37 protein-coding genes are annotated in these 51670 nt (G+C 39.0%); 32 read left to right on the top strand and 5 right to left on the bottom strand.

Annotated elements, in window-relative coordinates; genetic code table 11:
• Positions 1-57 precede the first annotated feature (57 nt).
• Positions 58-261, top strand: a complete 204-nt coding sequence (locus JCM9152_RS16875; RefSeq protein WP_035346503.1) for a helix-turn-helix transcriptional regulator — start codon at positions 58-60, stop codon at positions 259-261.
• Complete coding sequence (locus JCM9152_RS16870) at positions 262-951, top strand: DUF3169 family protein (protein ID WP_052016074.1); 690 nt, start codon at positions 262-264, stop codon at positions 949-951. It begins immediately after the preceding gene.
• Between the two features lie 142 nt (positions 952-1093).
• On the opposite strand, the gene JCM9152_RS16865 is transcribed toward JCM9152_RS16870, so the two are convergent.
• Positions 1094-1636, bottom strand: coding sequence for a GNAT family N-acetyltransferase (locus JCM9152_RS16865; RefSeq protein WP_035346502.1), 543 nt, complete (start codon positions 1634-1636; stop codon positions 1094-1096).
• 95 nt (positions 1637-1731) lie between these two features.
• Positions 1732-2691, bottom strand: a complete 960-nt coding sequence (locus JCM9152_RS16860; protein ID WP_035346501.1) for a 2-hydroxyacid dehydrogenase — start codon at positions 2689-2691, stop codon at positions 1732-1734.
• A gap of 274 nt (positions 2692-2965) precedes the next feature.
• On the opposite strand from JCM9152_RS16860, the gene JCM9152_RS24180 reads away from it, so the two are divergent.
• A complete protein-coding gene (locus JCM9152_RS24180; RefSeq protein ID WP_052016072.1) occupies positions 2966-3772 on the top strand; it encodes a family 43 glycosylhydrolase in 807 nt (268 codons plus the stop codon).
• The gene (locus JCM9152_RS24175; RefSeq protein WP_052016071.1) at positions 3769-4434 is read left to right on the top strand and encodes a carbohydrate-binding protein; all 666 of its coding nucleotides are present in this window, start codon (positions 3769-3771) and stop codon (positions 4432-4434) included. Before JCM9152_RS24180 ends, JCM9152_RS24175 begins: the two co-directional genes overlap by 4 nt.
• A 179-nt stretch (positions 4435-4613) precedes the next feature.
• Here JCM9152_RS24175 and JCM9152_RS16850 read toward each other — a convergent pair whose 3' ends face one another.
• On the bottom strand, positions 4614-5378 hold the full coding sequence (locus tag JCM9152_RS16850) for a response regulator transcription factor (RefSeq protein ID WP_035346499.1): 765 nt from the start codon (positions 5376-5378) through the stop codon (positions 4614-4616).
• 267 nt (positions 5379-5645) lie between these two features.
• On the opposite strand from JCM9152_RS16850, the gene JCM9152_RS16845 reads away from it, so the two are divergent.
• The 25 genes from JCM9152_RS16845 to JCM9152_RS23460 all read left to right on the top strand — a co-directional run bounded on the left by JCM9152_RS16845 (position 5646) and on the right by JCM9152_RS23460 (position 44222).
• On the top strand, positions 5646-7040 hold the full coding sequence (locus tag JCM9152_RS16845) for an ABC transporter substrate-binding protein (protein ID WP_035346498.1): 1395 nt from the start codon (positions 5646-5648) through the stop codon (positions 7038-7040).
• 119 nt (positions 7041-7159) lie between these two features.
• A complete protein-coding gene (locus tag JCM9152_RS16840; RefSeq protein ID WP_439644215.1) occupies positions 7160-10057 on the top strand; it encodes an extracellular solute-binding protein in 2898 nt (965 codons plus the stop codon).
• An 82-nt stretch (positions 10058-10139) separates the two neighbouring features.
• Complete coding sequence (locus JCM9152_RS16835; protein WP_148296535.1) at positions 10140-11033, top strand: carbohydrate ABC transporter permease; 894 nt, start codon at positions 10140-10142, stop codon at positions 11031-11033.
• Positions 11034-11035: 2 nt separating this feature from the next.
• Entirely contained in the window at positions 11036-11911 is an 876-nt protein-coding gene (locus tag JCM9152_RS16830; protein ID WP_439644214.1) for a carbohydrate ABC transporter permease, read from the top strand.
• Positions 11912-11967: 56 nt separating this feature from the next.
• Complete coding sequence (locus JCM9152_RS16825) at positions 11968-13386, top strand: NHL repeat-containing protein (RefSeq protein ID WP_052016062.1); 1419 nt, start codon at positions 11968-11970, stop codon at positions 13384-13386.
• A complete protein-coding gene (locus JCM9152_RS16820; protein ID WP_035346496.1) occupies positions 13383-14009 on the top strand; it encodes a YIP1 family protein in 627 nt (208 codons plus the stop codon). The genes JCM9152_RS16825 and JCM9152_RS16820 overlap by 4 nt, the downstream gene beginning before the upstream one ends.
• A gap of 15 nt (positions 14010-14024) precedes the next feature.
• Positions 14025-16580: a DUF5696 domain-containing protein gene (locus JCM9152_RS16815; RefSeq protein ID WP_052016060.1), complete on the top strand. Its 2556-nt coding sequence runs from the start codon at positions 14025-14027 to the stop codon at positions 16578-16580.
• Positions 16577-17491: a carbohydrate ABC transporter permease gene (locus tag JCM9152_RS16810; RefSeq protein ID WP_035346494.1), complete on the top strand. Its 915-nt coding sequence runs from the start codon at positions 16577-16579 to the stop codon at positions 17489-17491. Before JCM9152_RS16815 ends, JCM9152_RS16810 begins: the two co-directional genes overlap by 4 nt.
• Positions 17492-17643: 152 nt before the next feature.
• Entirely contained in the window at positions 17644-18591 is a 948-nt protein-coding gene (locus JCM9152_RS16805) for a carbohydrate ABC transporter permease (protein WP_035346492.1), read from the top strand.
• Between the two features lie 187 nt (positions 18592-18778).
• The gene (locus tag JCM9152_RS23785) at positions 18779-18910 is read left to right on the top strand and encodes a hypothetical protein (protein WP_268870753.1); all 132 of its coding nucleotides are present in this window, start codon (positions 18779-18781) and stop codon (positions 18908-18910) included.
• A gap of 275 nt (positions 18911-19185) precedes the next feature.
• Positions 19186-24513: a family 43 glycosylhydrolase gene (locus JCM9152_RS23475; protein ID WP_235715744.1), complete on the top strand. Its 5328-nt coding sequence runs from the start codon at positions 19186-19188 to the stop codon at positions 24511-24513.
• Between the two features lie 281 nt (positions 24514-24794).
• Positions 24795-25814 carry an endo-1,4-beta-xylanase gene (locus JCM9152_RS16790; protein ID WP_173402083.1) on the top strand — a complete coding sequence of 340 codons (1020 nt, stop codon included), beginning with the start codon at positions 24795-24797 and terminating at the stop codon, positions 25812-25814.
• A gap of 33 nt (positions 25815-25847) precedes the next feature.
• Positions 25848-27362, top strand: coding sequence for a glycoside hydrolase family 43 protein (locus JCM9152_RS16785; RefSeq protein ID WP_035346488.1), 1515 nt, complete (start codon positions 25848-25850; stop codon positions 27360-27362).
• Positions 27363-27660: 298 nt separating this feature from the next.
• A complete protein-coding gene (locus JCM9152_RS16780) occupies positions 27661-29034 on the top strand; it encodes an extracellular solute-binding protein (RefSeq protein WP_369384578.1) in 1374 nt (457 codons plus the stop codon).
• A 130-nt stretch (positions 29035-29164) separates the two neighbouring features.
• Positions 29165-29338 (top strand): hypothetical protein, encoded by a 174-nt coding sequence (locus tag JCM9152_RS24170; protein ID WP_369384577.1) that lies wholly within the window; start codon positions 29165-29167, stop codon positions 29336-29338.
• A gap of 195 nt (positions 29339-29533) precedes the next feature.
• Entirely contained in the window at positions 29534-31300 is a 1767-nt protein-coding gene (locus tag JCM9152_RS16775) for a sensor histidine kinase (protein WP_035346486.1), read from the top strand.
• Complete coding sequence (locus tag JCM9152_RS16770; RefSeq protein WP_369384575.1) at positions 31275-32855, top strand: response regulator transcription factor; 1581 nt, start codon at positions 31275-31277, stop codon at positions 32853-32855. The genes JCM9152_RS16775 and JCM9152_RS16770 overlap by 26 nt, the downstream gene beginning before the upstream one ends.
• A 352-nt stretch (positions 32856-33207) precedes the next feature.
• The gene (locus JCM9152_RS16765; RefSeq protein WP_052016058.1) at positions 33208-34155 is read left to right on the top strand and encodes a carbohydrate ABC transporter permease; all 948 of its coding nucleotides are present in this window, start codon (positions 33208-33210) and stop codon (positions 34153-34155) included.
• A gap of 15 nt (positions 34156-34170) precedes the next feature.
• Positions 34171-35004: a carbohydrate ABC transporter permease gene (locus JCM9152_RS16760; RefSeq protein ID WP_035346484.1), complete on the top strand. Its 834-nt coding sequence runs from the start codon at positions 34171-34173 to the stop codon at positions 35002-35004.
• A gap of 33 nt (positions 35005-35037) precedes the next feature.
• The gene (locus JCM9152_RS16755) at positions 35038-36423 is read left to right on the top strand and encodes an ABC transporter substrate-binding protein (RefSeq protein ID WP_035346483.1); all 1386 of its coding nucleotides are present in this window, start codon (positions 35038-35040) and stop codon (positions 36421-36423) included.
• A gap of 156 nt (positions 36424-36579) precedes the next feature.
• Positions 36580-38412 (top strand): sensor histidine kinase, encoded by a 1833-nt coding sequence (locus JCM9152_RS16750; protein WP_158318456.1) that lies wholly within the window; start codon positions 36580-36582, stop codon positions 38410-38412.
• Positions 38393-39994, top strand: a complete 1602-nt coding sequence (locus JCM9152_RS16745; protein ID WP_035346480.1) for a response regulator transcription factor — start codon at positions 38393-38395, stop codon at positions 39992-39994. Before JCM9152_RS16750 ends, JCM9152_RS16745 begins: the two co-directional genes overlap by 20 nt.
• A gap of 331 nt (positions 39995-40325) precedes the next feature.
• Positions 40326-40904 carry a glycoside hydrolase family 30 protein gene (locus tag JCM9152_RS23470; RefSeq protein WP_052016056.1) on the top strand — a complete coding sequence of 193 codons (579 nt, stop codon included), beginning with the start codon at positions 40326-40328 and terminating at the stop codon, positions 40902-40904.
• Positions 40879-42933, top strand: a complete 2055-nt coding sequence (locus JCM9152_RS23465) for a glycoside hydrolase family 30 protein (RefSeq protein ID WP_052016053.1) — start codon at positions 40879-40881, stop codon at positions 42931-42933. The genes JCM9152_RS23470 and JCM9152_RS23465 overlap by 26 nt, the downstream gene beginning before the upstream one ends.
• Before the next feature lie 101 nt (positions 42934-43034).
• On the top strand, positions 43035-44222 hold the full coding sequence (locus JCM9152_RS23460) for an LPxTATN C-terminal sorting signal domain (RefSeq protein WP_052016052.1): 1188 nt from the start codon (positions 43035-43037) through the stop codon (positions 44220-44222).
• Between the two features lie 340 nt (positions 44223-44562).
• Here the strand turns inward: JCM9152_RS23460 and JCM9152_RS16735 are convergent, their stop codons facing one another.
• Entirely contained in the window at positions 44563-45423 is an 861-nt protein-coding gene (locus JCM9152_RS16735) for a helix-turn-helix domain-containing protein (protein WP_035346478.1), read from the bottom strand.
• A 164-nt stretch (positions 45424-45587) separates the two neighbouring features.
• Here JCM9152_RS16735 and JCM9152_RS16730 point away from each other — a divergent pair, with 164 nt between their 5' ends.
• From JCM9152_RS16730 to JCM9152_RS23780, 3 genes are all read left to right on the top strand, one after another.
• Positions 45588-47102, top strand: coding sequence for a glycoside hydrolase family 43 protein (locus tag JCM9152_RS16730; RefSeq protein ID WP_035346475.1), 1515 nt, complete (start codon positions 45588-45590; stop codon positions 47100-47102).
• Positions 47103-47423: 321 nt separating this feature from the next.
• Positions 47424-50030, top strand: coding sequence for a glycoside hydrolase family 9 protein (locus JCM9152_RS16725; protein ID WP_052016051.1), 2607 nt, complete (start codon positions 47424-47426; stop codon positions 50028-50030).
• A gap of 230 nt (positions 50031-50260) precedes the next feature.
• On the top strand, positions 50261-50392 hold the full coding sequence (locus tag JCM9152_RS23780) for a hypothetical protein (RefSeq protein WP_268870752.1): 132 nt from the start codon (positions 50261-50263) through the stop codon (positions 50390-50392).
• Positions 50393-50499: 107 nt separating this feature from the next.
• Here JCM9152_RS23780 and JCM9152_RS16720 read toward each other — a convergent pair.
• Positions 50500-51670, bottom strand: a 1171-nt coding sequence (locus tag JCM9152_RS16720; RefSeq protein WP_369384574.1) for an SGNH/GDSL hydrolase family protein, incomplete at its 5' end; no start/stop codon positions are given.

Here is a 51670-nt window from a genome sequence, read left to right as displayed (position 1 = left end):
CAAATTAATTTGTCAAAATAGATAAGATCATTTACAATATAATTGAGGTGATGATAAATGAAAAGTCGATTAAAGGAGTTACGGGCACGTGATCGTTTGAATCAAACGCAGCTAGCAAAGCTTGCAAAAGTATCACGACAAACGATCAGTCTAATCGAACGTGAGGAATTTATTCCTTCTTTGCTTATCGCTGTACGAATTGCTCGCATTTTTCGTGAGCCTGTGGAACAAGTATTTTTCTTTGAGGAGGATGAATTATAAATGAAGACATTAGCAAGAACATTACAGCAGTTTGCAATCGGTGGTGTTTTAGGGTTTTTAGGAGCAATGATTATTTTAGGCAATTTCGCAATCGACCTTTCTCAATATACGAATGAAATTGTCATCTTTCTTTTTGCTATCATTGTTGTATTTCTTATAGCAACCACCATTTCGTTCAGACAAGTGAAGAAGCTCAATGCCATGAATTTTGAAGGCGAGGAGGAAGATAAAATTGATGTTCTAAAATACCGAAAAGGTGCTGATCAATCTATTTTAATCTATAGTAGTACGATCATCGCGATTTTAACGTTAAGTATAGGCATTATTATGTCTATGCACCTCGCTTTTATGATCATTTCGATCGTACTGATGATTGTCAGTTACAGCTGCTCTGCATATATGATGCATTTAATGAGAGTCAGTTATCCTGAGAGACACTTACCAAAGCTTTCTGATCCCGACTATTCAGAAAAATTATTAGCAGCCTCTGATGATGGTGAAAGACATGTGATGCTAAATGGATTTTATAAAGCCTTTCATTTACTACCAGTAGCATTATTTATCGCAATTATTTTTTCGGTACTTTATTCAATTTTGACAGAACACAATCAGTTGTTTTCGATTATTACGATGTGTATTGTTTTAATCGTTGTGCAAGGAAGGTATTTTTTGGCGATACGAAATAAGTAGAACCTTTATGAAGTAACTAAAAACGTTCTTAGAGCTAAGAGAAATCAGTGTATCGTTTCATTGAGCTTGAATTGAAGAAATAGGAGAGGGCACCGAAAAAGTTAATAACGGAACTTTTTCGGTGCCGTTAGACTTTGGTGGTCTATAGGTTCGTTTGTTCACATGCTAATGTTGAATAAAGTGCTAAGTCATGAAACGCTCCTTCATACTTTTCAACCTGTCTTAAAAGCCCCTCATAAGTGAAGTTTAGTCGCTTCAATAGCTTAACGGAAGACTCATTTTCTAGTTCGACTTTTGCTTCAATTCGATTTAAAGCTAATTCTTTAAAACCGTAATCGATGATGGTTGATATGGCTTCATTAGCATATCCTTGTCCCCAATAATGCTTCCCTAATTCATAACCAATCTCTGCTCGTTCATTTGTAAAGTCAAAGTGATTGAATCCGCATGAACCGATTATATCTCCAGTCTTTTGAAGAATAATGGAATAACGAATCGCTTGATGTTCATTAGCTAGTTGATTGAGATGAGTAATCATAGCCGTAGCTTGCTCAACAGACTCAAAATCACTAATATTCATATACCTTGTTACGGTTGGGTCTGACCAAATGTTGAATAGGTATGGAGCATCAGATGTTTTCATTTTCCGTAATTGTAATCGTTCTGTTTCCAATGTTGTTTTCATTCATTTCCCTCCATTATCTTTTTAATCTAGAAAAAGATATGGTTACCTGGCATCATTCACCCCTTTCTGGAAGGATAAAAATTTTTTATTCATACCTACACCTTATAGCATGATCCAACTCCTGTTAGTGCGGCTACGATATTTTTGGCAGCCATCATTGCCATAGCATCTCGCGTCTCACTTGTTGCTGAACCGATATGAGGTAATGTAACGACGTTTTTTAAGTTTAGTAATGGGTTAGTTGGATGAATGGGCTCTTGCTCATACACATCTAAACCAGCTGCTAAAATTTCTCCTGTTAATAGTGCTTCTGTCATCGCTTCCTCGTCGACTGTTTGTCCTCTAGAAGCATTGATGAAAATCGATGAAGGTTTCATTAATGTAAACTCGTGTGCACCAATAAAATGTTTCGTTTCATTCGTTAGTGGAACCATGAGTACGATGAAGTCTGACTCACGAAGTAATACTTCTAACTCTTCATAGTGAAGACCGAGCTGCTGTTCCATACCTTTCTTCCGTTTTCGATTAAAATAAGAAACATCCATATCAAATCCATATTTTGCTCGTTTCGCAATTTTTTCTCCAATTCGCCCCATTCCAATAATTCCGAGCTTCTTGTGGTGAACATCGACCCCGAATAGCTGTCTTGAATCGCCTTTTTTCCAACAGCCACTTTTTGTTAGAGCATCGAGTTCAGGGATTCGCCGTGCTGTAGCAAGCATTAAGCTTAAAACAAGGTCAGCAACGGTATCATCGAGAACGTAAGGAGTATGTGTCCCGATAATTTGATGCTTTCTCATCGCATTAAGATCAAAATGATCATAGCCCACCGAAATGGTACTAACTGCACGAAGGTTAGGAGCATTTTGAAGAAGCTCTTCATTAATCAGTTCACCACTTGTCATAAATCCATCTACACCTTGAAGCTTCTCAAATAGTTGTTCTCTTTTTAGCTTGTGTGCTTCCTCCCACATCGTCAGTTTGACGTGGTTTGCGAGATAGGCTTGAATCTCTTTAGGAAGTGGTTTGTCAGAAAATACAATTGGTCGACTCATCGTTTGCCCCTCCAAAGTGAAATCTACATAATTCTATTTTAAAGGGTGATGAAACAAAATGCGATGTTTTTATTAGAATACTTATTAGTCGCGATCTAACCTAGAAAATGTAGGGCTAAATAAAAAGCAATTGACAGGTTGTTGGTAGACCTTGCACACGATACACTTTCTTGAGAATAAGTTCGGGAGGTGTATTTGTACTACGTTATAAACGATCTGTTCATTTGTTTAATAGAAGAGGCTTTGCAAAATGACTAGGAGTTGATCATATAAAATGAAGAAACAAATAAAAGTAAATGCAGAGAACGGAAAAGAGAACGATAACGTTGTTCAAGTAGCTAGTGCGATCGGGAAAGTTCCACGAAATGGTAATCCGATTATGGCACATAAATTCGGTGCTGATCCTTATGCACTCGTCTTTGAGAATCGTGTGTATTTATATGCGACGAATGATGTTCTAGAATATGATGAAAATAATCAAGTTCTTGAAAATTCATATGGATCGATAAATAAATTGAGTGTCGTTTCATCTGATGATTTAGTGAATTGGACAGATCATGGAGTCATCAATGTGGCAGGCCAAGAGGGTGCTGCCAAATGGGCCACCCAATCATGGGCACCAGCAGCTGCTCATAAAGTCATTAATGGTAAGGACAAATTCTTTCTTTATTTTGCTAATAATGCAAGCGGTATAGGTGTACTGACGAGTGACAGCCCGACAGGTCCGTGGGAGGACCCAATTGGGCAAGCTCTTATTTTAAGAAGTACTCCAGGTGTAGAAGATGTGACGTGGCTTTTCGATCCAGCCGTTCTCGTAGACGATGATGGGAAAGCATATATATACTTTGGTGGTGGTGTGCCTGAAGGGCAATATGAACGGCCAGATACAGCTCGAGTTATGGAGCTTGGAGAAGACATGACGAGTGTCGTAGGTAAGGCAATTCCTATTTCTGCTCCTTTTATGTTTGAGGATGCAGGGATTAATAAAGTGGGCAATACGTATTACTTTACATATTGCTCGAACTTTTATGACGGCGATCGCCCAACCGGAAGTCCACCAGCAGGTGAGATTGCTATATGACAAGTCAAAGTCCAATGGGACCATGGACATACGAAGGGACAATATTAAAAAATCCTGGTCACTTTTTTGGGACGAGTGGAAATAATCATCATGCCATTTTTGAATTCCGTGATCATTGGTATATTGCTTATCATGCACAAACTCTCTCTAAAGCAATGGGATTCTCAAAGGGTTATCGTTCAACCCACTTAAATCAAGTTTCGTTTCATGCAGATGGGTTGATTAAGACCATTACAGCGGATATGAAGGGTGTTGAACCAGTAAAGTGTTTACACCCATACACTCGTGTCGAGGCAGAGACGATGGCTTGGAGTGCCGGTATTCAAGTAGAGCCTGTGTTTAATGGTGATTTAGCTGTTACTGCGTTGGAAAACGGAGCATGGACAGCAGTGGCTAACGTCGATTTCGGGGAAGGAGCTTCAACATTTACAGCGAGAATATGCAATGAATCAGATGTAGGAGGCATTGAGCTAAGATTAGATCAACCCAATGGGATCGTAATAGGTAACGTGTCCTTACCAATTGCAGATAGCTCAGATCATTGGCAAACCATAAGTATTGAGATCCGAGGGGCGAAGGGAATTCATGATTTGTACTTTATTTATACCGGTATTCAAGCTGATAAATTGTGTAAGTTGGACTATTGGCAGTTTGAGCAATAATGTTTAAGAGGCTGGGACAAAACAAAAGTGTTTAGCTGAGAATCCGAACATATATTTCAGGAGCGGTGCATGTGCTCCACTCTAGATTTGTTCGGTATCTCACTTATGAAAATACTTTTGTCCCAGCCTATTTGTCTTTTTTTAGTGATAACTAGTAGCTTGAACGAGAAAATGTTTTATTACTGTGCTTTGCTTTGTAATTTCCTATATTCAGATGCGCTGACTCCAGTGTATAGCTTAAATTTTTTGTAGAACCAGTCTAAGTCTGTATAGCCGACACTGTATGAAATTTCATAAATTTTCATGTTTGTATGGTGAAGTAGATATTTTGCTCTTTCCATACGACGTTGAAGTAAGTATTCATTAAAGGTCATGTTTTCTTGACATTTAAATTTTTGTCCTAAATAGGAGCAGTTGTAATGTAAGGTGTCTGAAATCTCCTTTAACGTAATATTTTCATTTATTGCTTCTTCCACATAGTCCTTCACCTTTTCAATAATATTCGTAGTTCGCTTAGGCGAATCGAGTATCCTTTTGGCAGGTTTCTGGTTTTTATTACTAGAAAAAAGCTTCTTTTCTATGGTTTGTTTGATCGTGAGTAAACTAGTTTTAAACTCATCTGGTTTTACCGGGTTTGGTAAGTAATCATTGACTTGAAGGCTGAGTGCCTTTCGAACAAGCTGGAAGTCTTTATTTCCTCCGATTAATAAAATAGGAATCGAGCTTTCCTTTCTAATTCGTTCACATACAAGTAATCCTTTATCCTTCATTTTGGTCATGTTAATGATAATAACTGAATATTGTCGTTCGCTAAATAAATTCAGGGCTCTTATCTCAGTCTCTGCATAGTCTTGAAAGGTGAAGCCGCAATGTTTCCAATCAAGCATCTTCATTATGTTGTTCCTTGTACTGTGTTCTGGGTCAACAAGCAGCACCTTATACACAAGCTTCCCTCCCCCAAATATTTGTTATAAATTTGAAATGAATACGCTTTCATTATGAAGAATGTGATCAAAAAAAAAATAGGCTTTTTTTTATATTGCACACAAATTTTTATAACTTAATTAAAAATGAAAAATGGATTAATAAAATAAATACACAAACTAGAATTAGACCGGTTTTTTAACTAATTATTGGCAGGTTGTTGCCCTTTCATGAAAGCGCTATATTTATCGGTGTATCACCAAAATAAACGATTGAGGGGGATTTAAATGAAAATTTTTAAAACGATGCTATACATGTTGGCTTTGGTCTTATTATTAATTGCTTGTAGTGACAACGCAGCAGATGGTGATGTTGAAGGTGATGTAATCAATGATGCTGAAGATACTTCTGAAAATGGTGATGTAGAAGAAACAGGTGACGAAAGTGATGGAGAATCACAAGGTGACGAGGTGTATAGAACACCAGAAATGGACTTTGACTTAGGTGGTCAAACGATTAAGGTTGTATCTTGGTGGGATATGACAATTAATCCAGATAATCCAGATAATATACAAAGACAGGAAAATCTAGAGGAATTAATGGAAAAGCATAATTTTGACATTGAATATATTGCGATTGATTATGAAGAATATCAAGAGCGTGTCACAGCTTCTCTTTTAGCTGGTGAACCAATTGGAGACATTGTTCGACTTGGTAAAACATATACAGTACCAGCACTCGTACAACAAGATTTACTATGGCCAATCGATGAGTATACGCAAAATCCGAATGCATTTAATCAACTTATGACTAACGAACTTTACACTCATGAAGGTCGAGGTTATGGATTTACAGAAGATCAAACCAATTTAGCGCAAGGGATTTTCTATAATCGAACGTTAATGAATGAGCTTGGAATGAAGCCTCTTCAAGAATACGTAGATGAAGATAATTGGAATTGGGATACGTTTATTGATGTTGCCAAAGAAGCTAATAAAGATACGAATAACGATGGTAGTGTCGATACATGGGGACTTGCAAATGCTGGGCTTCTCATACATGCATTGTATTCAAACAATACGGGACTAACGGATGGAAATAAAGAAAATCTTGAAGACCCTGCTACACTTGAAGCACTACATTTTACATCTCAACTTGCAACGGAACAAGTACCTAGACCGACGGAAGGCGGAGATTGGACGGAGCCAGGACAATTCTTTAGACAAGGTAATACTTTAATGTACGCGGGTGCCTTATGGGAAATGTCTGGTTTCCAAGCTGATATGGCTGATTATGATTTAGGGTTTTTACCTTTTCCAAAAGGACCTAGCGCAGAGTCTTATCACTCAGCTGAGGCATTATTACAAGCATTAACGATTCCAAAGGCAGTTGAAAACCCAGAACAGCTCCTTTATATATGGGAGAAAATAAACGATATTGATTCTATTTATGATTACCCAGGCCAAGCTTCATATGAGTCATTATTTGTTAACGAAGAAGATATTGAAAATGTTCTAATGGTTGCCCCTAACTTAATTGTGCTCGATCATCATACATTTCCTAATTTAGAGTATTACGAGTTTGAAGGTGAACTAAATGAAGGAACATCGGTATCTACAGTTGTTGAGACGTATAAAGCATCGTTCCAAGCAGCAATTGACGAAGTATATGGTACGGAGTAACACGGGTTCATTCCTATAAAGAAAGGTGTTTAAATCAAGTTCTTGTATGTCACTGACATTGAATGAGATGAAGATAATTAAATGCCAATCTCTTGCAGTGGGAGGGGAGAGAGTTGTACATGATGAAGAAAAAATATGTCCGTGTCATATTCGTTCTTGTTTTATTTATTTCACTCATTTCGGTTTATAACTATTTGAATTCTAAGGATGGGGAGTACATCCAAGTGATGGCTGATTTTGAAGCTATTACAGATGAAACCTCTGAAGAGGGCTATGACCAATATTTAAATCAGCATTTGAATGCAGACAGGCCGGATGAAATCGTTCGTGTCGAGGGTGAGGATTATGTGAAAACGAGCGGTGAAGGTTTTGAAATCGTGGAACAATACGAAGGATTAGATGGCCATGCAGTTCTTACGCCAGAGGAAGGAACAATAAGCTGGGATGTTCATATTGAACATCCAGGCTTATACAATGTTAGAGTTCACTATTACCCGATGGAAGGAAAAAGCTCTTCAATTGAAAGGGAGTTCTCCATTAATGGAGAGATCCCTTTTGATGGTGCTGAAATTCTTTTGTTTGATCGCCTTTGGGATAATCTTTTAGAAGAAATTTTGACGGATGACCAAGGAAATGAATTACGTCCTCGTCAAGTTGAACGACCAGAATGGACGATGAAAACGTTCATGGATAGTGAAGGCTACTATGATGAACCTTTTTTATTTTATTTTCCTGAAGGGAATCAACAAATTTCGTTAACGTCATTACGTGAACCAATGGCTATTGATTATATTGAGCTTTATCAAGAATCAGATGCAAAGCCATATGATGAGGTAAAGAGACAATACGAAGAAGAAGGGATTGAACCTACAACAGGTCAATTTATTAAAGTTCAAGCAGAGGATGCGGTTAGAAAATCATCACCTACGTTGTATCCTTTAACGGATCGTTCAAGTCCATTAGTTGAGCCTTACCATGTTTCTAATCTTAGGATTAATACAATAGGTGGTTTCAACTGGAAACAGCCAGGGCAGTGGATTGAATGGGAAGTAGAAGTAGAAGAGGACGGCTTATACCACATTGGTTTGAAGCAGAAGCAAGATCTGCTTAGAGGAATTTATTCGACGAGAAGTCTTACGATTAATGGTGAGAGTCCCTTTGAAGAAATGAATCGAATCCGTTTTCATTATGCATTAGATTGGCAAATGGATGCGCTTGGAGGCGAAGAGCCTTATTTATTTCATTTGACTGAAGGAACTCATCGAATCCGAATGATGGTTTCACTTGGAGATGTTGCTCCTCTAATAAGGACGATTGAATCGAGTGTTCTTCAACTTAACGAGATGTATAGACAGATATTGATGATTACATCGAATACTCCTGATCCATTAAGAGATTATCAATTAGAAAGACGAATTCCTCATATGCTCGACATTTTTACAGAACAAGCAGAAGTTATAGAAAGTGTTGCTGCTTATCTTGAAGAGTCTACTGGAGAAAAAAGTGATAAAGTCGCTGTTCTTCATTCAATGGTTAGACAGTTAGAGGATATGGTGGATAATCCTGATACGATCGCAAGAAGACTTGATACTTATAAGTTAAATGTCGGAGGTTTGGGTACTTGGTTACAGACGGTTCGAGAACAACCACTTACTCTTGATTATTTGGTCGTGGCTTCACCTGACCAGGAGCTTCCAAGAGCACAGGCTACATTTTTTGAAAAAGCCCGACATGAAATAGGTGCCTTCTTTGCTTCGTATACCGAGGACTATGACAGTATAGGAAATATAGAAGAGTTAGATCGATCAATTACGGTTTGGATTACGACAGGACGAGATCAGGCACAAATATTAAAGAGTTTAATTGATGATACGTTTACTCCGGAATCGAATATTTCTGTACATTTAAGGCTGGTTCCACCTGAGATTTTATTACCGGCTACTCTTGCCAATGAAGGGCCAGATGTCGCCTTACAAATGGGTGAAGATGTTCCTGTCAATTATGCTATGCGAAGTGCTGCAGCAGATCTAAGTATATACGAAGATTTTGATGAAGTATCCGAGCGGTTCCGTGAAAGTGCGATTTTACCATATCGATATGAAGGAGGAGTATATGCTCTTCCAGAGACGCAGATGTTTCCAATGTTGTTTTATCGAAAAGATATTCTTGAAGAGTTGGAATTAGAGCCGCCTGAAACGTGGGAAGACGTTTATCATATGATTTCCGTTTTGCAACGTCATAATTTGGAGTTCTTTTTACCGATTGAAGATCCAATGGCACAAGCAAATCAAACATTAGTACCTAATGCTGCATTTTCAATGCTGCTGTATCAAAATGGCGGTGAATTTTACCAGGAGGATTTAACAGCAAGTGCACTTAATTCAGAAATTTCAATTGACACATTTAACAAGTGGACACAATTTTATACGAATTATAAGTTTCCGTTAATGGCTGATTTCCCAAATAGATTCAGAGTGGGTGAAATGCCAATTGGAGTGGCTGATTACAATACGTACAATATGTTATCAGTATTAGCTCCAGAAATAAGAGGGATGTGGGAATTTACGGTAGTGCCAGGTACAGAAATGGAAGATGGTTCGATTCGTCATGATGTGTCTAGTTATACAACGGCAGCAGTTATGCTCGAGAATGCAGAAGACAAGGATGCGTCATGGGAGTTTCTGAAATGGTGGACAGACAAGGAAACACAAATACATTTTGGTAGAGAGATGGAAAGCTTGTTAGGTGAGGCTGCACGTTATCCAACAGCTAATATCGAAGCGCTAGAAGAACTTCCATGGCCAGTTGAAGATTATAACAATTTAGATAGTCAGTGGGAATGGGTTCGTGGAATTCCGCAAGTTCCGGGTGGCTATTTTACGGGAAGACATTTAGACAATGCGTTTAGACGAGTTGTAAATGCAAATGAAAATCCACGAGAAGCACTAGCAGATTATATTAGATATATTAACGAAGAGATTGATATTAAGAGAAGAGAATTTAATTTATCTCAATGAGGATAGGAGGTGGAAGCAGTTGCAAGCAAAACCAGTCCAACAACCAGTTAAAAACCCCATCTATTCTACTAAGGAAACGAGAATGATGAAAATAAAAAAGGAGCTAAAGAGAGGTAAGCATTATTATATTTTAATGGCTCCTTATATGATTATTTTCTTTATGTTTACGATCATTCCAGTCGTCATTTCATTTGGGCTAAGCTTCTTTTCGTTTAACATGTTAGAGATGCCTAAGTTTATTGGATGGGATAATTATTCTAGATTATTCTTAAATGACGATATTTTTATGATTGCTTTAAGAAATACGTTTATTTTTGCAGCAATAACGGGGCCAATTAGTTATATTGCTTGTTTTATATTCGCATGGATTATCAATGAGCTTTCACCGAAAGTACGTGCGTTTATGACATTAGTGTTTTATGCACCCTCTATTTCTGGAAATGTGTTTTTTATTTGGCTCATTATTTTTTCTGGAGATACGTACGGTTATTTAAATGGTTTCCTTATGCAGGCAGGCTTTATTTTAGAGCCTATCCAATGGCTAAAAGACGAACAGTATATTTTGGCGGTTGTTATTATCGTGCAATTATGGCTGAGCTTAGGAACAAGTTTTTTGGCATTTATTGCAGGGCTTCAAACAATTGATCGTTCGATTATTGAAGCTGGTGCGGTAGATGGTATTAAAAATAGATGGCAAGAGCTGTGGTTTATTACATTGCCATCAATGAAACCGCAGTTATTATTTGGTGCTGTCCTACAAATAACGATGGCCTTTGCTGTTGCAGATATTTCCATTGCTCTTGCAGGGTTTCCAAGTGTTAATTATGCGGCACATACAGTGGTGACACATTTAATGGATTTCGGTACGATTCGATTTGAAATGGGCTATGCTTCTGCGATTGCAACTGTATTATTTGCAATTATGGTAGGGACTAACATGATTGTCCAAAAAATACTAAGAAAGGTAGGTGATTGACGTTGAGAATAAAGGGGAGAAAAATATCGATTTTCAGAAAAAAGCTTAATCGTTCATTTACTGTTACATTCTTATTGTTTGCATTTCTCGGTCTATTCGGAGCATTTATGGCACTACCGTTAGTTTATGCGATCAATAATGCTTTTAAACCGTTGGATGAACTATTTATTTTCCCACCACGCTTTTTCGTCAGAAATCCTACCTTGGATAATTTCTTTGATCTTATTGCTGTAATGGGGGATTCTTGGGTGCCGTTGTCACGTTATTTTGCTAATACGATCATTATTACATTAATAGGAACAGCAGGGCACATTATTTTAGCGTCGGCAGCAGCTTATCCGCTTGCTAAGTATCGATTCCCAGGTTCAAAGCTTATATTCTCGATTGTTGTATTGTCATTAATGTTTTCGCCTCATGTAACAGCAATTCCAAACTACATGGTGATGTCTTGGTTAGGGTGGATAAATACACATGCGTCTCTCATTATTCCGTCTATGGCTTTTCCATTAGGGTTATTCTTAATGAAGCAATTTATGGAGCAGCTTCCTGATCCAATGCTTGAAGCTGCAAAAATTGATGGAGCTAGTGAGTATCGGATTTTTTGGACGATTGTCATGCCTAATGTGAAACCGGCGTGGTTAACGTTACTAATATTATTATTTCCTATGTTGTGGGGTTCTAACGGAGGGAATTTTATTTATAGTGAGGACTTAAAAACATTGAATTATGCCTTAGAACAAATCACACTTGGGGGAATTGCACGAGCTGGGGTTGGAGCAGCAGTTGCATTATTTCTTATGAGTGTACCTATTATCATGTTCCTAATTTCCCAAAGTAGTGTCATTCAAACAATGTCCAATTCTGGGATGAAAGATTAGAAGGGAGCTGTGTTTTGATAGTGAAAACGCTTAAGAGATTGAACGCCTGTCTTCTTATGATCATTATTATATTGGTCATTGGTACTGAAGTGAACACAGTACAAGCTGCAAATCAGACAGCTTCCTATAATTACTCATTTTGGGGGGAGTCCGTACATGCACCTGCAGCTTACTATCCGACGAGGCTAGTCGATGGTGAAGGGTTAGGAGTTGGTATGTTAAATAGTCCGACTGATTTTCATGTTTCTGAAGATAACATGATTTATATGTTGGATACAGGAAATGATCGTATTGTCGTATTGGATGAAGAATTTCAATTGGTAGAAACGATTCAGTCTTTTGATAAGGAGGGAGAATTAGAAACGTTCTCTAATCCGCGAGGTTTGTTTGTGACAATGGAGAATGACATTTTTATTGCAGATACAGATAATCGGCGAGTTGTTCATTTGGATGAAGACTTGAATTTGGTCAAAATCATCGATGATCCACAATCTGAACTTATTAATGAGAATTTTGTCTTTCAGCCCTTGAATGTTGTTGTGGATAATGCTAATCGGGTTTATGTTATGGCAGACGGTGTATTCGATGGATTCATGGAATTTAATGTCGATGGTTATTTTACAACGTTTATTGGAGCAAATCGCGTACAAGTTGATCCCATTGAATATTTATGGAAACGATTTGCAACACGAGAGCAACGAAGCCAAATGCTTATGTTCGTCCCGACTGAATTTACAAGCATGGATATTAATGAGGATGGTTTTATTTATGCGACAAATGGTGATGGATCTGATGATGCTATTAAGAAACTGAATTCTAGAGGTGATGACATTTTAAGAAGGGAAGGATATTTTAATCCGATCGGAGATGTTCGCTACACGACAGCTGTCGGTCCTTCTCGCTTGATTGATATTGATGTAACAGATAGTGAGATTTATTCAGTGCTCGATGCTAGAAGAGGTCGAATCTTTACGTACAACGGAGATGGTCATTTAATGTACGTATTTGGTGGCATTGGTAATCAACTAGGTGAATTTCATACGCCGGTAGCTATTGAACGGCTGGGTGATGATTTCCTCGTTTTAGATAGGGAGTTAGGGGAAATAACGGTTTTCGAAACAACGGAATATGGTCGAACTCTTAATGAAGCTGTTAGAAGTTATGAAAGAGGCGATGAAGAATCGGCATTTGAACTCTATCAGGAAGCGGTTCATATGAATGCAAACCTTGAATTTGCATATGCCGGAATTGGTAAAGCGTTATTACGAAAAGAAGAATTTAATGATGCTATGCATAACTTTGAACAAAGTCTCGATCAAGCCAATTATTCGAAAGCATTCTTGTTGTATAGAAATGAAATTCTTAGAGACTACTTTTCTATCATTATGACAGGAATAATGGTATTAGCTGTTTTATTAGTATTTTTAAGGATTTATTTAAAAAAGATTAGAAGAAAGAGGGTTGCTTCGATATGAACAAAGAATTAATCAAACACCCATTTTATCTTATCGTTCATCCCTTTAATGGTTTTTGGGAATTGAAATATGAGTATAGTCAACGTATCAACTTAATCATCTCGTTTGTTATTTTGTTTTTATTAATTTTAACGAATGTGTTAAGTAGCCAATATAGTGGATTTGTTGTGAATTTGTATAACCCAGAGGATATGAATAGTCTAATGGAAATCGTATATGTTGTTGTTCCAGTGCTATTCTGGTGTGTGGCTAATTGGTCACTTACTACTTTAACGGACGGGGAAGGAAAGTTTGTTGAGATCTTTATCACAACTTGCTTTGCATTAGTACCATTAGTTGTTATTAATTTTCCTTGGATTTGGTTGAGCAACTTAATATCGATGCAGGAGGTTACGTTTTACTATTTCTCTCAAAGTTTCGCGGTCCTCTGGTTTCTGTTTCTCTTATTTGTAGGGAACATGACAGTGCATCAATTTACACCATCTAAATCAATAGGAACCATCTTGTTGACGATAGTAGCGATGGGGTTTATGGCTTTTCTCTGCTTATTATTCTTCAGTCTAATCCAACAGGTGGTCGCTTTTGTTAATGTCATCTATCAAGAGATTATCTTTAGGTACTAGAGAGGAGTGGTAAAAATGAGAAAGGCCAGAAATGCACTACTGCTCACGTGCTTTCTTGTCACGATTGTTCTAGTAGGTTGTTCAGAATCAACTGGATCAGTTGAAATAGATGAAAGTGATATAACTGGATTAGATTATACTCAAGAACAAGCGTTGCAAGCATCCTTTATGGATGAACGTTTAGATGGCATGAAAGGGGTAGCTGAAAACGATCATTTACAATTATTTATCGATGATCTGACTGGCTCAATTGCTGTTCTTCATAAGGATAGTGATGAAATATGGCATAGTAACCCGACTGACCGTGATGAGGATTCTATTGCTTCAGGTGTTAATCAAGACGTATTGTCATCACAAATGCAAATTCATTTTTATAATAATTTCGGTCAGGGTAGTGTGATTAATACGTTTTCAGATAGTGTCCAATATGATCAATATAAAATAGAAGAAATTACAAATGGCGTAAGTGTGACGTATCAATTTGGTAGATCGGAGAGATCTGTTGAAGATTTACCCCTTATGTTAAGTTCAGCACGTTATGAAGAAATAACAAGTAGGTTAGATGATGGAGGCAAACGGGCTTTATTAATTGCCTATACTGAGGATACGGAACGAGAAATTTATGAAAGAAATGATAGTGCGCTTAGTGGATTACAACTTGAACGTGCTTTTATGGCATTTGATGATGCTGGTTATACGGAAGAAGATTTGGAACAAGACATGCAGGAATTGAATTTCACACAAGAATCACTTTCTGCACGTAATTTCCAAGCGACGATCGAATATACACTTGATGACGATAGTTTAATCGTAAACGTTCCAGTTTCAAGTATTCTCTACTCGGAGGATTATCCAGTTAACCGTATTTCATTGATGAGGTTCTTTGGAGCAGGTGGGGCGGATGATGAAGGGTCATTGTTTGTTCCAGATGGTTCGGGAGCTTTGATTCATTTTAACAATGGTAAAACAAAGTACTCAGCTTATCAACAATCTGTTTATGGTTCAGATTTAACGATGGAACTGTCTGATTATGAAAGAACAGAACAAACTGTCCGATTACCTGTATTTGGGATTATTCGAGATGAGGGAGCTTTATTTGGAATTATTGAAGAAGGCGCATCTGTTGCAACGATTAATGCCGATGTTAACGGCAGAGTAAACAGTTATAACTATGTATATCCTAGCTTTTATGTTGTGAATAAAGGAGATGTCACGTTACAAGCAAATGAGCAGGAACGAACATTACCTCGCTTTCAAGAAGCACCGATGGACTCAGATTTCAAAGTGAGGTATACGTTTTTAAATGGGGAAGAAGCGTCTTATTATGGTATGGCTAACTATTATCGTGAGTATCTTGAAGAGACAAATGGACTTCCTGAAAAAGTTAATGACGAGACATTATCAGACGATATTCCTTTTTATTTACAGCTAGTAGGGAGTATACAAAAGCAGAAGCACTTTGCAGGCGTTCCTTACAAGTCTCTTGAACCACTTACAACATTTGAACAGGCAGAAGATATTGTGAGTCAGTTGCAAGAGCGTGATATGACAAACATTAAATTAAATTATCTAGGTTGGTTTAATTCGGGTGTTGACCATAAAGTACCAAAAAGCGTATCAGTTGACCGAGCGATCGGAGGAAAGTCAGGATTGCATCAATTTGTTGATTTTGCAGAGGAGAAAGGCATCACTCTTTTCCCTGAAGTGGCTTTGCTTAATGTCAACTCAGGATCAGGTTTTAATGAAGCGAGGGAAGCATCAAGGACGTTACGAGGTATGCCGGCAACTTTGTATCCTATGGATTTGACATTAGAGCGACGAGATCGAACGAAATCACCTTCTTATGTTTTGTCTCCTGGGCGTTTAGAAGCATACACGGAGTCAATGCTTAGTGATTTCGTATCACATGAAACAAATGGTATTTCATTAAGAGATTTGGCCGACCAATTAAATAGTGATTTCAGAAAAAACAATCAAATTGATCGTACTGAATCTGAAAGAATATCTGTTCAAGCGATGAAAATGATACATGATGAAAACTTAGAAATTATGGCTAAAGGGGGAAATCAGTACGCTTTACCATACTTATCAGATATTATTGATGCTCCAATAAGCAATAGTGGATTTAAAATTCAAGACGAGGCGATACCATTCTATCAAATGGTGATTCGTGGATATATCGATTATACTAGTACACCCTTTAATTTATCTTCTTATACGAATGAGAGACAGTACGTATTGAAATCGTTAGAATTTGGTGCAGGTGTTCATTTCAAATGGATCCATGAACCGAATTATAAATTGAAAGATACAGAGTATAATCACTTATATTCCGTTAATTATGAGCAATGGATTGATGATGCAACTAACATATACCATGAAATAAATGATGTACTAAGTAACGTCCGTAATGAGCCTATAGTAGCACATGAGAAACTAGAAGAAGGTGTTTATAAAACAGTCTATAACAACGGAATCTATGTTGTTGTCAATTACAATGAAACGGCGGTGTCCATAGATGGAATGGAAATTGAGGCTCAAGGTTATATGACAGGTGGTGAGACGTTTTGAAATCGTTAGCAAAATTAAGTGGAACGTTGCGAACATATGAAGGACAAAAGGTGTTTTGGGGTGTTCTTTTCGTCTCGCCTTGGTTACTAGGGTTTATCTTTTTCTTTTTCGTTCCATTACTGACTTCATTACAATTTAGTTTTAGTGAGATTTCAGCAAGTTCAGAAGGTATGACCGTTTCATTTGTTGGAATGACCAATTACATTGAAGCATTAACGGTCAATACAAGCTTTAATCGAATTTTAATTGAATCGATTATGAATATTGTCATTAATGTACCTTTGATTGTCATTTTCAGTTTGTTTTTGGCGGTAATATTGAACCAGAACTTTCGCGGGAGGTCATTAGCAAGGTCGATTTTCTTTTTACCCGTTATCCTTGCATCTGGAGTTATTTTGAGCTTAGAAGCGACTAGTTTAGTGCAAGATATTAATCAGCAAAATGCTACTTCTGGTGGCTTTTCAAATATGTTAAGTTCTTTTGAACTGCAAAGAATGATGATTAATTCTGGTGTAAATGTAACGATTGTTAATTATCTTACAGGAGCGGTTGATCGAATTTATGAAATTGTTAGTCAATCAGGGGTTCAAATTTTAATTTTTCTTGCAGCTATTCAGACAATTCCACCACAGTTGTACGAAGCTTCTAAGATTGAAGGGGCAACTGGATATGAAGCTTTTTGGAAAATTACGTTCCCGATGGTTAGTCCACTTATTTTAGTAAATTTGATTTACACGATTATAGATTCGTTCTCAAGAAGTCCAGTGACTGAGCTGATCATGTCCACTGGCTTTGATAACTTTAATTTCGGTCTTAGTTCGGCAATGGCATGGCTGTATTTTGTTTCAATCATGCTTATCTTGGCAGTAAGCACGTATTTTATTTCGAAAAAAGTTTTTTACCAAGATTAGTAGATGGAGAGATTGAATGGATTAATAGTATGACAAAGAGAAAGATAGTTTTTCAAACAAATAGGCAGCAATTGCTTAAGGTGAAGATCCAATTATTTGTTTGAAAGTGAATCATTTCGTAAAAGGAAGTTCGATCAGAGAGGGTGAGAGCTTTGAAAATAGCTCAATGGTTAACGGTTGAAAAGATAAAACATTGGGTTTGGTCGTTTGTTCGACTAGTATTGATAGCTGGTTTATCGTTTATCATTCTCTATCCTATCATTCAAAAAATTTCGACAGCTATTAAGCATAGAAGTGATCTGTATTCACCGATAGTCGTATGGATTCCTGAAAATTATTCACTTGATAATTTCAGAAATGCGATGTCGATTATGAATTATTGGGATACATTGTTTAACACATTTGTATTAGCAGGGACGACAACGTTACTCACAGTTGCATCGTGTGCACTTGCAGGATATGCATTTGCTCGCCTGCAATTTAAAGGAAGTAAACTACTGTTTGGAGGGGTGATTCTTACTATTCTCGTACCTCCGACAACGATTCTGATCCCGATGTATATTAATTTAAGAGAATTTAGCTTAATGGGACTTATCCCGTTAATAACAGGTAGTTCAGTGAATTTATTGGATTCGTATTGGCCGTTTATCTTAACAGCATTGACGGCAAACTCTTTAAAGGCAGGGTTATTCATCTTTATTTTTAGACAATTCTTCAGGGGAATTCCTAAAGCGATTGAAGAAGCTGCTTATATTGATGGAGCAGGAGTTGGGACAACGTTCTTTCGTATTATGCTGCCCAATGCGTTGCCGGCTATTGTAACCGTTATGCTGTTCTCATTTGTATGGCAGTGGAATGATACATTCTTCACGACAACGTATTTGACATCAAGTAATGTGATGTCAACACAATTATCGTCATTACCTTATAATTTAGCGATTCATCTTGAGGGAGGTGATGCAACGAGTACCGATCCGTTTTACTTAAGTATGGTACAGGATACTGGGATCTTGCTCGCGATTCTCCCTTTAATTATTATTTACTTATTTGTTCAACGTTACTTCGTTCAAAGTGTTGAACGCACAGGGATTGTTGGTTAAGTTCATTGAATTCACTGCATGTATAAATAATATCATCATGTTCTGAATGAAGTGTTATAGTCATGTCCAAAAGGGGAGTGACCGTAGACATAGGGAGCAGTATCATTTCGTTCTACGTAATAGTGAACGGATATTAACCATTGGATCGGAATATGAGAAGAGAGAAAGGTGACATGCAAATCAAGGTTTGAATAAAGTAGAGGTAGCATTCGAAGAGCGTTCAGATGATGAAGGGATAGCACAATCGATGGATTTACCGATTGTTGAAAGTATCCCTTCCTTACTGAAGCTACAGCAAATAACTGCTTTCAAAACTTGAGTCTTGAAAGCAGAACGGTAAGAGAGAAGCGGTTTGGAGCTTTAAAGAGAATGAGGACAAGATTAACGGAATTGTATGTTGGGGAATGGCTATTAACCATATGTGGCTAGCTCATTTCCGGTTGATCGAACTAATGCTCCATTTGTAGTTATACTCATCTTAAAGAGAAGCCAGCGTTTTGGGGTGTTGTTGATCCTTCGAAGTCATCTAGAGATGACACTATGGAACGAGGATTTTCCAATAGTTTTAAAAATAGTAAGGAGGACAATAAAGCCATGAGCAAAAAAAAATTTGTCGTTTTAATGGCGTTTGCGCTTATCTTAAGCTTGTTTTTACCGAATATTACGTTACTTGCACAACAATCAAATGAGACTTTTGAAAATCCGTTTATATTTTCTGATGTGCCAGATCCTGATGTTATTAGGGTTGGGGATGTTTATTATATGGCAAGTACGACGATGCACATGAATCCAGGTGTTCCAATTATGAAATCCTATGATCTCGTTAATTGGGAAATTGTTAATTATGTCTATGACATTCTCGAAACAGATGATGAACAATCTTTAAGAAATGGACAAAGTGAATATTCAGCAGGCTCATGGGCACCTTCGTTAAGGTATCATGGAGGGACGTACTATGCAGTCTTTTCTTCAAATACAACAGGTAATACGTATGTTTATACGACGGATGATATTGAAAATGGTTCATGGACAAGACAGACGCTTGATGCACGTTTCCATGATATGTCACTCCTTTTCGACGATGATGGACGTGTATATTTAGTGCATGGCAGCGGTAATATTTCGGTTACGGAGTTAACATCCGATGCAACTGCTGTTAAAGATGGTGGTTTGAATGAAGTTATTATTCCGAATTCAGGAGAAATAGCTGGATCTGGTGGACTTCCAGGTGAAGGAGCAACGATTCAAAAAATAAATGGAAAGTATTATATATCGATTATTACGTGGCCTGAAGGAGGTATGAGAACGCAACTAATCTATCGTTCAGATTCGATAAATGGAGATTACGAGGGTCGAATCGTATTGCAAGACTCGGGAATTGCTCAAGGTGGAATGATTGATACCGCAGATGGTGATTGGTATGCGATGATATTCCAAGATAATGGAGCAGTTGGACGAACACCTTTCCTTGTGCCCGTCACATGGGAAGATGATTGGCCTATTTTTGGAGAAGACGGTCAAGCTCCAAGAGAGTTGCCAGTTCCAGTTCAAGGAGTGAAATCGACGAACCGAATTGTCGCTTCTGATGAATTTTATCAAAATTTGAACAGGGTTTTTGCAACGAATCATTCAAAAGAAACAGAAGAAGTACTTACTAAATCAGAGAGCGAAATGTCAGTTACAACTGAACGGATACAATTACTTGAAAATGGTAACTTTGAAAATGGAATTGAACCATGGGAAGGCTTTGGAGCAAATATTGAGCTATCAAGTGAAGAGGCATATAGTGGATCAAGTAGTTTATATGTGACCAATCGTCAGGTTACGGGGGATGGTCCTAAACAAGATATTACAGGTAAAGTGGAGCCTGGAACAGTGTATGAATTCTCGGCAAAAGTTAAGTATACAGAAGGCCCTGATGAGAAAAACTTCCATTTCGCGATTCAAAATGGAGCAACTTGGGAGGGCATTGAGGTAATGGGATTTACGACGGCTCAAAAGGGAGAATGGGTAACGATTGAAGGGTCCTATACATTATCTGAGGATATAGATCTATCAGAAACGTTTATTTTTATTGAGACACCTTGGACAGCTGAACCTGATGACGATTTAGATTTAATGAATTTCTATGTAGATGACCTGTCTATGACAACAACTGAAACTGTCTCTGAAGAAGCTAATCTCATTCATAATGGTAGCTTTGAGGATGGTCTGGAGCCATGGGATGTTTATGGAAACGCTACTATTGAAGTAACAAATGAAGAAGCGTATAGCGGTTCTCATAGTTTACATGTAACCAATAGAGAGCTAACAGGTGATGGTCCAAAATATGTGTTGACTGGAGCTGTTCAAGTTAACCATATTTATGAATTTTCGGCGAAAGTCAAATATACAGAAGGGCCAGAACAGAAGAATTTTCAATTTGCGATTCAAAACGGACCAACTTGGCAAGGGATTGAAGTGATTGGTTCTGCAACCGTTCAAAAAGGAGAATGGGCAACGATTTCAGGGACGTATAGACTTCCAGTAGGTACTGATCTATCAGAAACATTTATTTTTATTGAAACACCGTGGACGGATAACCCTGATCCTATTACAGATTTAATGGATTTCTATGTTGATGATATATCATTTATTAATAAAGGTGGTGTTCCTGATACAGTTAATCCAGGTGAGCATGATTATAATGGATCAAACCTTGATTTAGTATGGCAATGGAACCATAATCCGGATAATACAAATTGGTCTTTAACAGATCGTCACGGCTTTTTAAGAATAACGAACGGTAACATTGATACGAGTATTCATGATACTAGAAATACGTTAACTCAACGAACATTTGGTCCAGAAAGCTCAGGTAATATTGCAATAGAAGTGGACAATATGCGAGATGGAGACGTCGCTGGACTTGCAGCCTTCCAAGAGAAGTATGGTTATGTTGGTGTTAAAATGGAGGGCAATTCTAAATCAATTGTCATGGCAAAGGGGACTTCTGAATCTTTTGAGGAAGTAGAGAGTATACCTCTAGATGAAGAAAGAGTTTATTTTAAAGTGGACTTTGACTTTAAAGACCGTATAGATCGTGCTTACTTCTATTATAGTCTAAATGGTGTGGAGTGGACGTCTATTGGTGATGCATTAGAAATGGAATATACGCTACCACATTTCATGGGCTATCGTTTTGCTTTATTTAATTATGCAACGAAAAATCCAGGCGGTTATGTTGATTTTGATTACTTTAGAATAGAGGATACGATAACAGGCTCTGAAGGTATTGAAACGGTATTAAATGTGCAATTAGATGATGTTTCTGAAGTAGTTGGGGTGCCAAACAATGAATTTGAAGTACCTATAAAAATGGATGCGCTTCCATATGGGGAATATAAGGGGTTATCAGCATCGTTTCATATTCCTAAAGGTTTGTCCGTTTCTAAAGTGGAATTTCATACAGAGAATATTCATGGTGAAGGGACCTTTAGTTTCATAAATAACCAGCTATTATTAACGGTTAGTGGAGATGATTTTCACTTTTCAAATGAGGATTCCGAACTATTTGCTACGATCACGTTAAAGGTTGATGACTTTGTAACGTCAAATCGAAATGAAAAACTCAGAGCTAACTATATCCAAGTAGAAGGTGCAAATATTGCTTACAATGTGCATGACGCTGTGGCAAACATTGAACTATTACAATTGGAGACGGATGCTTTAGCGAAGATACCAGGGTACAACAATCCGCTCATTAGTCACAAGTTTGGAGCAGACCCTAATGTACTAGTTCATGATGAACGAGTATATATTTATATGACAAATGATGAGTTTGAGTATGATGAAAATGGCCAAATTATTGCAAATACGTATGCAAACATTAATACTTTGACAGTCATTTCATCAGAAGATTTAGTAAACTGGACTGATCATGGTTCTATCCCGGTTGCGGGACCTAATGGAGCAGCCTCATGGGCTACACAATCATGGGCACCAACTATTGCTCATAAGGAAATTAACGGTGAGGACAAGTTCTTCCTATATTTCTGTAATAACGCTTCAAACATTGGTGTTCTTACAGCTGATAGTCCGCTTGGTCCTTGGACGGATCCAATTGGAGGGCCGCTCATTCATGGGAATACTCCTGGAATAGAAGGAGTAGTTTGGAACTTTGATCCCGGTGTTTTTATCGATGATGATGGTACAGGTTACCTGTACTTTGGAGGTGGGGTCCCCGGTGGAGCAAATCCGACTCCTGAGCAAGCAGCTAATCCTCAAACAGCTCGTGTCATTCAATTAAGCGACAATATGATCGAGACAGTTGGAGAAGCCGTCATGATTGATGCACCTTTCATGTTCGAGGCTTCAGAAATGCATAAATATAACGGGCAGTACTATTTTTCTTATAGTACAAATTTCTCAGGTGTACGTGAAGAGGGCATGCCGCTTCATGGAGAAATTGCATATATGATTAGCGATAATCCGATGGGTCCTTTCACTTATGCGGGAACCCTTTTACGAAATCCATCTCGTTTCTTTGATGTCGGTGGAAACAACCATCATCATATTTTTGAGTTTAATGATCAATGGTATATTGCTTACCATGCTCAAACGTTGTCAAAGCAATTAATGGACAATACGATGGGGTATAGATCTCCTCATATTAATAAAATTGAATACTATGAGAATGGCAAAATAAAAGATGTTCAAGCGGATATGAATGGTGTTAGTCAAACTAGAACTCTTAACCCATATACAAGAACAGAGGCTGAAACGTTTGCTTGGAATGCAGGTATTTCAACAGAGGTATCAGAAGCACCAGGAAGTATGTTAGAGAGTCTTAACTTAAATGTAACTAATATTGAAGATGGTGATTGGATTGCGATATCAAATGCAGATTTTGGTGAAAATGGCGCTAGTACATTTAAAGCGAATATTGCATCGACTGTCGGTGGAACAATTGAAATTCGAATAGATAGCCCGGTTGGAGAAGTAATAGGCTTGTTAGAGGTTGAACCAACAGGCGGGGAACAAGAATGGGTCCTAATGGAAACGGATGTAACAGGTGTATCAGGTGTTCATAATATCTTCTTTATGTTTAAAGGTGAAGAGGATAACCATTTATTCAACTTTGATTATTGGAAGTTTAGTGAGGATGATAGTGATGAAGATGAGCCGGGTAAGGATCCAACTGGAGAGTTAGTGTTAGATGCTGAGGAAGCAGAAGAGGTATATGCTGGCATTACGTACTCGATTATTGGATCAAATAGTAAAATCAAGATGCCATCAGATTTACCAGATGGTACGAAATTGAAAGTAGCAACGAAAGATATTACAGATACAAATTACGAAGGTTTAATACCAGCTGGTGATCAATTAACGTTCATGTTCGAATATGCTGATGGTGCTACTATTCCTACAAATGAATTCACATTGCTATTAGGATATGAAGATGATGTTAATCGAAATGATTTAGGAATCTATTATTATAGTGATGAGGACGATGAATGGGAATATCGTGGTGGAGAAATAAATGAAGAGAGTCAAACGGTCATATTAGGAGTTACATCGTTCTCTGCTTATGGGGTATTTGTAGAGGAAGAGAACGGTCAAGACGGTCAAGATGGCCAAGATGGTCAGGATGGCCAGGACGGTCAGGATGGCCAGGACGGTCAGGACGGTCAGGATGGTCAGGGCGGTCAAGACGGTCAAGACGGTCAGGATGGTCAAGACGGTCAAGATGGTCAAGACGGCGAGGATGGCCAAGATGGTCAAGACGGCGAGGATGGCCAAGATGGTCATGACGATCAAAATGACAAAGTATTGCCTAGGACGGCGACGAGTTTATACATGTATCTTATGTATGGTATTGTTTTACTCGCTATAGGTAGTGTAGCTCTGTTGGTAATTCGTAAACGAAGAATGAATATGTAGATTAAGTTGAATGAAGTTGGGGCATAACGAAAAGTGTTTTGTTGAAATCTGAACAATGTGCGAAATATATTTCAGAAAGAGGTTTATTTGCACCAATGTGTATTTGTTCGGTTTCACATTTATTAAAACACTTGTCCCTGCTTCATTTTCTTTTTAACCTATCGACTTGATCTATAAGATATAGGGTTAATCACCTATAGAATGACAGGTTGCTGTAAACATCTAAGCCCGTTAAACTAAATTATGTATACACATTTGGAAATGTAACGAGAGGATGAGAAATGGTGAAGAATTCCAGAATGACAGATTGTAAAAAGCTTCATGAGGCGTTTGGGGACTATTTTTCAATAGGAGCGGCGGTCAATTCAAAGACAATTCATACTCAATGTGATCTACTTAGTCACCATTTTAATAGTATAACTGCAGAGAATGAAATGAAATTCGAAAGGCTCCATCCGCGTGAACATCATTATACTTTTGAGCATGCGGATCGTCTTATCTCTTTCGCGAAAGAACATGAAATGGAGGTTAGAGGACATACGCTTGTATGGCACAATCAAACATCAAAGTGGGTGTTTGAGCGAGAAGATGGAAATGTCGTAGATCGACAAACACTTTTGAAGCGAATGCAGTCACATATTGAAACGGTGCTGAAGCGTTATAAAGGGCAAATATATGCATGGGATGTAGTTAATGAAGTAGTCTCTGACAAGGACGAAGAGATGCTTCGTCCTTCAAAATGGCTTGATATTGTAGGTGAGGACTTTATTTCAAAAGCATTTGAATATGCTCACAGTGCGGATCCAAATGCACTCTTGTTCTATAATGATTATAATGAATTTGTCCCAAAGAAAAGAGAAAAAATATATAGTATGGTTAAATCATTGAAAGAGAATGGCACACCCATTCATGGAATTGGGTTACAGGCTCATTGGAATTTGGAATATCCGACACTAGATCTTATTCGTCAAGGGCTTGAAAGATATGCAAGTCTAGGATTACAGTTACATATTACTGAACTGGATGTATCCGTTTTCGATCATGATGATCGTCGAACTGATTTAGTGGAACCGACAGAAGCGTTAATGGAAATGCAAGCTAATCGATATGAAATGTTTTTCAACATTTTTAAAGAGTATTCTGACGTTATTACATCTGTTACTTTTTGGGGCGCAGCAGATGATTATACTTGGCTAAATGATTTTCCTGTGAGAGGTCGCAGAAACTGGCCGTTCCCTTTTGATTCGAATCATCAACCAAAGAAATCCTATTGGAAACTTTTGGATGTTGCACGTTCGTAAATAGAGAATGCATTTTATTTAGGAGAGGTTATCATGAGTAGTACAATCATTACGAACCCAATTATTTGGGCAGATGTTCCGGATCCTAGTGTGATTCGTGTAGGAGAATACTTCTATATGTCAAGTACGAGTATGCATTCAATGCCAGGTTGTCCGATAATGAAATCATGTAATTTAAAAGATTGGGAGATCGTTAATTATGTGTTTGACACATTTGCTGATAATGAAGAACATCGTTTAATTGATAGAAAGAACATTTATGGTAAAGGATCATGGGCTACTTGCTTACGTTATCACAATCAGACATTTTACCTTTGTTTCTCAAGCAATGACACCAATCAATTTTACATGTATCAAACAACTGATATTGAAAACGGTGAGTGGGAATGTTCTGTCATTCCAGGACTTCATCATGATCCGAGCTTGTTGTTTGATAATGAACGAGTCTTTGTGATCCATGGGAATGGTGACATTCGTATTACGGAATTAACGGAAGATGCCACTTCGAAAAAAGAAGACGGAATAGATCAGGTTCTGTTCGTTACAGAGTATGAAGGGATAGGTTTACGATGTGAGGGATGTCACGCATATCATTTAAATGGTTATTATTATTTATTTTTTATTGAATGGCCAAAGTTTGGAAATAAACGTCGGAGGCAAATTTGCTACCGTTCAAAAGACCTTTTCGGCCCTTATGAACGTAGGATTGTTTTAGATAATGACATGGGTTATCAAAATCAAGGAGTTGCTCAGGGAGGTATTGTTGATACACCGCACGGAGAATGGTATGCTTTTTTATTTCAAGATCATGGTGCTGTCGGAAGGATTCCTTGTGCTGTTCCTGTGAGATGGCTTGACGACTGGCCAATATTTGGTTTTGATGGGAAAGTTCCGAAGGCTTTTGAAGCTAGGTTACCAACGTTCGAATCAAAGCCTATTGTTAGAAGTGATGAATTTGAATATGAAGAAAATAAATTGTCATATAATTGGCAGTGGAATCACAATCCTAACAACAAATGGTGGACGGTTACAGCAAGGCCAGGGTATTTGAGGTTGATAACTGGACATTTAACAGGAAGTGTTGAATATGCACGTAATACATTAACACAAAGAACAGAAGGTCCTGCATGTAGTGGAATGACCTTTATGGACAGTCAACATATGAAACCTGGAGATTATGCTGGGATAGTTGCGCTACAATCTCATTATGGTACAGTTGGTATTCGGAAAGATGAATCGGGAAATGGTTATGTTGAGATGTGTGTGAAAAGTGACACTGGGGAGCAAGAACTAGTTGAAAGCGTTCGATATGATAGAGATGACATTTATTTAAAGATGGAATTTGATTTTAAAAATAGCCATGATATCGCTCGTTGTTATTATTCAGATGATGGATTGGAATGGAAGAAAATAGGTATTTCAGTCAAACTGAAATACACATTAGATCATTTCATGGGTTGTCGAATAGGGTTATTTAATTATGCTACGAGAGAAGTCGGAGGTTTTGCTGATTTTGATTATTTTCGATATACAAAACTGAACGTATGATCAAACTACTAGATAAAATGGCTTGTATTGGTTGCTCTCTTCAGAGAAACTGATACAAGCCAATTTTTATGAAGTGTATCATTTTCCATTGCTGATTCAAAAAAATTTTGCAAGAGATAAACAGCGATCTTGTGTACAAGCGAGTGAATGATGTATTGTACAATTAAAATTTCTAATATAACAAACGAATGGTAACGATCTAAATAAATGTTTATTGAAAAAATCAAACTATGATAGAATAATTTATAATAATACGCTATTTCAACATTACTAAACTATGAAATGGGGTTCATTACTTGTGTGGGTAAAATTAAATAAAGCCGGTTTTCTTCTGACAGTGCTATTTATGATTCCAATTTTGTCAACTTGTGAACAAGGTATGGAGGCGGGAGATGATTCTGTTTTAGGTGGGGATCAAGAAGAAATGAATGATCAGCATCCTGGACTAACTAAATATTCTCCTTCAATTGAAATTCATTTAGTTAGAGAGACAAGTGAGAGTTTAGAAAATTTACTGAATGAACTGCCTGGAGAAACATTAGATGATAATCGTTGGAGTAGGCTTTATGAACAAGTACTAGGTATAGAAGTTAAGTATGATTGGAAAGCGAAAGGCGACCTTTATCACCGAAAATTAGGTGCTGTTCTTGCTTCGGGAAACTTACCTGATGTAGCAAAAGTAAGTGCACAGCAATTAAGACAATTGAACAGTGCAGGCTTAATACAAGATCTTTCTTCTGTTTACGAGACGTATGCGACTCCTTTTACGAAGGAGATTATGAATCAAGAAGGCTCAGGTCCATTTGAAGCTGCTATTATTGATGGGAATTTAATGGGGATACCTGAAATAGAATCTTCTATTGAGAGAGCACAGTTTATCTGGATTCGCACAGACTGGTTAGAGACGTTAAAGCTAGATCCTCCAACAACAATGGATGACGTTCTTGAAATTTCGAAAGCGTTTACAAATGATGATCCGAACCAATCAGGTGAGGATGACACGTTAGGTCTAGCCATTACTCAACATCTTTGGGACCCTGTACTAGGAATTACTGGATTTATGGCAGGGTACGGAGCTTATCCGACAATTTGGGTTGAAGATGAACAAGGAGAACTAGTTTTTGGAGGGGTTCAACCAGAGGTGAAAGTCGGTTTGAAAGCGCTACAAGAAATGTATTATGACGGTCAACTAGATAATGAATTTATGTTTAAAGATGGTATGAAAGTTGAGAGCCAAGTTGAAAAAGGAAAAATAGGAATGTTTTATGGTGAACAATGGGCATCCTTTGTCGCGGGGACAAGTCGTTTAGATGATGAAAGCGCACAGTGGCAAGCTTATCCAATCGTTTCTCATTCAGAACGGCTGCCGAAAGTGCCATTGAAATTTTCAACTGACCATTTTTTAGTGGTCAAAGAAGGATATGACTATCCAGAAGCGATTATAAAAATGATTAATCTTCACTTAGAGAAAAACTGGGGGGAGACAGCTGAATATGAAGTCTATTATAGTACACCATTTCCTGCTTGGAGAGTGTCGCCCGTTACACCATATCCGGCATTAAAAAATTTAGAGGCGTATCGTCAACTCGAACATGCACGATTATCTGGAGATTATTCTAATTTGAAGCCAGAGGCAAGAGCGATTCAAAAGAATATAGATAATTATAATTAACCAGCATGATAAATCTGGTTGGGGATGGGAACGAACGTATGGGCCAGAAGGAGCCTTTTCAATACTTGAACAATATGCTGAAAATGATCAACTGTTATATGATCATTTTGTAGGAGCACCGACAAATACGATGATTAAAATGAAACCTATTTTGGACGATCTAATGCACGATACATTTATAGATATTATCCTTGGTCGTTCTATTGATGAATTCGATCAGTTTGTTGATGATTGGAATCGAATGGGCGGAGCTCAAATGACAGTAGAAGTGAATCAATGGCACTCAGAACGAAATGAAAATTGAAGTATTCTAGAGAGCACTGAATATGGTTCGTTGTATTTTTATTATGCTCTTTAAGCAATGCAGAACGTCTACAATCATTGTTACTATAATAAAGAGCATTGAAAAAATTAACTTTATTTTTCAGTGACCTCGTAGTCTGGTGCAGTTTTGTCTGTCATGTAGTCTACGGATCGAACAGCATCGGAGGGGATTTACTTGTTTAGCAAACGTAATCATATTTTTGGAAAAACATTATTTGTACGATTACTTGTTATGTATCATGTTGTTATTTTGCCAATTATATTGCTAGGTTTATATTTGTATAATTGGAGTTATAGTAATGCGAATCAGGAAATTTCACGGTATGCACAAGTACAGTTAACATCTTATTTAGAGAACTTAAATCGCGAAATTGAGTGGATGGAAATTCAACAATTCGATATTTTGCAGGAAAGAGAATTACGAAAAATCGCCTTAACTTGGGATATGATGGATAGTACTGAAAAGAAATCAAGCATTAATTATGTTCTCCATCGATTGACTTCTATTCGAAATACTAGTGCTTATATTAAGGATATTTATATACACATTCGTTCTGTTGATGTCACCATTTCAGCAGTTAATGCAGTCCAAACTTTTGATCAGCTACTCTACGATGCGACGGAAATGACTTTGGAAGGTAATAAAGATAGATTAATAGAAAAGGGTGGATTTTTACACCTAAGGCCTTCAATGATGGGAATTGATCAAGAGGGAGAACCGCTTTATACGGTCCAAGTTGAATTAGACGCTGAGAAGTTGAAGGAATCGTTAGATACGTTAAACATGTATCCAGAAAGTGGCACATTTTTACTTTCAGAAGATTGGAGAGTTATGCTGTCCGTAGGGGAGGAGTCGAATAGAATTCCAAACCATTATTTAAATACAGATAAAAAATTAATAGATAGCACGAATAGAGTGGACGTGGATGGCAGCCTTTATCATTTTGACAAAGCCTATTCTGAAGAATTGGGGCTTTTTGTCGTGACCTATTTACCAGAAGAAATCGTAAAAAGTCCGTTAAATAAATTTAGTAATTGGGTGTGGGTGTTTATTGTCACTTCTATTGTTACGATTATGATTTATTCATACTCTACCTATAAGCTTGTTCATAGGCCACTATTACTTCTTGTTGATGGATTTAAAAGGATGGAGAGTGGTGGTTTAGATAAACCAATTAAACATGAAAAAACGGATGAGTTTGGTTTTATATACGATCGCTATAATAAAATGCTAGTAAAATTAAAACAGCTTATAGATCAAGATTATAAGCAAAAGCTCATGATGCAAAAGGCAGAATTAAAACAGCTCCAGTCGCAAATTAATCCGCATTTTCTATATAATAGTTTCTTTATCTTGAATTCACTTGCTAAGACAGAGGATACGGAGAGAATTGAAGTGTTTACGAAAATGCTTGGAGAATATTTTCGATTTATTACACGTAATGGAGAGAATGAAGTATCGTTAGAGGAAGAAATAAAGCATGCACGTATGTATACAGAAATTCAAAACCTGCGTTTTTCAAGGCGTATAAAAGTGCAATTTGATGAATTACCTGAGCAAATGGAACGAGTAAAAGTACCGAGGCTAATTGTACAACCAATTATCGAGAATGCCTATGAGCATAGTCTTGAAAAAATGTCAGATGAAGGGTATCTACGTATACATTATGAAGTGTTGAATGATGAATTTTCAATTATCGTGGAAGATAATGGTGACACGGTCAATGATGATAAGATTTATAAGTTGGCTAAGCATATTATGAACATAGACGAGCACCAGGAGCAGACAGGTATGATTAATATTCACCGAAGAATGGTATTAACTTATGGAACAGGTAGTGGATTGTTCTTGTCGAAAAGTGAACTAGGCGGTCTGAAAGTCGTGATCCGAATTAAACAAAAGGGGGAGAATGAGGATGTACAGACTATTGATCGTGGATGATGAAGAAATCATTACTGATGGTTTATATGAAGTGTTTAGTCGGTTAATGCCTGATCAGTTAGACGTTTGTAAAGCATACTCTGGAAAAGAGGCTTTGAATTGGATGTCCAATACTAGAATTGATATTGTACTTACTGATATTGCGATGCCTGGAATGAGTGGATTGGAACTGATTGAGGAGATACAAGCATATTGGCCTAGGTGTAAAGCCATTTTCCTCACGGGACATAGTAACTTTGAATATACATATAAAGCGATTCAAATGCCTAATGTTCGATATTTACTCAAAACAGAAGGATACGATAAGGTGACGGAAACCGTAATAGAAGTGATGGAGGAAATTCAACGCCGCCAACTTGACAACCTATTGTTAGAGCAATCTCGCGAGCAAATATACGCCTATGAAATGATGGCGCAAGGAGATTATTTGAGACATCTTTTACAAAAAAGCAAGGCTGTTTGTGCAGATCAAGAAGTGCTTCTAAATGAGTTCAAAAAGTTAAATATTTCATTAGATCCTACAAGTGGGGTTATGATGGTTCTTGCTCATTTGGATTATCAAAAAGGAAAAACATATACGGAAAGAAGTGAAATTCTTTCCGCTGTTCGGGCGATTTGGGAGGATCACTTTTCTGATCAGATCCATTGTAATGGAATTGTCGATAAACATGGAGATATTCTTTATTTTATCCAACCAATCTTATTTAAAAAAAATGAAAAAGTAGATAAGCATTTTCATAAATATTTAGAAGGTACTCTGGAGCTCGTTCAAGAGGAATGCTTAAGTTCAATTGAAGTAACAATTGGCTTTACGATAAGCATTGAGTTTATCAAATGGGAAGATGTAACAAAAATGTATGAACGCCTAAGACAGCTTCAGCAACTGAAAATAGGAGAGGACATTCCGGTTATTTTGCGTGCCTCACAAGAGCAAAATAATGAATATACTAGTAACAAAGGATTAGAGTCTAGTCAAATAGTTGAAATCTTAGTCGTTCATCTAGAAGCGAATCGTTCAGAGGAATTTTTCATTTTGTTGAAAGAATTAGAACAATCGTTACAAAATGGTTGTATACAACAAATGATCGAAACGTACTTTTCTGTGGCTATTGTTCTGTATTCCTATATTAATAGGATGGGCTGGTACAATAGAATTGATCATTCGGAAAAGTTATTGAGACTAGATGATCATGCTTCGATGAAAAGCGGTTTTCGATATTTAAATGACATTGCGACGGAAGTTTTCAAGGTTAAACAAACGGATGAACGAGACAGAGCCTCAAAAGTAATTGAACGCATCTGCCAATATATTGAAAATAATTTAAGTGAAGATTTATCACTAGTTCGCTTAGCGGAGGTTCATTATTTTAATCCATCTTATTTATCGCATTTCTTTAAACAAGAATATGGCATTAATTTATCGGAGTACATTGATAAATGTCGGATCAGAAAGGCAAAGAAGCTCCTTAGAGATGGAAATGTTAAAATACGTGATGTTGGAATGGAAGTCGGTTACAATGCCGCACATTCGTTTACTCGCTTTTTAAAAAAGTGACGGGAATGACGCCAAAAGAATTTCGTGATAATTATACGCTAAATTAAAAAAGTAGAAAATAAGTCACGGAAATTTAATGAGCAGTCTTTGGAGAGGGCGCCGAAAAAGTTTAGTTCTTAACTTTTTTGGTGCCCTTTTAATCTTCTTTTTCTGTTGTTATTTGAGTAGCTGAAGCTATATTTTAATGGGAATAGCCTGTTAGGTATCGGTGTTGGTTGTAATAAAGATCGGGTACGTTTAGTCAAAATAGTGTTATCAATTGACAAAATAATTTGATGTAAGCGCTTTATTATTTCGTTAAACTTATAGAAGCAAACATGGAAGAGAGACCAACATGTTAGGAGTGAGATAAATGGAACCAGTGACTAAATCGCAAACGTCACCTAAACAGAAAACGAAGAAAAAGAGTCAATGGACGCTCAATATGCAGACGAAAGAGACGATGGCCGGTTATTTCTTTATTGGTCCAATGGTTATCGGAACGACGATTTTAGTTGTCTTACCGATATTTGCTGCATTGTTTGTTAGCTTTACTGATTGGGTGTTTATTAGAGGTATTGATGATATGAATTTTGTTGGAATTTCTAATTATACAAGACTAGTTCAGGATGATTTGTTTATACAGTCGGTTAGAAATAATATGTGGCTAATATTCGCTGTACCGTTAACTATGTTTTTCTCGTTACTGTTGGCAATCATTATTAATAAGCATGTATACATGAAGGCATTTTTTAAAATTACGTTTTTCATGCCTTATATCTCAAGTATTGTCGCCATTGCGATCGTGTTTCAATTATTATTTCATCCATCTTATGGGCCAATTAATGAGTTTTTAATGGCACTTGGAATTGAAAATCCCCCACGTTGGTTGGCAGATACAAGGTGGGCGTTAGTATCAGTTATTATGATTAGTATTTGGGTATCTATTGGCTTTAATCTCATTATTTATTTAGCAGCTTTGCAAAATATTCCAATGGAGATGTATGAAGCTGCTGATATGGATGGAGCCAATATGCTGAAAAAGTTTTGGTATATTATGCTGCCCATGCTTTCTCCAACGACATTTTTTCTCTTAATAACGGGTATCATTTATAGTTTTAAATCATTTGAATTAATTGTTGTGTTAACAAGTGGTGGACCAGGTTATTCGACGTCGGTAATCGTCTATTACTTGTATGAGCAAGCATTTGAAAATTTACGTTCAGGTTATTCTTCTGCGATTTCAATGGTACTACTCTTGATATTATTAATCATTACCGCCGTCCAATGGTGGGGGCAGAAGAAATGGGTCAATTATTAGTCGGAGGTGGAATAGATGAAGCGTAATGACATCAAAAGCAAAACTGTTAAGCTCATGCTGACCGTTTTTATGTTGCTAATGGGAATCATCTTTCTACTACCTTTTATATGGATGATCTCAGCATCATTAAAGCCTGAACTAGAAGTGTTCGCATACCCAATTCAATGGATTCCTAGTGAATGGCGCTGGAGCAATTATGTAGAAGTATGGAGTGGAGATTTTCCACTGTATTATTGGAACTCTATTAAAGTAACGGTTATGACAACACTCATTTCTACGACTGTTTCTACGCTGGCAGCATATGGATTTTCCAAGATTCATTTTAAAGGACGTCATCTCATCTTCATACTCGTATTAGCGACATTTATGATTCCTGCTCAAGCCATTTTAGTACCGCAATTTATGCTTTATATGTATTTGGATCTATTTGATACGCATTTAGGGCTTATTCTATTAAATAGTTTCAGTGTATTAGGGACATTTATGTTAAGGCAGTTCTTTATGGGAATTCATGATGATTATATCGCGTCAGCTAAAATTGATGGAGCCGGGCATTTGACGATCTTTCGTAAGGTAGCTGTACCGTTAGTACTGCCAGCGATCTCAACATATGCGATTTTGCGTTTTATTTGGACCTGGAACGATTATCAAGGTCCACTTATCTTCTTACGGTCAGATCACTTATCAACAGTCCAAATCGGAATCTCACGGTTTACTTCGATGAGTGGTGAGTATTACAGCTTAATTATGGCTGGTACCGTATCAGCTATCCTTCCATTACTTATCATTTTCTTTTTTGGACAGAAATATGTCATTGAAGGAATTGCTATGGGTGGAGTGAAAGGATAAATATTATTTTTAATAAAAGGGGAGGTTTTTGTATTGAAGAAAGGCAAATGGGTGCACTTATTAATGGGTCTATTGTTTGCGGTGGGATTGGCTGCTTGTTCGAGTGATGAAGGATCAACAAATGATGATGGAGGCACGACAGCAGATGAAAGTAATACACCAGAAGTTGAAGAGAATACAAATGGGGATGAGCCTGTAACGATTCGTATGCATCATTGGTACAATGAAGAGCAAGACAGGTGGCATGAGGTGGTTGAAGCGTTTGAAGCCGAACACCCACATATTAAAGTGGAAACGGTCAGTCCAGAAAATAATGATGCAAATGAAACGATGCAACAGATTGATTTGGCAGCAGCCTCTGGTGATCAGTTGGATGTCATCATTGTCAACGATGCAGCCAATTATTCACAACGTGTAGCTCAAGGAATGTTTGAACCATTAGATGAGTACCTAGATGCAGCAGGAATAGACTATGAAAATGAATATCGTGTAAATACAAATGTGGATGGTCATTATTATGCACTACCAGGTAAATACAACATGTTCTTTGTGATGTTGAATCAAGATGCGCTTGATGAAGCTGGATTAGATGTACCAACTGATTGGACTTGGGATGAATATATGGATTATGCAGCCGCATTGACAGAAGGTGAAGGGCCGAGCAAACGTTATGGTACGTTCTTTCATACATGGATGGATTATGTTAAGTTAGCAGCATTCAATCAGCCGGTAGACAGTAACATCATTAAGGATGATGGAGTTACGTCTAACGTTGACAGTGATCATATTAGACAATCACTTGAAATTCGTGAGAGAGGTCATGAAGAAGGATCTGCGACTCCGTATGCTGATACGATTTCACTTGACTTAAATTATCGTCCACAATTCTTTGGTGAGAGTGCAGCGATGATTATGACAGGAAGCTGGATGATCAATGAACGAGGTGGGGTGGATGATGCTCCAGAATTTACCGTCGCTTATGCTCCTTATCCGAAAGCGAGTGAAGGCGATCCAATTACAACACCAGCCGGTGCGGACTTCTTAACAATGTATTCAGGTTCTGAGCATAAGGAAGAAGCATTTGAATTTATTCGTTGGTATACGACAGAGGGAATTGTGTTACAAGAAAAATATTTACCAGACTATTTAGGTGCTGATTTGGAAGATGTTATTACACGCTTACACGAAGCAAGTCCAGAGGTAGATATTGAATTGGTCAATATGGAATCACTTATTCATACGTTAGAGGTGTCAGAGGCGGCACCCGTCTTCATTCCACCTGCTTTCATTGGTGAAGTTGAGACAGCGTATCGTAATGAGGTTGAACGATTTTTATTAGAGGAGCAAGATATTGATACGACGATTGAAAATGCTCACGAAGCTGTACAAAGTGTTATTGATACAAATGTTAGTGAATAGATTTTAAAGGGATGGTTGCTAATCTGCCTAATGAGAAGAAAAATGCTTCTCATTAGGCTTTCAGCAAATGAAGAGAAAGGAAACCATTTATAAAGCCCAGTATGGAGGTAACGGTGTCTGTTATAATAAATGAAAACGGATCAGGATGTGACAGGGATGATAAAGATAAAGGAGAAGATGTACGAGATCAAGAAAGCAATCTCCTTTCGTCAAAAGCTACTGCTCATTATTTTCGTATTTATGGCACTACCGATCCTCTTTAGTATGGGGAATATTATTGTAACAAGTCTAAATGTGGTGAAAGAACAAACGATTAAAAGTGAGGAATACAACTTAGAGCTAGCAGATGTATATTTCTCTAAATTGGTCGATGACGTCATTCAATCGATGAATTATGTTCATTTTGATTCGGAAATTAGAAGTACATTAAATCGTGGATTGCAAGAACCGATTCCACCAAGAGCCTTTCTTGATATAAACGCAAAGTTAGATCACATAACTAGGAATAGCTATATTCGAATGGCGATTCTCCCAGCAAAAGGAGAGTACTACTTTTCAAATACGTCATTTAATGGCAGTTTTGAATATGATCAATTAGAGCCGTGGTTTGAAAAGCTTGAGAGCATTTCGACATACCAAGTGTATCGTTTTCTTGCTAAGGAATTACATGATGCCCGAGAGCCAGGGCATTTTCTTTACCAAAATGATCAAGTGATTGTACTAGGCCGCAAGCTCACGAACTATAGAGGGGAAACAACGGCATATATTTTTGCTGGCGTTAACAAAATTGCGCTCGACCAATTAACGAAAAACCTTGCTGAGGATCGAACTATTTTTCTGTTAGATGAAAATGGAAGCGTTTTATATGACGATTCTGACATATTAATTAGTCAGCCTTTTCCTTATCTTAAACAGATGGATGAGCAAGACTCATATTTCATAATAGATTCAGCTGATGATGACTATTTATTAGTCTATCAACCTTTTTCAAATGGTGATTGGACGATCGTTAGTGCTATGCCTTATCATACAGCGATTGACGAGTTAGGAAATGCGTTTACATTTAATGTGTATATGCTAACAATGGCACTTATTTTACTAGTAATCATTTTATTATTTGTTGTTAATCGCTATTTGCAACCAATCGGAAACTTAGCTACTATTGCCAAAGAAATTGATGCAGGGAATCTTATGGTTCGCTCGAATATTAGACGTAATGATGAAATCGGACGTTTAAGTATGGCGTTTGATTTAATGCTTGATCGAATTCAGGATGCTCTTGGCCAAGTGAAGCTTGAACAACGAATGAAAAGAAAGGCCGAAATGGCAGTGTTACAATCAAAAATTAAGCCTCATTTTATATTTAATGTTCTTAGTACATTACGAATACAAGTACTAAAAAATAATGATGAACAATCGGCAGATTTAATTTTATCATTTGGTAAGTTTTTACGTAGTGTGTACAAAGGAGACGAATCGATTTCCCTTGAAAAGGAAGTCGAGCATATGACGAATTATATCGATGTGATTAATTCGATGAGGCAGCATCCGATTAAGCTTCATACACACATTAGTTATGAAGCTAAGAACGTTATTGTTCCTCGATTTTTCATTCAACCAGTTGTAGAAAACGCTTGCAAGCATGGCATTCAGAATTATTCTGGTTCGATTACGATCACAGCCTATGTAAAGGGTGGCTATGTGTTCGTAAATGTACAAGATGATGGAGTGGGTATGGATGAAACAGATCTTAATACGTTACAAAGTAGTTTTGAATATGACAAAAAGCAAATGATCGCAACATATCTTAAGGAGCCTAGGAAGGAATTTGGCATTGGTTTGAAAAATGTGTATGAACGAATGACATTAATTTATGGGGATCGATTTGAACTGCATATTCAATCAAAGAGGAAGAAGGGATTAACGGTTCTATTTCGTTTTCCTGCTAACACTAAAATGGAGGTGGAAGATGAAGGTTCTTCTCGTTGATGATAATTTTCAAATGTTGGAGTTTATGTATGAGATGATTTCATGGAGAGAATTAGGTTTAGAGGTCATTGGGAAATGTGAGACAGGAATCGATGCACTCGAAATAGCTCAAGACAAAACACCAGATATTCTCATTACAGATATTGATATGCCGAATATGAATGGTTTGGAGCTAATTGCGCAAATGAAATCACTTAATGAGCATGTGCAAGCACTCATCATTTCCTGCCATGATGATTTTCATTATGCCCAAAAAGCTGTGCGGCTTTATGTAAATGATTATATTTTAAAAGAAACACTGGAACCGAAAACGTTTCGAGTAGCGGTTAATAAGCTTGTGTCTGAGGCTAGAAAGCAGAAGCAAGAACAAGCAAAGGTTGCCTCTTTAAAAACAATCGTCGATCAAAATAAAAAAAATTTGAAAAAGCAATGGCTGCAAAATTTTCTAACATCTTCTAATTTAAATGAGCGTGAATGGAAACATACAAACGAGTACTTCCAATTGAACTTGGATGATTATCATTACATTCCGATTAGTGGAAGAATGATGAACATTGAAGCTGGCTGGGAGAAATTTCGTTCATCAGAGGAGCTATTTTCTTTTTTTGTTGAGAAAGTAGCTAAGGAAACGCTGGGGCAAGGAATAGAGCTTGAAGGGGCTCTCTATGAACCGGATCAATTGATATGGTGCTTTCCATATGTACCAACAATGAAAGAGAATCCTTATGAGGAAGTTCGCAAAAGGCTAAAGCAATTTCAAACTATATTAAAAAAATGTAGTGGAGTGTGTATAACATTTGCTTATAAACAGGCCGTTACATCGGTGTTAGAGTTGAAGCAATCACTCAAACAATTAACGAGTAGTGAAGCTAAATGGTTTTATGTTGAAGAGCAAGAGATCGTGCGATTTGAGGATATTAAAGAATCAACGAATGATCAAACGATCTTTCAGTATTATAATGAGGCATTGGAAGAATGGAAGAAGGTAACTCTAGAAGGGGACCAAGTGAAAGCTTCACAGATTGTTGATCGCTGGATGTCAATTATAAAAAAGGAACACTATCATCCGGATTCGGTTAGAAGCTGGCTTCATAACCTCATTATCACGATTGAACTTCATTATTATTATACTTTTGAGAATGAGCGACATCATGGATCACGGCATAGTAGCATCCAGGAAATAGCTAATGTGTGCCAGCTTAAGAAGTATATGAACGACTTCTTCCAACGTATTATTCATTTTGTTCAATCATCTAGTCGTACCGAACGATTAGAAGTGTGGGAAGCAAAAAAATATGTTGAGCAAAATCTGCATGAACGAATTACGATGGAAGCAGTTGCTAATAACCTATATATGAATCCGAGTCATTTTAGTCGATTATTTAAAAAGGAAACGGGTGAAACGTTTATAGAGTACGTGATTCGAGTGAAAATGGAGAAGGCAGCAGCTTATTTACGTGAGACAAATAAGGCGATTGAAGATATTGCTCACATGCTTGGCTATGAAAATACGAGTTATTTTATAAAGCTATTTAAAAAGCGTAACGATATATCGCCATTAGAGTATCGAAAGGCAAATTGAACACACAGCTGCTGAAGCGGCTGTGTGTTCAAACGTTTTGAGACATAACAATCGATATTTACAAATCAAATATGCAAAAATAGCACTATAGATAGTCAAGATAATGGCATAGAAAGCAGACATACTTATGTTAAAATGTAAGCGCTATCATAGATGAGGGTCTCAAGGCTTATCAATCATTTTATTTAACGCAGGAGGTGATTGAAGGAATTTGTCTTTTCATCATGAGCGACACCCTGTTGTAAGGAAAAGTCAAATGATGATCAGGATCAACTGTTAACGAACACTCTTAGTCATGATTGTTTCCTGATAAAAAGGGAGAGTTGAAAAAATGGTTAATGAAATGAAACGTTATTCAACGTATTGGTTGTATATCGTGATTAGTCTCATCATGATTGCTTTACTTGTCCTAATGATGGCTGCAAATGAATCAAGAGCAGAGGACGGGACGAGAACAATTGTCATAGATGGAACGGATGTCGATGAGTATAACCGATTTAAAGGATTTGGAACAGTTTCAGCAAATAACACGTCTCGGTTAATGATCGATTATAAAGAAGAGCATCCTGATCAGTATTGGGAGATAATGCACCAACTATTTGATCCGAATACAGGTGCAGGCCTCGTTCATGTAAAAGTGGAGCTAGGTGCAGATGTCGATTCTTCGTCAGGAACAGAGCCTGCTACGATGCGTTATGCTGATGAACCGGCAAATGTTTTACGTGGTGCAGGGTTTCAATTTGCTGCAGATGCGAAGTCCATTAACCCTCACATTACAACTGAAATTCTACGCTGGGGAGAGCCGCGTTGGACGTGGGAAGGTGTAGCAAATCAAGAGTATGAAAATAGATATCAATGGTTTAAACAGACGATTGATGCGGTTTATGAAGAGTTTGGTTTTTCGTCTTGATTATGTAGGAATTTCACAAAATGAACGAGCTCAAAATAATGGAAGAAATGAGCTTGAGTGGTTGAAGTATTATACGTCACGAATAAAGGAAGAGCCGAATTATGATGAATTTTATAAGGACATTAAATTAGTTGGTGGTGATGGTTATCGTGATACGAGAACCATCAGTCAGACATTGCTTGATCATCCTGATTTAATTGATGAAATTGATGTCATTAGTAGTCATTACGGCTTAACTGGTTCAAGTGAGCTGACACAGCTTCAAAGCCATTTAATAGCTGAAGGTAAAGAGCCGAAAGAGATTTGGTCTTCAGAAGGGGTCTCACCAATGATTAATGCTAGGTATCGAATTAATATGGAGCCACATTATCAAGGAGTTGGTGGGCATGCGGGAACAGTGGACGTCATTTCACGAATTATGCTGATGTATCATTGGGAAGGGGCAGGCAACAATCCACTTCAAGCAGTATCTTTTGATTTTCAACCTTCTGTTGGAGCATTTTATCAAGGTTCTGCCTATACACCTAAGCATTTAATTAATGCATTTACACCATGGAATGGCTCCTTTGAAATGGATGGGGGGATAAAAGGGGTTCGGCATGTAATGAATTTTGTTGGCTATAATGATCCAGCAACAGATGAAAATGAGAGATGGATGTATATAAAAGAAGCGACTTACAATGATGGAACGTTTAATGATGGAGGCGTTCAAGTAGATACAGGCACTCATAATTATATGACAGTAAAAGATCCTAATACGGATGATTACACAACAGTATATGCAAATAATACGCGGGAGACACGTCACTATAAAATCGAGGCGAAGAATTTAAATGGGAAAGAAAATGCACCATTATATGTTTGGGAAACAAGAGGTCCAGACGTAGGACAGGCCTATGATGCGAACTGGTTTCAGCAAATTAATAAAATTGAGCCAGTTGATGGTCAGTATGAAATTGAGGTGAAGCCTTATTCACTCCTGACAGTCACAACGCTCGATCGGAAATCTGAAATTGAAGGATTTGAGTATGTATCTAGTCCTTTTGATATTTTACAGGATACGATACTGCCGTTACCGTATGTTGATGATTTTGAATATAGTGAGTACTCTATTGATGATCAAGGAAGAGACTACGTTGAACGTCGAGGTGGTACACCACGTTATACGACTGATCAGCGGGGAGCATTTGAAGTCGTGAAAGAAGCCACGATACAAGAGACGAGTGGCAGCGCGAATCGTATTGTGCGGGATATTCCAGAGGCAGAAGAAAGAGGCAATATGCTTCAACAAAAAATAACATATGAGATTATCGGCGCGGATTGGGCTGTTTGGGGAGGAACGGATGGGTCTGCAAGTAATAGTAACCCACATACGAACTTTGGGGACTACCGCTGGGTGAATTATAAGGTGTCTTATGATTTTTTACTTGATACTCACACACCTGAAGTGAGTGGGCGAAGTAACTATGCGCTAATAGGATTACGACATGTCAAGGCAGGTGGAACGGATTCACATGCACCATACAATGCGCGTGTGTATTCAGATGGTACGTATGAAATATTAAAGCTTGGTAATGTCGTTTCAAGTGGCACAGTAGATGGCTTCGATCCAAATATTTGGAATAACCTTGCATTTGAAGCAAAGGATAACGTTTTTACATTATATGTGAATGATGAAGAAATAGCGGTTTATAAGGATGAGGACTCGATCGTTATGTCAGGAAGAGCGGTTATTGGATCAGGTTATTATGAAACCCTTTATGATCAGCTACGTGTCGATCCAATTGCTGGCTACCCATACATGTCTGAAAAATATGATAGTGCGCAAGGTATGAAGGTAGGCACAGTAGAAGAAGCACGAAATAACAATGATCGTAGTAATCCAATCGGTTATATTGGGCAGTGGGATTTCGGTCAAGTCGGTTATGCTCATTTTAATCGTACACGAATGACGGCAAGTACAGATGTACCGTATGGAATGGGGTTACCGTTAGTTTTAGAGATACAGCCGATGAACAAGGAGAGTTAAATCGTGTATATTATTCTGGTAGTTGGTCATCGAATAATGCGAATTCATGGTCAGGAGTAGGAGGATCGTTTGAAATTACGTTTAAAGGGACAGAGATTAGGTTGTTTGGAATAACAAATCCTTCGAATGGAACGGCTGATATTTATTTAAATGGCGAGCTAGTAGGTGAAGCCAATTATTTAAATAATAGTTCAATTGAGCAAGTCGTTTGGTCAGCAGACGGGCTTGAAGATAAACAACATACGTTAGAAGTAGTTACAACTGATCGATACGTGAGCTTTACAAAAGCAGAAATAGAGACAACTGATCCAGTATTAGCCGTTACAAATCTTGCTCCAAGTAACTTTATTCCAATAACAGAAGATCATGAAGTTGGTGAGGAGGAAAATACGGTTTATGCGTTAAGAAAGAATGGGAATGTATGGGGATCTAATCAAACGAATGCTTGGGCAAATTTTAATGATGATCCGTATTTAGTTATTAACTTCACTGGTTCAGGAATTGATTATTTCTCTGGAACAGGTGATGAAACTCTGTACAATTTTGAACTGAACGGTGAAGATTTGGGGGATTTTGCCGTTATCCCACAAACTGGAATTAGGTTCTCGATTAGAGACTTAGAGGAAACAGCTCATACATTAAAAGTGTCATTAAAGGACAATGAGAAAAAAGAAGACTTTATGGATTACAGAGGTGTTAATATTTATAGCACGCCAAGTCCTGAAAGCAGCAATACTAGTATGCTCTTTCATTTTAATGGAACAGGATTTAATCTGTTCGGTGCAACTTCAGATTCAGTTATTGATGTTTACATTGACGGAGAATTGATTGAGGAGAACTATCGAGTGTACTCACGAGGAGATAGACAAACATCCTATTATATTCGTGGACTTGATAAAGGAGATCATACTGCACACATTGTTGTAAAAGGAGGAACATTCACGATAGAAGGATTAGACATTATTAAAGGAGCTAGTCAAGGTGATGATGAAAGCCCTGGAGACGGAGATGAAGGCCCTGGAGACGGAGATGAAGGCCCTGGAGACGGAGATGAAGGCCCTGGAGACGGAGATGAAGGCCCTGGAGACGGAGATGAAGGCCCTGGAGACGGAGATGAAGGCTCCGGAGATGGAGATGAAAGCCCAGGGGATGAAGAAAAGGGACAAGATGATGGGCAAGGGTTACCTGCAACAGCAACAAATTTGTATAACTGGTTACTAGTAGGAATGGTATTGTTTGCAATTGGTTTAGTTTCAATCGTTTATAGAAAAAGAAGGACGATTGAGTAATAAAAAAGAGCAGTGATCAGCTAGGAGTAGTAGTCGCTGCCTTCATTTATAAAATAAGAATTTATATTTAACAGGCCGGTCAAGTGACGGGATCAGTAATGACAGCCGACAGTATTCAAACGCATAGTATGTTGGACGTGCCGATGCGATCATACCTGCGGATTTCTCCGATTTCCGCATTGAAAGGCGGCCAGATTTTCGTTAAACTCCCCGCTAAATCCGTTGTTGTGCTTTTTAGTGAACCACTCAGAAAAGCTTCGATTTAATTGGATCGGGGCTCTTCTGAGTGCCAATCATCGTATGTATGCTGTTCTTCTTTTCAGATTGCTCAAATATACTGTTACCGATCCAGCCTGTAGGACTTTGGGGGACATCCGTAAGCCTTGGTAAACTGCCGAGTGAAATAATTGCTGTCGTTAAACCCGCATTTGTGGGAAATTTCCGTAATGGTGAGTTTCGTCTGCTTCAACAACATGCATGCGCGCTCCAAACGAAGCCGCTGCAAATAGGAGATAGGGGTCGTTTGATAATAGGATTGAAAGATTCGGTTCAAGTGCCTGATCGAAATATTGGATTTGCTCGCGATTTCCTCCAGCGTAAGCGGCTCGAGATAATGATCTTCTATATAGGAAATCGCATTCGCCAATTGCATCAAATTACTGGACTCAGCCTTCTCTTGCCTGTCATACTGTCTTGACAAATAGACGACAAGCTCCATAAACCGGGAAATGAGCATCGTCTGATACCCTTGAAGTCTATTGTTATATTCGTCAATCATAACGGAGATGAACTCTGAGACATATTCTAGGTTGGGAATCGGCAAACTGAGCTTGCTTTTATAAGGATAAATATTGCGGTAAAACGGTTCCAAAACAAAGAGTGCCTGAAAACCGTTGGAAGTCTTTAGATCCGGACCGGCATACCGAAGCATTTCGGGCCTGTACATAATATTGCAAATCTTGAAATCATGAGGATCTTTGTAAGCATGGGCGTTGGATTCGTTTATAACAAATACGTCTCCTTTCTTAATAAAGGAGCTTTCGGTATTGACGATATGCGTAGCGTTCCCGTTCAATACAATCACGAGCTCGGAGAACTCAAAATGCTTATGCAGGTTAGTATCTTTGACGTGTCCCCCATATTGAATAAAGAACGGGAACTGCTCATCCTTCGTAAACCATTCTAATTGGACGTTACTCAATAGACCCACCCTTTCACTCATCATTATACCGATGGCTATATTATGCTATTACATGGCTCGAAAATCAAGGAATATTGTCAAAATGTGCTATATAATTCAGAAATGATTTACGAAAATATGTTCAGGAGCATGTCAAACTTTGGAACGAATAGGAGTGCAGTTTTATGCAGTATAAAAATCCGGTCATTCCCGGTTTTTATCCCGATCCGAGCATCTGCCGGGTCGGGGATGATTATTATCTGGTGACCAGCTCTTTTGAATATTTTCCTGGAGTCCCTATTTTTCACAGCAAGGATCTTGTCAATTGGCGCCAAATCGGGCATTGTCTCACGACCGAGCGGCAGCTGCCTCTGACACACGCCTGGAGTTCTGGAGGGATCTATGCCCCGACGATCCGCCATCACGATGACTGGTTCTATATGGTAACAACGAATGTGAGCGGGATTGGCAACTTCTTTGTCCGTGGTGAACAGCCCTTCGGACCTTGGTCCGATCCGATACCTGTCGCGCAAAGCGGCATTGATCCTTCGCTGTTCTTCGATGAGGACGGCTGTGTATATTTCCAATCTGCTCGTAACGGCGATGAAGGCAATGGCATTTATCAATGTGAGATTGACATCTCGACCGGAAGCATGCTGACGGAGAGTCGTTTGATCTGGAAGGGAACGGGCGGTGCAAATCCGGAAGCTCCGCATCTTTACAAGATCAACGGATATTATTATTTAATGATTGCCGAAGGAGGGACAGAGTACGGCCATATGGTGACAATCGCAAGAAGCATCGATCCTTATGGACCTTATGAACCGTGTCCAAGTAATCCGATCTTATCTCACAGAAGCTTGAACAGTAGTATACAAGCAACCGGTCATGCGGATCTGGTACGGGCGCATGACGGAAGCTGGTGGTCGGTTTTCCTGGGCATCAGGCCTGCCTCCTATCCCTATCGGCATCATCTAGGTAGAGAGACTTTCCTAGCGCCCGTCACATGGACAACCGACGGCTGGCCGGTCATCGGTCACGGCGGACGCATCGAGCCCGTTATGACGGCACCGCAACTGCCTGAAGTCCGGTGGTCACTTAAGGCAAACAGGGATGATTTTGACGATGCGATGCTGGGTTTTGACTGGGTTTTCTTGCGGAATCCGGCTCCGGAAAGCTGGTCGCTTCACGAAAGTCCGGGGAATCTTGTGCTGCAAGGGAATAAGGTGTCGCTTGACGACGCAGGCGCTCCCGCTTTTGTGGGCCGCCGACTCTGCCATTTGTCATGCAGTATAGCCGCTCTGCTCGATTTCGAGCCGGTGAATGACGGTGAAGAAGCTGGACTTACCGTATTTATGAACGAACGATATCACTACGATCTGGCCGTAAAACTTAAAGAAGGACGCAAGGTGATCGTATACAGACGAACTGTAGGATCAATGAGAACAGAATATATGCGGGATTGCGCAGAGGGGGCTGTCGTGCTTAAGATTGAGGCTCGTCCGGAATTATTTCTATTCAAAGTGCAGCAGGATCAACCTGATGATGATCTTGAATTGGGCTCAGGAGAAACTCATTTGCTCTCAACGGAGGTAGCGGGCGGCTTTACGGGAATAATGATTGCTATGTATGCCGTATGCGGAACGGGACAGAGTACGTCTGCACGCTTTGATTGGTTCGATTATAATCCTGCGACTTAGTCTATACAGGTGACTTTAAGATGTTGTTAAAAACGATGAGATTGTCGTAGCAGTGGGGGCAACGATATAAGTACGACCGGACGAAGCTCCATTCAACTGTTGGATAACTGCAAACAATTGAGTCTGCATGAAAAAAGCGGTAAGGAAACATCATCTCCTATCCGCTTTTTTCATACCAACAATACGACTGGGTCTTATATGTCTCTTTTGTGCTATTTTATGTCCTGAATATTAAGGTTTGTTAATCAAGCTGTGTTATAAAATTATTTCGAAGCTAAGATGTATACGCTTTCAAAAAAACTATTAAAAGGAGATTAGCTGATGAAAACAAGGAAATTATCGAGTGGACTTAACAAATCAATCATTTCTTTATTTGTGTTTGTTTCGCTTCTGCTGATGTGCGCGTTTCCCGCCACAGCCGACGACAGCGATCCGTTCCTACCTCCCGGTGGCGCGGATTGGAACAAGCTGATTGAGCTCAAGATCGATGCTTTTGGATGGAACGATGGTAACGAGGTTACCGATGATACCTATTTGGGCCAAGAAGCGAAGAAGATCGAAACCAACGGCAACTGGGTAGCCAATTATACCCTGAACGGTTGGCAGACGTTGGATATAAGTCTGTATGAAAATGGCACATTGGAGTTTGATGCTGTCGGTGCTGTCGGCGGTGAAACATTCTCCGTGGGCTTCGAGGACGTCGTCATGGAAAGGGTAGTCAACGGCGAGTTTTACACGAAAGATGGCAATCTTACGCATCAAACCTCTGAGGAAGCCTTGATTTCCCTTCCGGAAAGTCTTACGACTGAATGGAAGCGTTATTCCATTCCATTGAAGGACATCTTTGATGCCAATAACATTTTCGATAGTTCTAGTGTGCAAGTGCTCAGGTTCAAAGGGGATAGCTTCCCAGAGACGTTCTGGATCAGCAACATTGTCATCAATTCGCCGGACAGGGCGCCAAGCTATGCCCCGATTAAGGTGAATCAGGTCGGGTATATCCTTAATCTTGAGAAGTACGCTTTAGTAAGCGGCTATTACGACGAGTTGACCGCAATGCCCGACACGCCTTTTCAGGTGAGAAAGGCAACGGATATGAGCATTGCCTACTCTGGCGCATTGTCCTTGGTCACAGAGTATGATGAATCCTCCGGGGAGAAGGTGTTAAAGGCGGATTTCACCGGCCTGAATGAACCGGGCGAATACGTGCTGACTGTGGATGGGGTCGCTGAACCTTCTGTTGCCTTCCAGATCGGCGATGGCAGCATTTACAGCACTCTCCTGAAAGATGTGCAGAAGTTCTTCTACTTCCAGCGCGCCAATGAGGATTTGTTAGAGGAACACGCTGGGATCTTCGCTAGGACCGGCGAACGCAAGGAAGACCACAACCTTCCGTTCCAATCCGATCCGACAATCACGAAAGATGTTTCCGGAGGATGGTGGGATGCCGGCGACTTGGCCAAATATGTCACAGTGGGAGCTACGGCCATCTCTGATCTTCTCTGGGCATACGAGAGTTTTCCGAGCCAATTTCAGGACCATTCGTTGAATATCCCGGAAAGCGGCAACGGCATCCCGGATTTGCTGGATGAGATCAAGGTTGAAACGGATTTTCTACTCAAAATGCAGGACGAGGAAACAGGAGGCTTCTATGCTTATGTCATACGGGATGCTGCGCCGAATCGTTTTATCATGGATGGAACTGCGGATAATAGACTCATTCCGACGTACCACACTGGTGCGGCAGTTGGCGCTCTGACTCATGCATATATTGTCATGAAGGATTTTCCTGAGTTAGAGGATTATGCTGAGACGTTGCTGGATGCGGCTCTCCGTGGATGGAACTACCTGGAGCAGAATCCGGAATTTATTCCGCAGCCGGATGGTCCGTACAACGGAGACAGCGATGTGAACGACCGTTTCTATGCAGCGGCGACGTTGTACCGGGCAACCGGAGAGCAAGTGTATAGCGATTATGTCGTTTCTAACTATACAAATTTCGCCGATATATTCGAACAGGGCACGTTCTCGCACAATACCGGCAGCTTAGTAAGGATCGGCTTCTACCATTACATGATGGGCGAGCAGCCGGACCCCACAGTGCAGGAATGGTTCACCAATAAGTTTATCCAATGGCGGGACATTGTCATCGACAATAGTTTGAATAATGCAGTGTGGCGGAATTCCCCGAATGGATTTTATTGGGGAGCGAATTCGAATGCCGCTGGTGTTCCTGTTGGTCTCGCGATTGGAAGTCGTCTTCTCGGCTTATTTAACGAAGATGACCTGAAGGTAGCAAGCGGTAATCTGAACTATCTACTTGGAATTAACCCGCTGCAGATGAGCTATATCACTGGTCACGGTGAGCGTCGGGTCGTTAGAGTGTTTCATAGTATTTACAATGCAGACTTTCTCTTGGAGATGCCGAACGGTTACATGCCTGGAGGTGCGAACAACAACGGACGCTATACCTTCGCCGGCAAGGCTTACAACTATTCCTCCGTCGATTGGAACAGCAATGAGCCAGCCTTGAATTACAACTCTCCCTTGACCTACCTGGTTGCATTGTTGTCCGAAGCGGATTCGGAGGAATCTTCACAGGGAGGCTCTGGAGACGGAGAAGGAGGCTCTGGCACTGGAGACGGAGAAGGAGGCTCTGGCACTGGAGACGGAGAAGGAGGCTCTGGCACTGGAGACGGAGAAGGAGGCTCTGGCTCTGGAGACGAAGAAGGAGGCTCTGGCTCTGGAGATGGAGAAGGAGGCTCTGGAGATCGAAGCTCAAGGGATGAAGAAGGTAAGGGACAAAATGATGGGCAAGGATTACCTGCAACAGCGACAAATTTGTATAATTGGTTACTAGTAGGTATGGTATTGTTTGCAATTGGTTTAGTTTCAATCGTTTATAGAAAAAGAAGGACGATCGAGTAATAAAAAAGGGCAGCGAATCACTAGGAGTAGTATTCGCTGCCCTTCTTGGGAGTGTAGTATAAACTGTGTAAGTAAGAAATGCGTACGGTTCGGTACCTTCTTACTTACACGTTTTTTTATTTGGTAGAATAATAAGTATCAAGCTAAAGGAGTGTTTCAAATGGCAGGGAGGAATTGCACTTGAATGCTCAATAGAATGACAATCCGTTAAAGATTTGGAGGTTGTAATCGTGAAAATGGGAGTCGATTATTATCCCGAACATTGGGAGCAAGACCGCAAAATGGAAATTATTTCAACTCAAGACGAAAAAGGCACCGGTGCATCGCGAGGAAGCAACCCGGCGCCTTTTCGTTTTCCATGACTGGCCTCCTGAATTCGGGAGTCAAAAGCTACTTGAATGATATATTCCGGCTCGCTGCATCCTCGCCCATCTATTCCATAACACCAACTGCATGGAAACGGCCGAACCTACCAATTCATCACTTCTTTTATCTTGTCAATCAGCTTGTCTGCAGCTTTGGAATGGGTTGTCTCCGACGGATGCCAATGTGCACCGAGTCCGTCTTCCACCGATTGAACGTCAAACTTCATAACCGAAATATTAGTATCGCCGGTTTCATTCGAATAAGCAGCGGCTGCTTCCTCCACCATCGGAAAAAGATTATCCCCCATTATTCCCAGGGTAAGCATCAAATGCGCATCCGCGTTATGCGATCGAACCTGCTTCAGAAATTCGACATAGGCATCTCTGTACTCAGCCTGCTTCTCCGGATCATCACCCGTATACGAATAGTCGTTCGTCCCAAGATTTATTACAATCAGATCAGGTACGAATTTGTTAAAGTCCCATGGTGAGTTGTTGACATCCAGATTCCCGTCTATACGTCCGAAAGATTTGGCAATGATGTCATAATATTTAGGAAGCATAGACGATTCGTTCTCAGCGACGATTCCATAACCGCTGTAGGCAACGATGCTATAGTCGGCCTGGAGCGCAGCTGCCGTTTTATATGCATAGGTTTTGGTCACATCTTCTGTTGCAGTGGAAAAATGCTCCTCATCATCAACCCCGTAGCCGGCCGTGATCGAATCACCGATGAACTCGATCTTCCGAACCGATCCTTGTGTTGGTTGAATCCCATCCACAGCATTAACGCGAATCTCGTGGATTCCTGCGGTAGACATGGCAGCCTCCGACAGTTTGATGATCTGAATGACGACATCCTCATCGGAATCACTTTCAAATACGGTGTACGTCTTCAGAGGCTCATTTAATACATCGTCTATGACTCGTTCTCCATTGACATAAATGCCGATCCTTGCATGATTGGTCTCGCCTAACGCAATATGGTCGCCCTTCAGCGTAATTTCCGCCTTCTTGCCTCTAAACTCGAACTCCGCCCCGCTGCCGGACTGCGCCAGCCAAAGCGTGTCATCTAAGAAAGCTGTCCTGCCGATCGGCTTTACGAAGTCCTCCTCTGCTCTAAATAATTGATCGCCCTGCGCCAATATAATATAGTCTACATTCCAGCCTGTATCTCCAGCATCATGTTGGAGCTTCAATGTCGCGCCTGCAGGGATATCGACCGGCACGGTTACGCTAGTGTAAACACCATTCCAAGTGCCGTTCCCGGTAAAG

It is taken from the genome of Halalkalibacter hemicellulosilyticusJCM 9152 (genome assembly GCF_000513115.1).
Lineage (GTDB): Bacteria > Bacillota > Bacilli > Bacillales > Bacillaceae_D > Halalkalibacter > Halalkalibacter hemicellulosilyticus.
Note: the sequence above shows the minus strand (reverse complement) of the source record. Positions and strands in the feature narration are given on the sequence as shown.

What these genes read in the sequence shown, in the direction of transcription:
- JCM9152_RS16770 (WP_369384575.1), top strand. Translation starts at nt 31,275, where the DNA reads ATGTACAGACTATTGATCGTGGATGATGAAGAAATCATTACTGATGGT.
- JCM9152_RS16860 (WP_035346501.1), bottom strand. Translation starts at nt 2,691, where the DNA reads ATGAGTCGACCAATTGTATTTTCTGACAAACCACTTCCTAAAGAGATT.
- JCM9152_RS16745 (WP_035346480.1), top strand. Translation starts at nt 38,393, where the DNA reads ATGAAGGTTCTTCTCGTTGATGATAATTTTCAAATGTTGGAGTTTATG.
- JCM9152_RS16750 (WP_158318456.1), top strand. Translation starts at nt 36,580, where the DNA reads ATGATAAAGATAAAGGAGAAGATGTACGAGATCAAGAAAGCAATCTCC.
- JCM9152_RS16825 (WP_052016062.1), top strand. Translation starts at nt 11,968, where the DNA reads ATGATCATTATTATATTGGTCATTGGTACTGAAGTGAACACAGTACAA.
- JCM9152_RS16865 (WP_035346502.1), bottom strand. Translation starts at nt 1,636, where the DNA reads ATGAAAACAACATTGGAAACAGAACGATTACAATTACGGAAAATGAAA.
- JCM9152_RS16765 (WP_052016058.1), top strand. Translation starts at nt 33,208, where the DNA reads ATGGAACCAGTGACTAAATCGCAAACGTCACCTAAACAGAAAACGAAG.
- JCM9152_RS16730 (WP_035346475.1), top strand. Translation starts at nt 45,588, where the DNA reads ATGCAGTATAAAAATCCGGTCATTCCCGGTTTTTATCCCGATCCGAGC.
- JCM9152_RS24175 (WP_052016071.1), top strand. Translation starts at nt 3,769, where the DNA reads ATGACAAGTCAAAGTCCAATGGGACCATGGACATACGAAGGGACAATA.
- JCM9152_RS16845 (WP_035346498.1), top strand. Translation starts at nt 5,646, where the DNA reads ATGAAAATTTTTAAAACGATGCTATACATGTTGGCTTTGGTCTTATTA.
- JCM9152_RS16820 (WP_035346496.1), top strand. Translation starts at nt 13,383, where the DNA reads ATGAACAAAGAATTAATCAAACACCCATTTTATCTTATCGTTCATCCC.
- JCM9152_RS16835 (WP_148296535.1), top strand. Translation starts at nt 10,140, where the DNA reads ATGATGAAAATAAAAAAGGAGCTAAAGAGAGGTAAGCATTATTATATT.
- JCM9152_RS16760 (WP_035346484.1), top strand. Translation starts at nt 34,171, where the DNA reads ATGAAGCGTAATGACATCAAAAGCAAAACTGTTAAGCTCATGCTGACC.
- JCM9152_RS16840 (WP_439644215.1), top strand. Translation starts at nt 7,160, where the DNA reads ATGATGAAGAAAAAATATGTCCGTGTCATATTCGTTCTTGTTTTATTT.
- JCM9152_RS16870 (WP_052016074.1), top strand. Translation starts at nt 262, where the DNA reads ATGAAGACATTAGCAAGAACATTACAGCAGTTTGCAATCGGTGGTGTT.
- JCM9152_RS23470 (WP_052016056.1), top strand. Translation starts at nt 40,326, where the DNA reads ATGGTTAATGAAATGAAACGTTATTCAACGTATTGGTTGTATATCGTG.
- JCM9152_RS16875 (WP_035346503.1), top strand. Translation starts at nt 58, where the DNA reads ATGAAAAGTCGATTAAAGGAGTTACGGGCACGTGATCGTTTGAATCAA.
- JCM9152_RS16785 (WP_035346488.1), top strand. Translation starts at nt 25,848, where the DNA reads ATGAGTAGTACAATCATTACGAACCCAATTATTTGGGCAGATGTTCCG.
- JCM9152_RS23465 (WP_052016053.1), top strand. Translation starts at nt 40,879, where the DNA reads ATGAAGAGTTTGGTTTTTCGTCTTGATTATGTAGGAATTTCACAAAAT.
- JCM9152_RS16725 (WP_052016051.1), top strand. Translation starts at nt 47,424, where the DNA reads ATGAAAACAAGGAAATTATCGAGTGGACTTAACAAATCAATCATTTCT.
- JCM9152_RS16790 (WP_173402083.1), top strand. Translation starts at nt 24,795, where the DNA reads ATGGTGAAGAATTCCAGAATGACAGATTGTAAAAAGCTTCATGAGGCG.
- JCM9152_RS24170 (WP_369384577.1), top strand. Translation starts at nt 29,165, where the DNA reads ATGATTAAAATGAAACCTATTTTGGACGATCTAATGCACGATACATTT.
- JCM9152_RS23475 (WP_235715744.1), top strand. Translation starts at nt 19,186, where the DNA reads ATGAGCAAAAAAAAATTTGTCGTTTTAATGGCGTTTGCGCTTATCTTA.
- JCM9152_RS24180 (WP_052016072.1), top strand. Translation starts at nt 2,966, where the DNA reads ATGAAGAAACAAATAAAAGTAAATGCAGAGAACGGAAAAGAGAACGAT.
- JCM9152_RS16815 (WP_052016060.1), top strand. Translation starts at nt 14,025, where the DNA reads ATGAGAAAGGCCAGAAATGCACTACTGCTCACGTGCTTTCTTGTCACG.